Raw genomic sequence first — 57,671 nt, forward strand, 5'->3', positions numbered from 1 at the left:
AATTATATTAGCCAACTAAGGTTTGTACTATTTGCCATACTGCTTAAATGGTAGCGTCCCCTCTATTTTGACCTTCTTTAAGTTAGGATCGTTTTTTATCCAATGCGCTTGGTTTAATGGCCAATCATTCTCAGCTATATAAATAGTCTCACCTTTTGAGAGACTATTTGCTAGATCACTGATAAACGTGTCCATAAAGTGAAAGAAGTTAGAAGCAATTGGTAGGGGATTTTTTTCAGCATTCATATCGATATAAACCACACTGTGGAAAGCCTCCCCTGGTTCCATCCACAAACAGAAATGTTCCTTTTGAGTGTTTCTCATAAAGGGTAAGGCAAAGGCGTATCGGTTATGTTCATGCCAAAACTCGCCCATGTAGGTATCAAAATCAATGCCTAATCTTCTGTTTTTAAATCCCAAAAAGCAGTAATCTAAGATAGACGCTCCGTTAGTAAACTTTAAGAACTCCAACAGATAAAGATTGAATTTATCCGGTATGCGACCAATACCCTTCATTACCTTTAGATAACTCTCTTTAGTATGAGGATAAAGGATGACATCCTTTGGATACTGATAACTGAGTTGATTTAATCGCTCTAAGATTTCTTCCATCCCAGCCTAGTTTGATTTTGTTATGAAAGCCCAAAAATGGTTAGATATACCGATAATGGCGAGCTGACAGGTTCCACCTGTTTCGTGACAATATAATGACCATTTGTATTAAAGAACCATCTTTCTTCCCTGTCGTACTTTTGAAAACGAACTATTCGGTAACAGCGAAATCACCCCTAACCAAGCCTCAGAAATAATAGCTCAGATTTAAGGAGTAAACCCGGTTGTACCATTTGATGTAAGGGTAGTTGGTCACTACGCCCGACTGCGGATCGGTTATCGTCAAAAACCGCTGGCGGGCGGAAAGTAGCCCATGATAGTAACGCAGATCGGTAACCAAGTGACGACTCAAGCGGTAACCTAGTCCACCCATTAAGCCCGCATCCCAGAAACTGGTTGATGGGATATCGTGGTCAAAAGGTGGGGTGGTCTCATAGCGTTGATGGTTATAGAGCAGGCCACCCGCCTGCCCTCCTATCTCCAAAAAAAACGCTGACTGTTTGGGGCGCACCCGTAGCATCAGCGGCAAGGTGAGGTAATCGAGCGTGTAGGTTTGTTCGATGATCGCACTACCATCCGCTGCGATACCGGCATGGTTGGCAAAGCCCTGCCGAGAATAAAGTAGGTGGCTCACTAAAGCGACCGCTGGCGAAAAACGTTTCTCCAGAGTAATACCTAGATTATAGCGCCATAGTAAATTGTGGTAGACATCTTTGGTTTTCACGTTTGCCGCATTGAGGCCCGTCGTTATTCCTACGCGAAGTGAATTAACAGATTGGCTACGGACGTTTAGTGAGCCAGTCAAGTATAGTCCTATGAAAGCACACAGCTTTAGTTTCATGACTCATCGTGTTTTATGTTTAGAAGCCAAAAGGTGGATCGATATAACGATTAGCGGGGAGCTAATAGAATTAAGCAAACCAGCCCTATCTAGTTAAGATGACGATTGTTTGCGTTGTACTACGGCCATTATCCCCTGTCGTACTTTTCTTCCCAAGTAGGAAAAATTACCCCTGACTTTCTATCAGCATAGTTAATCTCAGCATGTTTTACACGCCTACAACGTTGATTCTATAAACAGTTGTTGATAATGATTAGATGTAGGAGCGTAGGTAGAGGTGCGATATTGTTAATGGTAATCTTTACCCATGTTTGGGCTCAGACAATAGCTCAGCCACCCATAAAACCCATTCATTGTCCACCTTTAGAAGAGCCTGCAAGGATAGAAAAAGTGGTTAATGGTGTACTATACGATGGCATTGATTCTACGGCTCTTCAGAAAGAAATTGATAGCACATACGCCCAGCTCAAAGGCCGCTGGTTTCTTTATCAACTACAAGGGGGATGGAGTGCGCCCAATCGAACAGATCGACAAATAACTATGACCATTGATGAGCTTGGTCATGCCGTGATTGTCGAGCAGAATAAGCCGCTAGCCATTTTCCAGTTCAAACTACGTAGAGACTGGCAGTCGATTTACACGCCCATTGTGGGCAGAAATCAATCCTTTTTTCTGGGTATGACTCGTGGACTTATTGTGGAGGTGTGCCAGGATACATTAGTATTAAATGAAGCCTTAGGTGATGGGCTAGAATATGTCTTTAAACGGTAAACTGGTTGTTAGTTGCTAGACAAGTAGCCTACACGCACGGAGAATTTCCGCAACGACCAGACCCCGTATAAACTGGATGTCAATCTCGCCAGCCTTCCGGTTTATAAGGGGTTTTAGTATCGCTAGATACGCAAAGAGCTGTCGGGGGACGATCATTGTTGGGCCATAACCTAACCGGAGGCTCAAAATTACCATTGACATTGTAGGGCGGGGCAGGCTCAGGAAAAGGCCGACGCTGATTGAGTGCATAGAATAAATCGTCGCCAATATTGTTATGAGGCCCGGAAGGGTCCAAAGCTCCATAGGGTATGCCTTCCGTGTCTTTTCGATCTAACCAGTGGTGACCAATCGAAACGGCTGAGACGCTAAAGTAGCCCGCTACGCCTTCCCTTGGGTTAGCTTTATTGTGTACGTTTCCCGCTAACGCTGTGGGTGGTGTATCAGCTAGACCGCCTGTGTTCTGCGTCTGATCCTGGAAAAGTTTATAGTATCGATAGGCGTCCTTGGTCAACGACAGTTGGCGAATATCCACCAGGCAGGGGGCATGTTGGTAAAAGGGAATCTGGGCAACTTTCCGTCTAGTAAGTAGACCGCCGTTACTATATTGATCATCGAAGACATTGAGGATATAGCTGTGTAGAATTTCCCAACAGTCGGACCGGCATTGGTAGTCAAAATGCCAATCGCCACTGGGTACGTTAGGCGCATTATAATCATTCATGCCCGGGGGTGGGGTAAAACAATCTTCATAGAGGTCATTACCCGTGACAAAATAATAGTAGTTCAGATAGGTATGGGGCAAGACTTTGTGAACGGCGTATACACCCTGTTGACAGGTTCGACACCAGTATTGCTTTTCATAGAGCGTCCAGGTCCATTGATAATAATTAGACTGATCGGCGGGGTCCTGGGTATCAATGTAAATATCATGTCCAGCGGTGAAGCCCCCCAGTTGATTAGGCGCTAAACTTTGGGGATTGAACTGCGCATTGGTTTGTCTGATCAAAGGCACCGGTTGCATAACCTGCTGAGTCGATACGTACTCCGTACCGTCGCTGAGGGTAAGGTGTAGTTGATAGGCATGGCCCACTTGGCCCTTAAAATCGCTGGGTAGTTGATAGTGCCCAGCGATGGTCTCCTGGGCAGGGATCACCACGGCGGAGTCCATGACAACTTCGACCGTGGCTTTGGTCAGTGGTACATTCCCAAATCGACCCGTCAGTCGGTCGGCAGTGGAGCGATTGATTTGAATAATTTGGGGTTCTGCTAGATTTGTAATGGTGCCATCGACCACCATGATATCCACCGTGCCGCGCAGGATCAGCTCTTCAGGATCAACGCAAGCCAGTGGTAAGACACCAGCTACCAGACATGTGAATAAACGTGCTGTGACCGAGCGCATGAATAGCCTAAGTTGAGTAGCGTAAAACCACCTCAGCGGGCGAATTTACTCACATGGTTGTCTCTAGAAGCAACCTAGATCATGTCGGTAGTTTGTGGCTAACCCTAACCCGAGGCTTTGGGGTGGCTTACAGCAGACTCGCCGCCTTTTTGCGGTAGGCTTTCAGGCTGCTTTACTTTACATAACATTTACTTCTATAACAGCGAGCAAATTAATTGTGATCTCCATCAGAAGACTTAGTACGTTCACATCCGAACACCAAAAGGCACTTGGCAATACAGGTTATACGTCCTACTATAGTTACCAAGTTGATAAAACAATAGGCGTGAACACGCTGGTGATTAGCATCCAACGATATAAACTTGAGAAGCCTTATATTAAACGATGGCCTGTTGATCAAGCAACGATAGCTCACTATCATAAGGTCGTTGCTCAGGGGTATTCTTGGGCTAGTTTCGACCAAAACAGCCTAGTCGGAGTGATGATTGTCGAGAAACGAGAGTGGAATAATTCATTCTGGATTGACTATATTGAGGTTGTCGAATCCTATCAAGGCAGAGGAATTGGAAGCCAATTAGTAGCTAAGCTTGTTGGAGAAGCCCAGAAAGAGCACGTTCGAATCATTACTCTTGAAACTCAGAACACCAACGGGGACGCTATTGATTTTTATCAACGAAATGGTTTTGAAATTGACGGTCTGAATACGACTTTATATGATTCCGAGCACGGAGAGGAAATTGCTATTTTTTTGAGCAAACAGATTGAATTTTTCCATAAATAGGAAGACTCTGCAAGTAACCCCCATTGCCCAGGAGTGGAAATGATTCCTAGAAGTCATGGGAAGGTTAACTATAACATAGTTAGCAAGATGTTGTAAACCGAATTGGGTGCTTATTCTGAGTGGCTACCCAGCTTTAAGCATTCTGTCCTTACTAAGCGGTCTGTGGGCTGACCGTTTGTCTGGTATCCAATGGCGAACAAATACCCGTTATTTGATTAATTTCTGCTGTAGGCAGGTAATCATAGTAGGTGATTGTCTGTCCTGGTTTATATGTCTTAACCGTCCTGTGTCGTTGCTCAATTGCCTATTTTTTTGTTGTTTCGCAACATCCCTGTTTCAGTTGATGCCTGGTTGGTTAACAGGCGTTAACGTTTGACCATCAAGCAACCACATAACCCCATGCACTCTCCTCTCCAGGCGATGCCAGGCAATGCCCCCCACGAGCTGTTTCCCCACACCTGGCTAGCGTCCGAGCCCATCCGAACGTTAATTAATACCGCCCCCTTGGGACTGGCCTTACTCCAGAGCCTGCGGAATGAAACCGGGCAAATCACCGATTTTTCCTATCAGCTGGTCAACCCCATGCTCTGCGCGCTGACCAATCATCCTCCGGAAGATTTACTAAGTCAGCCCCTAACGGTCCTAAGTCCGGATGTGATCAAGACGGGTATGCTAGATAGATTAATTCAGGTCGTAAATACCGGCAAACCAGACCAGCATGTGGAGGAGTACCAACTGGACGGGAACGTTAGTCACTATGATCAACTTTACTTGACATCAGGTGATGGCGTATTGATGCTGACCCAGGATATTACTTTTAGCCCCCTTTCGGCGGTCGAACGTGGACAACAGACGGCGTTGCTTGACGCTATTGCGAACCGGGAATCTGTCGATAGCATCCGGGATAAGTTGCTGGTCTTACTGAGTGGGCAGATGAGGTAAGGACTACTGCATTTCATCTGTCGATCAGCATCATATACTAGGTTGATGGGCATCATAAAGAAATCACCAAAGAAGTAGCACCTTTGCGTGGACCACTCCAGCCCGGATTAGCTATAGGTAGTCATCGAAGCAGTCTATTGATTCTCACAAGCACCCATGAATGAAACACCATCGGATCAACCAGACGAGCGCCCAGCCACCACGCCCAATCCCGTGCCAGTGGATCAGAACCTGACTCAACAACTGGCTGATTGTCAGCAGCAACTTCAGCACGTGAAGATAACTCTCGCTGAAGCCCAGCGCGTATTGGCTCAGCATCGCCGGCTAGAAGATGAACGAAATCGGCTGCTGGAGCAAGAGCGCCAACTCAATGAATTAAAGTCCAACTTTGTCCTGCTGGCTTCCCATGAATTTCGTACACCTATGATGACCATTCTCTCTTCGGCTTCGCTGATTGGCCGCTATACGAGCCCGGTAGACGTCGATAAACGGGAGCGGCACGTACAACGAATCAAAACAGCCGTGGGTAGTCTGACCAGTATGCTCAATGACTTTCTAGCCATCAGTCAGATGGATCAACAGGCGCTGACCGCTCATCCTCAGCCCCTGGAGATCATCCCCTTTTGTCGGGAGGTGATCACCGACGCCCAAGTGCTGGCCCGCCCTCGTCAACGGTTCCAGTACCAGCATACCAATGGGCCCATCAAATTCCTACAAGATGGTCAATTGATTAAGCCAATTTTACTCAATCTACTAACCAATGCCAGCAAATATTCAGCGGAGGACGCCGATATTTATCTAACCACGACGACTCATGGGAGCCAGCTCCAGATCACGGTTACCGATCAGGGCATTGGCATTCCAGATACAGATAAAGATAAACTATTTATTAACTTCTTTCGAGGGCGAAATGCCATCCACGTCCAGGGCACGGGTTTGGGGCTTTACCTGGTTAAACGCTACGTGGATCTGCTGGAGGGCTCGATTTCTTTCACCAGCCAAGTAGGCGAAGGAACCATCTTTTCTGTTCAACTCCCGATAACGCCTTTGCCGCAATGAAAACGATTCTGGTTATTGAAGACAAGACAGAGGTCCGCGAGAACCTGGCCGAGATACTGGAACTGGCCCAGTATCGAGTCATTCAGGCCGCCGATGGCAGAAAGGGCGTTGAACTAGCCCGCTCAGACCGCCCGGATTTAATTCTGTGCGATATTATGATGCCTGAATTGGATGGCTACGGTGTTTTGCATATCCTGGGGAAAGACCCCGATACGGCTGGGATTCCCTTTATTTTTCTGACTGCCCGGATCGACCCGGCTCAGATTCGCAGCGGCATGAACCTGGGCGCGGATGACTACTTAACCAAACCCATCGACGATGTGGATCTGCTACACGCGGTCGAACTGCGTCTGAAAAAAAGCCAGCAAAGTCGCTCCCAATCCACCATAGACGGCCTAGCGGGACTGTTGGAAGCTCTGCAACAGCCAGCCGGTACTTCCTATCCCTGCGTTCGGTTTGCCAAAAAACAGCTCCTGTATGCGGAAGGCAACGGCCCGATGGCGCTCTATTTTATCCAGTATGGACAACTAAAACGGGTCAAAACCGATCCCCAGGGTAACACACTCATCACGGCTCTATCGAAGGGAGGAGATTTCGTTGGCCTGGCTGCGTTGCTGCTAAACATGCCTTATACCGAATCGGCCGAACTGTTGACCGACGCTCAGGTGTGTACCCTGCCTAAGGCGGAGTTTCTAAGGCTATTGACGAGTCATCCTGACATAGCCGCCTATTTCATGCGGTTGCTGGCCATTGAGCTGACCCAGCGCGATGAGCGTTTGTTGCTGCTGGCCTACCAACCAGTGCGCAAACGGGTCGCCGAGGCCTTACTGCTGGTTCAGCGTACTTTTTATTCCCCTGCCGACGCGGTGGGTACTGACCAGCTTCCGCCAAGTCAGCTGTCTCTGACGAATCCCGCCATGAGTTTATCGCGGGAAAACTGGTCTCAACTGGTGGGGGCCTCTCCCGAGACGGTCATTCGGGTTCTGGGCGATCTGCGGACGGAAGGAATGCTGGAACTATCGGGTAGTCAGATCACCCTGCTGGATAGCGACCGACTGGCCCGGCTGAAACATTGACCCCCATCAAGCCGGCAGATGACGGCCATCAAGATTTGTGTTGTTCTCCATCGCTCTCCGCGGCATGGGCATCATTGGGTGGGCGACCGAATCAGGCGACCTTTGTGGTATGATACAGCCAACGCCAACCCTCAAATTTAAACCCATCCAACCATCCCCTTTTTTTGCCATCACTCGGCAGCGGGTGGATGCCTACTTTAGCCAGCATGGTCTTTCTCCTCACGCCAATGGGGCCATGTGGGTAAAAGCACTCTTCTTTTTAGGCGGGTACGTACTTCTCTACGGACTGATTCTGTCCAATCAATTTGGGTCCTGGACCATGCTAAGTCTAGCGGCAGGACTGGGTATTTGCATCGCCTGCATTGGCTTCAATGTCTCCCATGATGCGCTGCACGGCGCGTTTTCATCTCGTAGCTGGGTGAACCGGCTCTTGGGGGGAAGTTTTTACCTACTAGGTGCTAACCCCTACGTTTGGAAGCTAACCCACAACATTGTTCATCATACCTATACCAATATATCGGGGCACGATGAAGATATCGAGGTGGCCCCAGGGCTGGTGCGTCTGGATGCCCAGGACACGCTGCATCCCTGGCATCGCTACCAACAATGGTATACATTCCCTTTGTATACTCTGGCCTCGCTGTCGTGGGTACTACGCAAGGATTACGTCAAGTTCTTCAAACGCCAGATTGGTCAGCAGGCCCCCGCATCTCATCCCCGGTCTGAGTATGTCAAATTATTTGTCTCCAAAACCCTATACTATATTTGTTTTCTGCTCCTACCGGCTTTGGTGCTGGATCTGAGCTGGTGGCAGGTTGGCGTCGGTTTTTTAGTGATGCACTTAACGGAAGGTCTCGTATTAGGTTTGATCTTCCAACTGGCACATGCGGTGGAAGGGACTTCCTATCCGGTTCCCGATGCGACGGGTAACATTCAGGAAGCCTGGGCAGTCCATCAATTGTATACGACGGCCAATTTTGCGCCCCGCTCGGCCCTAGCAGCCTTTATCTGTGGGGGCTTGAACCGACAGATTGAACATCATTTATTTCCCAAAATCTGCCACATTCATTATCCGGCAATTAGTGCAATTGTCAAGCGGACCGCTGCCGAATGCAATCTTCCCTATCTGGAAAATCGCAGCTTTGGCTCGGCGCTTGCTTCCCACTTCCGCTTATTAAAGAAATTAGGGCGAGTCACCTAGAGTCCGCAAGACCACACACAAGCAGCCGATACCGACGAAACAGGGAAATAAAAAGAGCGTAGATAAAGGTCAACTAGGGGTTAGCTCTATTTCCCTTCAACCACCCGCTGCCTATACGCCGGCACGTTAAACAGCCAATTAGCGCTAGTCTGTTCTCTACAGCAACGGCCAACCGTCTCATTCATACATACCCAATTATGTATTTAGGTGAAGTTGGCCACCGCCGGGCGGTCCCGCCTATTTTTCCGCTTCGGAAGTCCGATTTTTATCAAGCGATTGGCTTCTAGTTAATGAACTGTATTCACTAGTAAATCAGCAACGAAATCGCCTGGTTTATGCCCATGAAAGCTTCAATATAGCATGCTGATTAATAACATTCTGTAATAGTACAGTGCGTAACTACACGTAAGATGCTCAACAAATCCTCCACTTTTAACTCATCGGACCGCTTGTGTTACTCTGTACCTGTCAGTAGTACGGGTTCGCTTTGGGATGGGTTTGGAGGCTGGTTATTTAGGGTATGTTCCAGTCTGCTTATTAAACCCGCCCGTCGCCAAGCTCGAATCAATTACGCCCCTTGCCGGATCATACAGCCAGGTAGTGATTTTCTGAGTAGTAACTGCCCCTCTCAATTATGCCTGAATCAGCTGGTAAAAGAGAGTCAATCGGTTCCTTAGTTATAAACTGCATAAATCCCACGCTTTGAGAGTAAAGTCTATACTACGTCAGTCAAGTTAATCAATACAGGTGGCCTCTCCGAACAAGTTGCATCCCAATGAAAGTCTCACAAATCGGTACCTCAACATTGATTACGCTAGTAGCTGCCGCTTTAGTAATTGGCTGGCTTGATGCCACCGCTGCAAAGCCAATCCTAGCCCTGTTAGGGATCATTCTACTTCTATTCTACAAATTGGACGTTTATGTAACCCGCCAGCACATTAAGTTTGTATTTGGCATTGGCCTCATTCAACGCAGCATATCCCTCGACCAAGTGGTGGGCGTAAAAGTGGTCAGAAATTCAATATGGTCGGGTTGGGGTATTCGCGTAAGTTCAGCTTTTACACTCTATACGGTAGCTGGTTTGGATGCAATTGAGCTGACGCTAAAAGGAAAAGTCCGTACAATACGAATCGGTACCAACGTGCCAGAGCTACTAAGTGCTTACATTAATCAACAACTAGCCCTCATGAGAGCCAATCAAGATGAGGCCAGGTAATATACTTGCTTTTCTAGCGCTGAAGCTGGACGGCATCCACCCTGGGGCTGACTCAGGTCACTAGTAAGTTAGGTCCTGTTGTCCAGACGGTATCGGTGCTCCTTGACTTTTGCGCAGTGCTGTACATACGCTTGAGTCATTTCTGAAAAGCAGCGTTACTGTCGAATCCAGCCTTTGAGTAGGGTCTTAGCCCACATGAAGTACTGAAGCATACTCAGGTCGGGGTTATCTTGGATAAATTTTTCCATTATTGTCGCAAACTCGCTTTCTTCTTCTGGGGTAAAGGCGGCCTGTTTTTCTTTCAGCCAACGAGGCATAAATTCGGTAATTGCCTTGCGCCGGCGGAGCTCTTCATCACTTTCCATTTTATAATTTCGTTTCTTTGTATTACGAAGAACTAAGAGGGACTTCCAACCCGCTCTATAGTAAAGCCTTGTAGATCGCCCTGCAAGGCTTTATTGCTAATTTCGCATCGAAAGGTTAGAAACCTTCACTTACGATGTTACCTTAAAGCCTTGTGGATCATTCTGCAAGGCTTTTTTATGGTATAGTGCCTTTATCGTTAATGGATTTCAGCATCTGTAATACTTCGTTATCGCTAAGCGCCTTGCCCCAACTAGCGACGATACCCACAATCAAATTACTTACTCGTAATTGCTGTAAACTTGACGCAATTACGAGTGGTGGCTTATTGAGTAGGTTGGTCAGATCACCTGTAAGGCCTTCAGCATGGCATATAATAGCGATTTCATGCAGTATCTGGTCTCGCATATCATACATGGCTTTTTATAGCTAAAATTGCGTTTACAGGCTTTTCCCTGTTACATTCTTTGCGCCATTTTCATTATAGGCCAGATCAACTAAGGGGTAGTAAGCGATAAACTCATCCCAGGCATTTTTATAGACTGGATATGCTCTAACCTGAAATTTCGGTTTTAGTAGCTCAGGCTTTAATCATTCAACTAACTTATAAGTTGGTTGGCTTGCTGCTTCATGGTTGGCTGCTGTGGCCTAGTGACTAACCTACGGGTAATTTAGGAAAATAGCAAATAAGCCAAACGGGTCTATGGAAGGATGGCTCTCGGTGTAGGCAATGTAGAAAATGCAGGCTGAAACAACACTTTTTATTTTTCCCTGCAACGAGTCGAGGCTATTAGTGACAATTTTTCTGTTTCAGGGGCTACCTGTGAAGGACTTTGGCAGAGTAAGTGAGTACTCGTTTGAAAAGATCGGGCTTTGTTCCTCAGCAATTGGATTACTCTCAATAAAGGGTACACCATTGCTACCAACGTGCTACAACTTCCCCAGCCCATCAGCTAATTGCTTAGTTTATTAATAAGTAATTTTACTTAACTTGCCTGTCAAACAAGAACAAGTGTATGTTAACAAACCAAAAACGCCGGTCTCGCTTGGGCTGGCGTTTTTTTATAGTATAACCACTACCTACTACTCTTTTACCTGCATTAGCTGTGTATCTTATAGGTACATGTTGGTGTGGATTAGGATGAAATGCCGACCCGGATCGAGTCGGCATTTTTGTGTATCTTCACTTGGGCAAAATCGTACTTATGAATCCTGTTATTTCCCCTGGTGATTGGGTCAGTGTTGAAATCCGTATTGGCGGTTACTATCGAGGCAAACAGAAAGGGGTGGTACTTCGCTGGACAGCTTCGGGCCGTATTTCGGTTAAGCTCGATGATAAAGGGCAAGTTAAGAATGTATCAGCAGACCAGGTCAAGAAAGTGGCCGGTTGTCCAGCTAAGGATGCCTGTCGACATCACCGTATCCATCAAATGTGATATCGCCGGTGGCTGGCTCGATGAACTGAGTAATATCATTGGTAAGGCCCTGGGTTCGTATAGGTGCAAATACTCTTATTCTCGTATCAGGAAACGCTTCCGAAAGACGTAGCGCACAAGCGAAGGACGTTCTTCCCTTGGTTAAAACATCATCTATTATCGTGATTCGTTTCGGCGAGATCACTTCCAATTTTTTTACAGTCAGGCTATTATATTGCTCTTCAACTGTTGGTCTGTTTCCTTGTGATGAGCCAGAAGACTTTCTAATGGCGTTAGCCCGCTCTAGGTAAGGTATAACTATGTCAGCAAGACCAGCTTTGACTATTTCATCAGCAATCAATCGAGCCGGCCATAATCCCCCGGCTACTAAAAGAGAACTACCAGGTACTGGAACAAGTACAACGTCTTCGCCAAAGAAGTCGCGAAAAAGGGCTGATTTCTCAAATTGGCCAGTAAGGTACTTTGCAAAGCCCTCAAGTGTTTCCGCGTTTCCATTTTTAAATCTGTAGCAAGAGTTCCTTGAGTGCACTGACTCCCTGGATTTTCCCCTTGGCGAATAATTGGCTACCGTCGCATATCTAACTGGGGAAATCTGAGTAGCATTCTTCATCAACTATGCCAGATGGGATGGTATAAAACAAATCCTCAAAGTTATCCTGCGATAGCAACTGAGCGCCATACTTTATCATTTCCTGAGCCCATGATAGATTCCTTTCTTTGACAAGATTTTCTAGTAAGTATAAAGGTCTTCCAAGTCTTAGGGCTTCCCATCCCTGGTGAACCGTTCCACTTTTTTCAGAGGCTTCAATAATGATTGTTGCATGGCTTATTAAGGCCATGGTCCGGTTCCGAATCGGGAAGTTCTTAGGCTGGAAAGGAGTATATGACGGAAATTGGGAGATAACCAGTTGCTCACTCGCTAATCGTTCAAAAAGTCCGTGGTTCGATTTGGGATAAGGTTTATTTAAGGGCGTTCCCAAAACAGCTATTGTTCTACCGTTACATGCTAATGCGGTCTGATGAGCAATGGTATCGATTCCTTCGGCCAAACCACTAACTACTGTAATTCCATTTTCAACCAACCGCCTGGAAACAATTACTGCTCTTCTTACGCCATTGGGTGTCGGATTTCTACTCCCAACTACAGATACGCGTCCTCCTCTTCTTAGCAAATCTAGGTTGCCAGAGTAGTAAGCTTTATTGGGAGCATGTTTCTTTTCAAATTCATTCAAAACCCCAATCGTGTCTGGAATTGAAAAAAAAGGAAATTCTTCATTTTCTAGCAGGTCTTTCCTATTCATAAAGCCTCTCCTGTTTATTGTTAGGCAAAGTGTGATTTTTTATCTTTTTAATCAAGATAAAATCATAATGGGCTTCAAGCAGTGTAAAGCTAATGTATTAACACTAGTAATACAAATATTTTCGCTAAAAGTATTAACAATAATCATACATTTTCACTAAGTTTGTTCGACCATAAAAACTATTCTAATGGCCAAAGAAACAGCGTCTCTAGTAGTCAGGATGAGTCCAAAATTAAAAGAGGACTTCCGAGCCTTGTGCAATGAAGACGAAATTGATATGTCTGATAAGGTGCGCGAAATTATTGCCAATTTGGTAAGAAACCGTAAACGCCAACTTGTAAAATCGGACGCAAAAGCGAATTAAAACACTGATTATCGGCAATTGGATATGACAGTCCAGTTGTTGTCGAAAAGCGCGTAGATAGATCGAGTAATTAGATAGGTATTGGTTCAGATGCTTTGGCTCACTCGACTTACCAACACTATGTTATCGTCACGAGTGGGTGTCGTGTTAGTGGGAGCTGATACGGAAGGTTGCTTACACTAGCTAAGGGTTATCAGAAGAACCACAATAAAATATAACCTCAGGAAATGATTCATAATAGATGAGGCACACTGAAAGGAAACCGTACACCAATCCGTATACCGTATACAAAGAAAAAGCCGCAACCGATTGATTTACAATTGATTACGGCTAGTTTCTGTGCCGAAGGCGAGACTCGAACTCGCATGTCCGTAAAGACACACGCCCCTGAAACGTGCGTGTCTACCAATTTCACCACTTCGGCAGTACGCTTTCCCTATTTGGGATTGCAAAGATAGGGCTACCCTACCCGTACACGCAAGATTTTTTGCTAAAATTTTCTGAGTTATCGATTAAACAGCAGCAGCTTCCCTGGTTGTTCTGTCAGGAATTCACCATTTTGATAAACCAATTCACCTGATACAATCGTGTGAGTTACGCTGGCTCCAAACATATGCCCTTCCAACGGCGACCAACCACATTGATACAGAACATTTTGCTTTGTGACGGTTGCTGGTTGATTCATATCGACTAAAACGAGGTCGGCCCAGTAGCCTTCGCGGACGTAACCACGTCGGTCAATCTGGAAGCAATCGGCAGGAGCATGGCTCATTTTGCGCACAACAGTTTCGAGCGATAGTTTGCCCTGATTCACAAAGTCGAGCATAAGTAACAACGGATGCTGCACCAGCGGTAATCCCGAAGGAGCCTGCCAATACGGTTGCTGTTTTTCAGTCCAGGTATGGGGAGCATGATCGGTAGCAATAATATCTAACCGATCATCTATTAAGGCAGCTAATAACGCTTCTTTATGATGAGGTGCTTTAATGGCGGGATTACACTTGATAAGGTTACCCAAAGTCGCATAGTCCCGGCTATCGAACCAAAGGTGATGCACGCAAACTTCTGCTGTAATTCGCTTCTCAGTGAGTGGGATCGTATTATCGAATAAGACCAGTTCATCGGCTGTCGATATATGCAGAATATGCAGACGTGCATTGTGCCGACGAGCCAGTTCAACGGCCATCGATGATGATTTCAGGCAGGCTTCTTCATTACGAATCAATGGGTGCAAATCGGCTGTTGCATGGTCACCATATTCAGCTTTGTAACGTTCTGTATTAGCCCGAATCGTGGCTTCGTCTTCGCAATGCGTGGCAATCAGCATGGGGCTTTGGCGGAACAGGCTATCCAGTACCTGCTCGTTATCGACCAGCATATTACCGGTCGATGATCCCATAAATACCTTAATACCGCAAACGGTATTCGGATCGGTACGCAACACCTCGTCGAGGTTATCATTCGACGCACCCATGAAAAACGAATAATTCGCTAGTGATGTCTGAGCTGCAATTGCATATTTATCGGCCAGCAATGCCTGTGTTAATGCATTCGGGACGGTGTTGGGCATCTCCATAAAACTAGTGACACCCCCAGCTACGGCTGCCCGAGCTTCGGATTTAATTGTGGCCTTATGTGTCAGTCCCGGCTCCCGAAAGTGCACCTGATCATCAATGACACCAGGCAATAGGTACTGCCCATTTGCTTCAATGATCTGATTGACATCAGCATCAGACAGCCCCGACTTAATTTGAGAAATGAAGCCGTTTTCAATCAGTACATCAGTCTCGATAATCTGACCTTCGTTCACTAATCGAGCATTACGAATTAACAGTTTACTCATAATAAGCGAGCGGCTTCTTTAGCGAAATAGGTCAAAATTACGTTGGCACCGGCTCGTTTTATGGCCATTAATGATTCCATCATGGCGCGTTCTCCGTCGAGCCAGCCGTTCTGAGCGGCCGCTTTTATCATGGCATATTCGCCACTGACATTATAGGCAGCGATGGGCAGGTGAAAATTATCGTTCAGGAGTTTGATGATGTCCAGATAAGCCAGTGCCGGTTTGACCATTAAAAAATCAGCCCCTTCTTCGAAATCAAGCTGGGCTTCTATGAGTGCTTCGCGACTGTTGGCCGGGTTCATCTGGTACGTTTTCTTGTCGCCAAACTTCGGAGCGGAATCGAGGGCATCGCGGAAAGGACCATAGAACGCACTGGCATATTTTGCTGCGTAAGACATAATAGCTACTTCGTGAAAACCGCCCTCATCAAGTACTTGCCGAAGGTAGCCCACTCGCCCATCCATCATGTCGGACGGGCCAACAATGTTAGCTCCGGCTTGTGCCTGTGCGAGTGCCATTTTACCCAATATCTCTAACGTTGGATCGTTCAGAATTTTGCCATTTTCAACAATGCCGTCGTGTCCATCTGAACTATAGGGGTCCATAGCCACATCGGTCATGACCATTACCTCCGGGAAGCGGTCTTTAATCGCCCGAACAGCCTGCAAATACAGACCATCAGGATTATAGCTTTCGGTTGCGTATTTGTCTTTCTTCGATTCAGAAATATTTGGGAACAGGTCGAATGTTTTGATGCCGAGATCAACGCATTCCTGAATTTCATTGAGCAGCAAATCCAGCGAGAATCGATAGATGCCCGGCATAGAAGCGACTTCTGAACGAACATTCTTACCTTCCATGATAAAAACAGGCAAGATAAAATCAGTGACCGATAAACGGGTCTCCTGCACCATGTCGCGAATGACCGCCGATTGACGGTTTCGACGCGGACGACGTATTAGATTCATTGGTTTTCGTGGAATGAGTGGAGGGGGGGAGTGAGTAATATAGGTGGAGCGAGTAGAGTACGTTTTTCGAAACTACTTCACTTTCTCCACTTACTTCAACCCAATCTACCAACTACACTATTAACTTAAATCCTTCACCATGTACATTTACCAGCTGAACAGCAGGATCTTCTTTAAGATACTTCCGCAGTTTAGTTACATACACGTCCATGCTTCGGGCGTTGAAATAGGAATCATCGCCCCAAACCATTTTCAGCGCAAAGCTACGACTGACTGGCTGATTGAGGTTCTGCGCCAGCAATTTTAATAACTCCGATTCTTTGCTGGTTAGCTTTTGCGGTTGGAGTTCTTCTAACGTATCTGTGGTCCGGGAGAGCAGTTGGTGTGGATAATCGAAGGAAAGTGAGCCTATTTTATAAATAGACGGGTCGGCAGAATCAGTTGAGCGTTGATACCTGCGCAGAATCGCCTGAATCCGAAGCAGCAACTCCTCCATGCTGAACGGCTTGGTCATATAATCGTCGGCCCCAACCTTAAATCCCTGAATCGTGTCTTCCTGCATGGATTTAGCGGTTAGGAAAATAATAGGCACATCGCGATTTCCCATTCTGACCTCTTTGGCGAGCGTGAACCCATCTTTCTTGGGCATCATCACATCGAAAATACAAAGGTCATAATCGCCCTCCATAAACAGTTGTAGACCTTGATCACCATTGATGGCGCGGTCGGTCGTATATCCTTTCATGGTCAGGTATTCCTGCACCAATTGACCCAAATTTGGATCGTCTTCAACGAGGAGTATGGTTGGCATAAGTATAATGATTGAATGATTGAACGAGAGTGAGAGAATAAGGCTGACACAAAAAGCCATTCACTCACTCTCTCATTCAATCATTCACAATTTTATAGGGTAAAATCACTTCAAATGAGCTGCCTTTGCCAAGATGGCTCTCAACCAGAATCTGGCCGTGGTGTTCGTCAATCATCTTTTTCACATAACTCAAGCCTAAGCCGAAACCTTTTACATCATGACGATTACCGGTCGGCACTCGGTAAAACTTCTCAAAAATTCGACTCGTCTGGTCTTTCGACATCCCCAACCCCTGATCTGTAACTGTGATACTTACACCTTCGGGAAGGCTTCGTGTACTTAACGTAATATGTGGGCTTTCGGGTGAGTATTTAAGTGCATTGTCCAGTAAATTATAAACGATGTTCGTCAAGTGAAGCTCATCGGCTTCAACGACTTCCCGATCGGCGTCGAAATGAAGATCAACCTCTCCCCCACGCTGCTCGATTTGCAGGCCCAGATTGTTCAACACTTTTTCGATGACATCATGTACGTTTACCGGCGACAGGTTGAGTTTAATTTCACCCCGATCCAGCAATGCCATCTGCAATACTTTCTCCACATGCGAACCCAATCGTCGGGTTTCGTCGCGAATGATACCCATATAGCGGGTCAACCGCGAGTCTACTTGCTCACGATGTTCAGGTAAATCGATAGCACCATGCCCACTCGAAGCCATCCTTACAGGTGCGCGTCCTGAACTTACCTGACTTTCTGACCGTAGTTGCTCCTGCGCCATTTCGACCGCCAGTGAAATAGTCGAAATTGGCGTTTTGAACTCATGAGTCATGTTATTGATAAAGTCGTTCTTGATATCAGCCAGTTTTTTCTGCCGAACAATCGTGCTGATAGCGATGTAAAAACAGGCCAGAATGACCAGGATTAGAACGACCGAAGCCCCAAATGTAAACCCCAACCGCTCCAAAATAAACTGCTGTTGGGTTGGAAAATAAACATAAACGTAATTACCCGTTTCGACAAAGTTGTTCGGAAATAATGCCGCTTTATAGCCTTCTGCATCAAGATGTCGAGCTTCCAGGCCAAGTGATGTGAACAGGAATTTGGGCTGTTGCCGGGTGCGAACACCATAGGCAAACGGAATACTGATGCCTCGTTCAATTAATGCCTGACGAAGCAATGTATCTAGCGCCAGCCGATTGATACGGTCTTCGATAGGTCGATCGGATAATAGCAAACCTTTGAGAACATCCTTAATCATGTGTGATTGCTCTTCAGCCCGATGTTGGCTCATGCTCAATGGATGTGTGGGAGTACCTGGCTTAACTGACACCAGACTATTGTCGACTGTGCCCTTATGCTCTTGCGTCGACTGACGAATACGCCGTTTTGCGGCTTTTCTGAGCGAATCCTCATTGACCTGCTTATTGATGCGGATTAATTCGGTGCTCAAAACGTTCTCCACCCAATGATCAAACTGCTGTTGTTGTAACAACTGGGTCTGCCAGTCACCAACAGCCATTAACTCTTCCTGCTGACGAAAAAATTCGACAACAACCGCCGATTGCTCGGCCGAAAGAGGTTGAACCGTTGGATGAAGTACATCTGACTGAACCACAACAGCTCCGGCAGGAGTCATCCCAAGCGTCATTTGTCGTGAGTTGGGTGGTACAGCCTGCGAGCGATTCACTTGCTTTGCTTCTGCTAACCGCTCAGAGCGCTTGGTGCCCATGCCATGGTAGATTGATTCTGAAGGACTGGCTTTCCCCTCTTTTTTAGCAATGGCCCTTAGACGGTCCTGTTGTTCACGGGCCTGAATACGCTGCTTGGTTAGGTATACGATCTCCTGCCGTTCCAGTGTTCGAACAACCTCCTGTAAAGCATCTGTCACTTTATAGGCAAATTGTTCTTTCTGCAACCGCAGGGCACTACTAATCCAGAACAATTGCAGACCCACCAGTCCCAAAAGTCCTATTGCCATCAGCGCGACAATCCAGCGTATGCGTTGTTTCGACATTTTTTTACTCCCTCATGCAACCTTCGTTCAGGTTCTGCATCTATTTGAAAACTAGGCGTGGTATGTAAAAGTACGAACCGGGTAGGCTACTCATTGGCTCGTTAACAAACTTTAACACCCCCTGTATCAATTGGTTTAGCAACTTATTGTTCCTTCGTTTGCAATTAACCTGTACTATGGAAAAAACAGTTTTAGCAGTCTCCCGGTTCACACCGGCTCTGCTGCTGGCAGTCGCTTTCAGCGGTGGCGTCCAAGCGCAACAGACAGTATCGCCGTCGCCAAAATCACCTAATAATGAGGTAAACGTCCGCATTATTGAGCGTAATGGCGATGAAGTTCGGGAAGTCGAACGCACGTATCGCATGGACGGCATGACCGATCCAGAACGCGACAAGATGGTTATGAAATTAGTTGATTCGCTCAAAGCTACCCGGAAAGATGGTCGTAAACGACAGATGACCATTATCGTGGAAGATAACGACGGCGACAGGGTCGTATCACGCAAGCGTATTAGCCCAGGTATGAAACGTATTCCGAGAGATGCCTATGTCCAACGTGGAAAATTGCCCAGAAATGACTGGGATCCGGGCAACAGCCAAACGTGGCAATACGATTTTAGACGGGGAACCGATTCCATGGCTGACCAGCTTCGTCGATTTAAATTAGAGTTTCCTAAAGATTTCGACCGGCAATTGATTCGTCCGTTTGAAGATTGGTCACGGAATTTAAATGGAAAACCTTCTACTATTCGAGGACTGGATGCATTCCCTAACAATCCTGATCGCGACCAATTAAATGTTCGCTTTACGGCACCAACCAAAGGCGACGTTAGCATTATTGTTACGAATCCCAAAGGGAAAGAAGTAGCGAAGCGTGAGATTAAAGATTTCTCGGGCGAGTTTGTTGGGCAGGTTGATTTAGGCAAGAAAGCACAAGGCATTTATTTCATTACGGTTACACAAAATGAAGACGGCGCGGTGAAACGGGTCATTGTAGAGTAGGAATTCGTGAAGTGGTGGAGTAGGTAAATGCAGTTGAGTCGTTGATTAATACCTATTCACTTACTCCACCACTTCACTAAAATCAAAAATAATTTGAAAAATTTAGTACTATGTATTGCAAGATACCAAACAAAACATATAACTTTGTAGTGTAAATAAAGCAAGAGGTCATGAAATCGTTAGTAGTTATCGGCATTTTACTAGTAGGTATCAGCAGTCAGGCGTTCAGTATGGGGCATCCACATAATATGTTTGCTGCGAGAAAACAATTGCGGGCTAAAGCATCTGCATCAGTATGCAAACCAAAAGTAACGTCGGCTATTGGTTGGCAGCATGCTGTGCAGATTACCAAAACAGAGATTAGCGAACGACTGCTGACGGCTCTGGCGCATGTGCGCCCAGCACGTTCCTATTAGTTTTCTGATTACCTTATTTCCTCAAGTATGGCCCACCGTGCCATAGCCTCTATTCAAAAGGCGCGGTATTGGTTTTTCGCTTCTCAGGCTTAATTAGCTCTGTTTACTTCCCCTCTATTTAGCAACCGTAACTGGTTGTCTCTCGTTTATTACTTCCGAATACACTCCAGTCTGCATTTCTGATGGTCCGATGTATACCAGCGGCACCATTTTTGTACCTTGTTCTATTGCCATTGCCCGAATGCATAGGTCTCTAGAGCAGTAAGGTCTGAATAATCAATCTTTTTTCATAGTCTGTACGGTAACGATTCAACAATACTGTCTTTGCCGTATAATAAAATACGCTGAATAACAGTTTACCTACCAGCTTATACGCTATGGGGTTTAAAAGAATTACTTTTCGATTTTAATTTTGTATTAATCCGCTACCAACAACAAGTATTCTACATTATTTCGTTGAAAATTTAGATAATTCAATGATGAGTGCCGGTTTTCGATAGGCTTTGGTTATTTTTATGGTTTGCCAGAAACTACCGTTAACTGACTTAGACTTTTTTACTTTCAGAGTGCCCATGCGGAACATCGCTGTACGACCAATTTTACTTGTCGGCCTCCTGTTCGTCAGTTTGTTATCAGCTTTTGGTCTAATGAGGCCGGGGCGTAGCTACTGGGCGAGGCATTCACATTCAAGATCTCACAAAGCAACGAAGGCCAGAGCTAAAGTCAAACGGCCGGCCCCTGCACCACTTCCAATTGTTGTTGCTTCACCTTATAAGTATGGAGTTGCGGCTGAAGGAATTGAGGTATTTACACTCCCGGATACCGGACGACGGTGGGTAGACAGTGTTTTCCAGACGCTGACACCGGAACAGAAAGTAGGTCAGTTTTTCATGGTAGCCGCCTTCTCTAACCGTCATGAGAACCATTATCAATACATTGATCATCTAATTCAGAACAATCATATTGGGGGACTGATTTTCTTTCAGGGCGGCCCTCATCGACAGGCTATTCTGACAAATCGGTATCAGGCTGAATCTAAAGTGCCGCTACTCATTGGTATTGATGGTGAGTGGGGACTTGGCATGCGTTTAGATAGTGCCATGGACTTCCCCAAACAAATGTCGCTCGGCGCTATTCGCGATAATGAATTGATTTATCGAATGGGCGCAGAAATTGGTCGGCAGTGCCAGCGATTGGGTATCCACATCAACTTTGCGCCCGTATCCGATATTAATAGCAATCCATCGAATCCAGTGATCGGCGTCCGCTCATTTGGCGAGGCAAAAGAGAACGTTGCGCTGAAAGCGTCGGCTTATATGCGTGGTTTGCAGCAAACGCATGTCATTGCTACTGCCAAGCATTTTCCTGGTCACGGCGATACGAATCTCGATTCGCACCATACCCTGCCAACCGTTAGTCGGTCGTCGGACGAGATGCGCGAGATTGATCTGTATCCATTCCGCAAACTTATCGCCGATAGCTTGATGGGCGTGGTGACAGGTCACCTGCATGTGCCCGTCATGGATAATACGCCTGCGCTGGCCGCAACCTTATCCGAAAAAATTGTCACGGAACTTCTCAAAAAAGAGCTTGGTTTCCGCGGTCTTGTTTTTACTGATGCGCTGAATATGGGGGGCATTAGTCGGTCGCCCAAGGCAATGGATGTGAATCTTCGGGCTCTAATCGCTGGTAATGATATTCTGCTGTACCCAGAGAATGTCCGCGAGGCTGCGGCAAATATTCTGAATGCCGTTCAGCAGGGTATTATTTCTCAGGAGTTTATTGACGAGAAAGTTAAAAAAATACTCCGGGCCAAATACTGGGCTGGGCTGCACCAATACAAACCCATTAACCTCGGTGGCTTGTCTGCCGAACTAAATTCTCCCGAAGCTCAGCTTCTAAAACAGGAGCTTTGCGAACAATCGGTAACAGTGGCCGATAATCAGAATAATTTACTCCCTTTAAATCGGCTGGATACATTGCGGCTGGCCTCTATCGCGATTGGTGCCGAACCGGGAAATGTATTTCAGAAGACGCTAAACCAATACGCTCCATTCCAGACACTTACCTTTCCCGAAAAACCTCTTTCCGAGGTAGATCTGACGAACATACTGGCCCAAGTTGGTGATGTAAACACAGTCGTCATTAGTTTTCACCGAATGAGTGAGTCTGCTGCCCGCCGATTTGGTATTACTAAACCTTCTCTCGATCTGATTACTCGCCTAAAGCAACGTGGTGCTAAAGTGATTGTCACAGCCTTTGGATCACCTTACAGTTTGCCGCATTTTGCCGATGCCGATGCCCTAGTTTGTGCCTATCAGGAGCTCGACGATATGCAACGAGTAGTTCCTCAGGTCTTGTTCGGTGGTTTGGGCGCACGAGGTATGTTGCCAGTTTCGACCTCGGGTGATATGAAAGTAGGCATGGGTCTCAAAACAAATCCTGAAGGCCGGCTATCGGTCGGAACGCCGGAGAGTGTTGGGATGAAATCGACCGTGCTAAATCAAATTGACGCCATTGCCCAGAGTGCCGTGAAAAATCATGTTGTGCCAGGTTGTGAGATTCTGGTAGCACGCAAAGGCAAAATCGTTTACAGCAAGAATTTTGGAGCTTTAACGTATGCCGCCGGTGCTGAAAAAGTGACCGATGAGACATTATATGATCTGGCCTCACTCACGAAGGTACTAGCCACCTTGCAGTCGGTGATGGTATTGTATGACCGCAAACAGATTGACTTAACGCAAAAGGCATCGTTTTACCTGCCAGAGCTTCGGAATACGAATAAGCAGAACATCACACTTCAGGATCTCCTTTGGCACCAATCCGGCATGGTGTCTTATTATCCAACAACCTGGGATCGCACCCGACTACCGGGCGGAGGTCTGAAAGCCCAATACTATTCGGCTACACAGGATAGTCTGCATACACTCCAAATTGCACCTACACTCTGGGGCGTTCCAGCCTTAAAAGATTCGGTCTGGAAGTGGGTGGTTCAGTCACCCATGTCGCGAAAAACTGATGAATCTGGGAGGCCTGCCTATGTGTATAGCGACCTGAATTTCCTGACATTACAGAAGATTGTTGAACGGGTTAGCAAGGAACCGTTAGACAAATTTGTCACAGAGAATGTCTATAAGCCACTAGGTCTGCACCAAATTGGCTTCACGCCTTTACAGCGTTTGCCCCACCCGCAATGTGCTCCTACGGAACAGGACACCTACTACCGAAATCAGTTGTTGGTAGGTACGGTGCATGACCAGATGGCGGCTGTACAAGGGGGTATCTCGGGGCATGCTGGTTTATTTGGTAATGCCCACGACATTGCCACACTTCTACAAATGAATCTTCAAAAAGGCGTTTATGGCGATCAGCGAGTTCTGAATCCAATGACGGTGCCTTATTTCACCCAAACGCTTAGTAACCGTAGCTTCCGGGCACTGGGTTGGGACAAGCCAAATCCCGAAAGCCCAAGCAGTGTATACATGGCACCTAAGGCGTCGGCCCGATCATTTGGCCACACCGGCTTCACGGGCAATGTAGTCTGGGTCGATCCAGACGAGGAGTTGATTTTTATATTCCTCTCTAATCGAATTTACCCGACTGCTGGAAATAACTCTATCAATACAACAAAACTCCGCCGACGGATTCATGAAGTGATTTATAGTGCCATCGAGTAGCAATTTCTTGATTAATCGGTACTATACGCTTATCTGATCAATAGTATAAAAAACCAAAATGCCACTTCATTAGTGAAGTGGCATTTTTATTGCGGCAGGTTTTAGACAAGTGTGTATTTCGCAAATCTAATGGGATGAATTTATTTTAATTTCTTATTATCCAAACACTTACACACGCTTCTATTCTGATATTATTGCTTGGTATACTTAATGAGAGGCAGGTTGCCGTCCCTATTTCAAGCATAAATGCATTAACTTTAGAGTCCAAAATAGATTCATTACTCAATTTTTTATGAAGGGACGTATTTTTTACTCCTACTTAGTGGCTTTACTGTGTATAGTTGGTCTATCAACTAGCAGTTTTGGGCAGACAATAACCAATGTCAATGTTTCCCCAAATCCAGTTTGTCCAGGCAATGGACTTACTATTACGTTCACAACCAGCACTTCATTTGCTGCCGGTATTGTATTTACAGCTTATTTATCTGACGTAACAGGCTTTATTTCTGCCAGTTCACCTAGTATAGGTAATGTTGCTGCTACGAAAGCAACTAACGGTACTATCAATGCGATTATTCCTTCGAGCACTGCAAATGGCTCTTTATATCATGTTCAGGTGGTTGCCAGTAACGCAGCAAAAACTAGCGGAACAAGTACCACGCCCTTTGCTGTTAATGCTCCTGCTGCTCCAACTGTAACAAATCCTACTCCCTACTGTGAAGGTTCAACAGCTCAATCATTGGCTGCCAATGCCACTGGACAAAATTTGAAATGGTATGGCACTAATCCTAATGGATCAGGATCTAATACGGCAACTATACCTAGCACGACTGCAACGGCTATATATTATGTCAGTCAGACTATAGGTGGTTGTGAGAGTTCAAAGGCGACTATTACGGTTACAGTTAAAGACACTCCTCCAGCACCAAGTACTACTCCTGTAGCTTATTGTGCAGGTCAAACGGCCAGCGCTTTAACTGCATCCCCGCAATCTGGAGCCGCTCTCAACTGGTATGGTACTAGCCAAACCGGAGGTACGGCTTCTTCGGTTTCTCCTGTTCCTTCAACAACAGCTACAGGGAGCACAACCTATTATGTTAGCCAAACACTCAATGGTTGTGAAGGGCCGCGTACCAGCCTTGTTGTAACTGTAAATGGCATTCCATCCTCTCCAACTGCCACATCTGCTGTTTACTGCGAAGGCTCACAGGCACAGCCCTTATCAGCTACTGGCCAGAATCTAAAATGGTATGGTACCAGCCAAACAGGAGGAACGGCATCAGGAACACCGACGGTCCCTAATACGACAATAGTTGGAACTACTCCTTACTATGTGTCGCAAACCGTCAATAACTGCGAAAGTCCACGAACTGGCATTCCCATCCTAATAAAAAGCACTCCTGCAGCCCCTGGCACGTCAGGAATTGAGTTTTGCCAAGGAGTCAGTGCCCCAACGTTGACAGCAACTCTGGTTGCCAATGCTACTTCGAACTGGTATGGTACTAACCAAACAGGGGGAACAGCTTCAAGTAGTCCACCTACTCTCTCCAGTTCTACTCCAGGGACTACACTTTATTATGTTAGTCAGACACTCAATGGTTGCGAAAGTTCACGCGCTAGTTCGAGCGTACGAATAAAAGTAACACCTAGTGCACCAAGTGTTAGTCCAGTTGCTTTCTGTAATAATAGTCCAGCTCAACCTTTAACGGCTACAGGTTCGAACCTAAAATGGTACGATGCGGCAGATGCTTCATTAGGCGGGGCACCAACACCTAATACGGGTACTGTTGGTAGCCAGACGTATAAAGTATCCCAAACAATCGAAGGATGCGAAGGAGCCAAGGCAACTATTACAGTCACGATCAATGCGATACCATCTGCCCCTGTTGGTACGTCTGCTGTTTACTGCGAAGGCTCACAGGCACAGGCCTTATCAGCTACTGGCCAGAATCTAAAATGGTATGGTACTAGCCAAACAGGAGGAACGGCATCAGGAACACCGACGGTCCCTAATACGACAATAGTTGGAACTACTCCTTACTATGTGTCGCAAACCGTCAATAACTGCGAAAGTCCACGAACTGGCATTCCCATCCTAATAAAAAGCACTCCTGCAGCCCCTGGCACGTCAGGAATTGAGTTTTGCCAAGGAGTCAGTGCCCCAACGTTGACAGCAACTCTGGTTGCCAATGCTACTTCGAACTGGTATGGTACTAACCAAACAGGGGGAACAGCTTCAAGCACTGCACCCGTCGTTTCTAATTCCACTATAGGCACTACGGTCTACTATGTCAGCCAGACCCTTAATGGCTGTGAAAGTCCACGTGCCAGTTTGAGTGTTCGAGTAAAAGCAATACCCAGTGCGCCTGGTGTAAGTCCTATTAGTTTCTGCAATAATGGTCCAGCTCAACCTTTAACGGCTACGGGTTCGAACCTAAAATGGTACGATGCGGCAGATGCTTCATTAGGCGGATCGCCAACGCCCAATACGGGTACTGTTGGTAGCCAAATCTATAAAGTTTCTCAAACTGTAGAAAGCTGCGAAGGGCCTAAAGCCAGTATTACCGTTACGATCAATGCAATACCGGCAGCTCCCACGGGCACCTCTCCTTCCGCTTATTGCGAAGGCACACAGGCCCAATCATTATCAGCTGTTGGCCAGAATCTAAAATGGTATGGTACTAGCCAAACGGGTGGCTCTGGATCGGGGAATGCGACTGTCCCCAGCACAGCAGCTTCTGCTATTGGAAGTGTCATATACTATGTGACACAAACGGTCAATGGCTGCGAAAGTCCACGAACGGGAATCTCCGTGCAGGTTAAAGATACACCCGATGCCCCTGGTACTTCGGGCATTGAGTTCTGTCAAAATTATAGTGCTCCAACGTTAACAGCAACCCTAGTCGCTAATGCCACTCCTAACTGGTATGGCACATCTGCGAGTGGTGGTTCGGCATCTGGCAATGCTCCTACCCCTTCGAATTCCTCAGTTGGGTCAACAGTTTATTATGTTAGTCAAACTTTGAGTGGTTGTGAAGGCCCCCGCGCAAGTTTGACGGTACGGGTAAAAAGTACACCCGGTGTACCCGGTGTAAGCCCAATTAGCTTTTGCAACAATAGTCAGGCACAACCATTGACGGCCAATGGCTCTAATCTCAAATGGTACGATGCTTCTGATAATTTGTTGGGTGGCACTCCTACCCCTGGTACTGGCTCTGTTGGTAATCAAACGTACAAAGTCTCGCAAACATCTGGAGAAGGTTGTGAAGGTCCTAAAGCAACTCTAATCGTTACGATTAATGCACTACCTGCCTCACCTAATATAACTTCCGTTAGCTATTGCCAGATCCAGCAGGATCAGCCTCCGCAGAATGTAACTTCATTAGCCTCGAATGCTAGCGGTCAGGCATTACGATGGTATAATACAGATGGTAATCAGTTTCCTAGTGCGCCTATTCCGTCAATTGATAAAGCTGGAACCCAGACTTATCTGGTCACCCAGACGGTGAATAATTGTGAAAGTGTTAGAACAGAAATAAAAGTCACCGTTAACACACTCGCTGCACCGACCACTCCCAGACCTCTGGTTGTTTATTGCCTTAACGACAAGGCAACCCCACTGGAAGCGGTTGGCGAAACAGGCAGTCAGCTAAAATGGATCGATCCCTATGGTAGGATTACCAATGATGCTCCTACGCCACTTACACTTAATACCAACGTTCAGCCAGGTGGCGACCCGTTCTACGTTTATCAGATTGGTGCCAATGGGTGCTACAGCCCTCGCGCCATCATCAAAGCAATCGTTACCTCACCGCCTACCCTGGGTCTGATGGCGCCAACAGCTAGTGTTAATTTGGGACAGCGAGCTCCTTTGCAATTGAAGTTTACCAGTTCTGGCCCCTATAGTTATACGCTCACCGGCGGTTACACAGGAATCTCTAACAAAGCCGATACAACCATCTCAGTATTACCACGCGGTAACACTATCTATCAGGTCGTAACGGTCTCAAATGGCTGTGGTGTGGGACTACCCGGCAATCCAGCAACGGCTCAAATTAATGTCATTGTCCCAACGGTTTCAACTGGTTCACTGGCAACAACGACCCTGTGTGCGGGTACATCGATTGCGGTCCCCTTTACAACAACAGGACAATTTACCTCCGGTAATACATTCCGAGTCGAGATGGTCAGTTTGGCAGATACCTCTAAAAAGTATGCTGTTACGGCAACAGCCAACAGCTCTCCCGTTGTAGGTGTATTACCTCTTACATTACCGAGCGGACAATATTCTGTCCGGGTGAAAGCCGACAATCCCGAAATAGCCATTACAGGTAGTAACAGTCCTACCCAGATGACGGTACGTTCGGTGGCGAGTGCAACACTGACAGGTACGCAGACTATTTATGAAGGTACTCCCGCTAATTTAACGCTGACATTTGCGGGTGATGGGCCGTGGACCGCAACCTATGCCGATAGTCTTCGCTCCTACTCTGCCACAACGTCCACGAGCCCATATGTTTTCGAAGCACGGCCAGCTCGGACAACGATTTACCGTCTGACAAACGTTACGAATACTTGTGGTAATGGACCAATTTCGGGGACTGCAACCATTACGGTAGCACCCTTATTGGGTGTAGACGATAACTCTCTTGACCCGCTGGTAAAAGCCTATCCAGTTCCTACCCAAACAATACTTAGGGTAGAATTAGATTTACCATTAACTCATGATGCAGCGACATTATCGCTTATTGATGCAGGAGGTCGGCCTATTTTGCAGCATAGCACGCGCAAACAGCTCAATGAACTTGACCTAACTACACAGCCTAACGGTTTGTATTTCCTACGTATACAGGTTGGCGACCGGCAAACGGTTCGTAAGGTATTGAAACAATAAAACAGCGGTAAATAGGTAAGTGATCACTTACCAGCCCCTCTTATGCCCGACGAATACTTTATGGAACTAGCGCTTGGCATGGCAGAAGAAGCCGCCGACAATGGCGAAATTCCTGTTGGTGCTATCGTCGTTTGCCGTAATCGAATTATTGCCAAATCTCGCAACCAAACCGAACAGTTGACCGATGTAACGGCGCATGCCGAGCTTATGGCCATTACTGCAGCGGAGCATTATTTAGGCAGTAAATATTTGACTGATTGTACGTTATACGTAACCTTAGAACCCTGTGTGATGTGCGCGGGCGCTTTATTCTGGGCTCAGCTTGGCCGATTAGTAATCGGCGCAAACGATCCCAAGCGAGGCTATAGCCGTATGCAGCCATCAATATTACATCCAAAAACTCGACTCGAAACTGGTATATTAGCCGACGAAAGTCAGGCATTACTGGCAAAGTTTTTTAATCGTCTAAGAACATAATTTGAAATCGGCTTGTTAACCCAACCGAATAATCTTACATTCTAACTAATCAATACAATGGCTTTTGTATTAGATCCGCTTCCTTACCCCAGCGATTCGCTCGAACCGAATATTGACAAGCAGACCATGGAAATTCACCACGGCAAGCACCACAACGCTTACGTGACGAACTTGAATAATGCCATTGCAGGCACTGATCTGGAGAATAAATCCATCGAAGACCTGCTGGCCAGCGTGAGCAAAGCACCGGTTGCTGTTCGTAATAATGGTGGTGGTCATTATAACCACACGCTTTTCTGGAATACAATTTCGGGTAATGGTGGTGGCCAGCCAACAGGTACGTTGGCCGAGGCTATCAATCAGAAGTTTGGCTCGTTTGATACGTTTAAAGAAGAATTTACCAAAGCAGCAACCACCCGTTTTGGCTCCGGCTGGGCTTGGTTGATTGTAACGCCTGAAGGTGAATTAGCGATCACCTCATCGCCCAATCAGGACAATCCATTAATGGATATTGCCGAAGTAAAGGGCTTCCCCGTTATTGGGCTTGACGTTTGGGAGCATGCTTATTACCTGAAATATCAGAATCGTCGACCAGACTATATTGCAGCCTATTTCAATGTAGTTGACTGGAGTGCCGCCGAAAAACGGTATCAACAAGGCAAGCAGGCGTAATAATAAGTATGATGAATGATGAATGATGAATGATGAATGATGAATGATGTGCAAAAAATAATTCATCATTCATCATTCATCATTCATCATAAATTTTTATCTTTGCAGTCTCAAAATGGTGATTGTAGCTCAGTCGGTTAGAGCGTCGGATTGTGGTTCCGAAGGTCGCGGGTTCGAGCCCCGTCTTTCACCCTAGATCAAGGCCCTGATACTATCAGGGCTTTTTTCGTTTATTTGCCTGATTTTTATACATCTATGATCTGCAAGAATCAAGACCTTTTCCCTTTGATCCTGCTGGTCAATCTTTACTATTTGCTTTACAGCTATAAAATGATATTTTTGTTGATATATTTCCTTAAAACCTTAAACAAAGTAATCGTATTTCAGTTCTGAGAATAGGTTATATAGCAAAGGAAACAGGTTATTCTCAATTGATTCCAGCTTTGTTTAACTGAATTTACGATAGACCAGTCATAGCGTTTAGTCGTATCAATATCATCTTATGAGTACGTATTCAATAAGAGATTTAGAGCAGCTTTCGGGCATAAAAGCCCATACATTACGAATCTGGGAGCAACGATATGGCATTATTTCCCCCCAGCGTACCAATACCAATATTCGAGCTTACGACGACCAAGACCTGAAGCTGGTTCTTAATATTTCTTTGTTAAAAGATCATGGCTATAAGATTTCGGAGATCTCGAAACTATCTCCCGATGAGTTGTATAGGGAAGTAATTAAAGTTTCGGATCGACAAATTACGTATCCCGATCAGATTCAAGCACTCACTCTTGCTATGATTGATCTGGATGAGGATCGGTTTGAGAAAATTATTAATACCAATATCCTTCAATTTGGATTCGAAAATACGATGATTCACATCGTTTATCCATTTTTGAATCGTATTGGTACATTGTGGGTAACGGGGTCAGTCGGGCCAGCGCAAGAGCATTTCATTACAAATCTGATTCGGCAGAAACTTATTGTTGCTATAGATGGCATAGGCAAGCATAGCGCAACAGGTAAAAAATACCTGCTTTTTCTACCAGAGGGAGAATTTCACGAAATCAGTTTATTATTTGCAAACTATATTATTCGGGCTCGTTCTAACAAGGTCATTTATTTAGGGCAGAGCCTGCCATTCGAAGAATTAGTATTCACTTATGAGCGACATAAGCCTAATTATTTATTTACTGCGCTGACATCACATCCATCAAATCATGAGGTTCAGCCTTTCGTAAACCGTCTGGCCAACAAATTTTCGGATTCACAGGTAATTATGACGGGCTATCAGGTAATAGGCCAAGACATTGAGACACCAGATAATGTGATGATTATCAATAATATTAATGACTTGGTGCGAATTGCAACAACTTAATCTCTGCCATTAACTTACAACTCACTTTGCGTAAAGGTCAACGCCCGCCGTTCTGCGTATGTATGTTCGTCGCGGGAAATTTGAAAACCAACGTGACCTCCCAATCGGGGTGTTTCCAGAAAGATAGATTTGTGGGATTCTGCCAACCAACCCGGCGAACATTCTGGTGATAGTAATGGGTCATTCTGCGCATTTAGCAGCAACGTTGGTGTAGTAATACCAGCCATGAAATTAACTGCCGATGCCTGGTTATAGAAATCCTCAGCATCGGAGTAATTATTAACCGGAGCCGAAAAAAACTCATCGAAATCTCGCCATTTCTTTACGTATTGTAACTTGCTCATGTCTAACTGGTCGGGGAAACGACTAGCCTTCTGACTTAGTTTGACAACAAGTTTTTTCATAAACCGATTGCGGTAGAACCGATTAGCCAGTCGGTCAAGTAGAACCGCACTTGCACCTAAATCGGTTGGCGCTGAGATGGCAACACCTCGTTTTATTACATCAGGAAGCTGCTTGCCATGAACACCAAGGTATTTCAGTGTAATATTCCCTCCCATGCTATAACCAATCAACGCGACTTCGGTATACTGTTTTGTTCGTAACGCCTGATTAATAACTTCCCCCAAATCACCAATTTCGCCGTGATTATACAATCGGAACGCGCGATTCATTTCGCCACTACAGGAGCGGCAATTCCAGGCCAATACATCGTATCCCTGTTGGGCAAAGAGTTTCGCCGTACCCAGCATATATTGGCGACTACTATCCCCCTCTAATCCGTGCGTCAGGATAACCAGCCGATTTTGTCCTTTGTCAATCCAATCCAGATCAACAAAGTCACCATCGGCCAATGTCAATCGCTCGCGCTCATAAGAAACGTCTGTCACTTTACGCGTGAGGCTGGGAATAATGGTTTGTAAATGACCATTATATTGATAAGCTGGTGGACCGGGGTAAGCAGAACGAATTAGCGGCATATTAACCAAACAACGGATACATTTACGTCGTTGTTCCAGTACAAACCATAGTCATGCATATTGCCAAATACATTTCCGTCATCATTGCCAGCACAATTAAATTCGTTGGAGGGCCTCTTTCGGGTGTCACACTGGGGTTGACATGGCCCGAAACGGCAATTTGCACAACCCTGGGAATGATGCTAAGTGTTGTGGTGGTTACGTATGCAGGAGCAGCCCTACAAGCCCTTTGGCAGCGCTATCGTCCCAGTACGTCTAAACGATTTACAAAACGCACTCGCCTGGCAATTCGCATCTGGAAACGAGCTGGTATGGCTGGTATTGCTCTGTTAACTCCCTTGATTCTGACGCCTATTGGAGGAACTATAATTGCCATTTCATTTGGTGTCAAACGTGGACAATTACTCCTTTACATGTTCGTTAGTAGCGTTTTGTGGGCAGTAGTTCAAACGCTTGCCTTCTACCAGATTCCGGGGCTGAAGGGGATTTTTGGTTAGTCATGAGTTGGTGAAGTAGTGAAAGTAAGAGAAGTAGGTGAAGTAAGTATCCGAAGCATCAAGTGTTTCTTTTCCTTACTTCACCTACTTCTCTTACTTTCACTACTTCATCGACTTACTGTTTGTGGCGGTGCTGCAGTTGATTTTTTACGAAAATCCCCTTGGGAGAAATACTTTTCGATCAGGCAATACATCAGAATAAAGAAGTATCGGCTGCCCATTTCTTTAATCTTAAGCTTTGACTCGCCGTATTTCCGGTTTGTCCAGCTATTAGGCACTACGGCATAAGTATAACCGCGTACGATAGCCTTCAGTGGCAGTTCGACGGTTAAATTAAAGTGAGGGGATAGAAATGGTTTTATACCTTCGATCGTCTCACGTTTATAGAGTTTGAAGGCATTAGTCGTGTCGTTGTATTTAATGCCCATTACCATTCGGACAATGAAGTTGGCGATACGGTTGATAAATTTCTTTAACTCAGGATAGTCGATCACTTTACCATCTTTTCCCCAGCGCGAGCCAAACACCGCATCGACATTCGTCTCCTGCATTTTACGGTAGAATTTCACTAAATCTTCCGGATCATCCGACAAATCGGCCATGAATACGGCTACACAATCGCCCGAGAATCTTTCCAGACCGTAACGTACTGCGTACCCAAATCCATTTGGGCCGGGATTCGTATAATAGACCAAAGTCGGAATTTCTGTTGCGGCTAACTGCTCCAGCACCTTCAGTGTGCCATCTTTTGAGTTGTCATTTGTAACGCAGATCTCATGAGGAACGCCGTGTTTAGCCAGCGTTTGATAGAGTATTCGTAGCGTTGGCGGCAACGACTCTTCTTCATTATAAGCAGGAATAACAACGCTTAATTTCATATTCGGTCATGTGCAGGAAAAATCCGCAATAGGAGTTAATGCAGCCCAAATCACCTATCGATGTGGCAAAAGGCGCAACGTACTATAGAGTTTAGCTACTGGCCCTGGCACAATATAATTTCTAATTACATCTTTTGCTTTGTCCCAACTAGGTTTTGCCATATAAAGATACTTGAATGCCAGCCGCGCCCGACGAAAATAACTATCCTGATATTGTTTGGCATCCAGCATCATTCGGTAATAACGGGCCATATTACGGCGCAGAATGCTGTTATAGCGATAATCAAGTTCCCGATTAATATCGCTGTACATTTGAATGCGATTACGCAGAAAGGTCTCATTCTGGTAATTATCATGAAAACTTGCCCCGGCGCGATTCTTCCGATACACGGACATGACCTCAGGAATATAGCCAATCTTACCGAGTTTAGCTTTTAGGATCAATCTTGGAATGTCACCACTCGACGACTCCCGAAACCAGGTCGGATACTCCTTAATACTATTCCGGTACATAGTACTCGACGTAGCCATAAACCAGATTTCATCTTCGCCTATGAGGTCATCAACCGTATAAAACGGCTTCATATCATCGCCATTGAGTACGTGAGATGGGCTACCATCCTCATAGGTAATCAATGCATTATGAAAGGTCATTGAATAGTCCGGATGGGCATCCAGTAGATCGGCTTGCTTCTGAAGTTTCAAGGGGTTGGTTAAATAATCGTCCCCATCAATTAAGGCGTAATATTCGCCTTTAGCCAGCTTCAGTGTCTCCAGAAAGTTAATTCCGCCATTTTTACCCATGTTGTGCGGATGCAACACGCCAATAACCAGGCCGGGATACTGGCGTTCGTATTCCTGAATAATCTCCCGTGTACCATCGGTCGAAAAGTCATCGCCAACTAATATTTCAATAGGAAATGTCGTCTTCTGCGCCAAAACACTATCAATAGCTTCGCGGATGAATTTCTTCTGGTTATACGTGATAATCAGGACACTAACTTTTATCATAATAGTCTGTAGTAAGGAATAAGCTAGGAGGCATCAGAAAAGTTTCCTCTTCAGCACCTCCTAGCTTATTCCTATTACCTTGCTTTTATACAGTTACTTCTTTAGCCGATTGAATCTGGGCTTTCCAACCCTGAGGTTCATCTTTTTCGGCAGGTTTTGCCCAAGGGTCGTAGAACGGCAGTATGGCCACCCATCGTCCAGCTGGATCATCCCAACTGAAGCGGTCAGCAAAGCTCGATGGACTAACCCAGTGTGGCAGGTCATAGCGAAATAAAATCATATCCCCCATATCCTGATAGCCCTCGGTTTCAACAATATGATCGTTGATCACATAGCCTGTACCGCCTGAATTGTAGTCCTTTCTATATTGGTTCAGTGCCAGAATAGTACCAACTTTTTGTGGATTAAGTGGATGCCAGTGCCGCCCGAAGAAACTGCCTCCTAATGGGTAGTGTGTTACTTGGGGATGGAAATAAGGCTGTCCCTTACGGATACCATATTCTTCGTTATTACCAGTCAGGTTATTCCAAAACTGACGCATTGGGTTAAAAACGCCCATCAACGTCTGTTGCGTCGGTTCCTCAAGGTCTAGAATGGCATCGAAGGTATGGTCATGAAACAATTGCGGGGCTTGCTGAATCTTGGCAATGTGCAATCGTTGCTTGTGCTGATTATTATCGAATGGATCGGGAGCTGTGGCCAGAGGAGTCTTAGATGCCCAGGTATGCGTAGCCTCAATAACACTACGAAGTGTCTCTTCTGGAATACCCGTTTTGATAATAACAATATTTGGCTCGTTGACTAACCGCATCACCTCTTCATACGGAATCTCAGGCACGATCTGGCCATCCTTGAATTGAGCGTCAACTTTTATGATATATTTTGCTACTTCTTTCATGGTTATTCGCTTACTGATTTGGTACAAATTAGGCAGCTACCTACATAAAATGCAAATTCCACTACCCTGATTTTAATCAGTTTTTGATTGAGTGGCATAGCCAAATCCAGATGCACCAAAGCCGTTTCCGTTATAGAACATAACCCATTGATTCTGATGCGGAAAAATGTGACAATAGTCCATCATCATTGAGTCCCAGCCTTCAGTCGATCGTTCAATACCAGCGAGTTCGTCTTTTCGTACCCACTCGACACCATCTTCCGATTCGGCATAGCCAATCCGATAACTACGCTGAACATCGGTTCGATAGTTGGTTGCGTTCCGATAGGAAAAATACATTTTGTACAAATTCCCATCCTTATAAACGGTTGGTCGACCAATGGCATCGGTAAATTCGTCGTAGCCTACGCAAACGTGTCCTGTGCGTTCCCAATGAATCCCATCTGCCGACTCTGCATATTTTACGTCGTAGAAAGGTTCAGGATGCCCATGAATCACCTCGATTTTGGTGCAGGACAGATACCACATCCGCCACCGAATAGAGCCGTCAGCCTGCTCTTCCCGGATAACGCAGGGTTGTGCCACCCAAACCTGATCGAAAATGTAACGGTCGAGCAATGGCCCGGTAAATTTCCGCTCAAACGTCAAGCCGCCATCCTTACTAATTGCCAGGCCAATACCAAGCCGGTAGCTAGCCGTTTCGCTTTTATTCCAGCCGGTATAGTATAACCAGATTTCGTCACCTACGGGCAAAAACCACGAAGGCATCGTTCCCGTTTCGTCAAACATACCCACTTCCCCTTTTGATAAGCAGGTCTTATCGTGAACATAAACGACTTCGGAAAGATTGTCGGGATTCAGTTCAACAAATGACACTGCCGATGAAATGTTCTCATCGCGTGTGGAGAAATAAACGCGCAACTTATCCTTCATCGGATAGCCAAACGGAACCTGTGCGTGGGTTCGACTGAATGGTTGCGAGCCATCAGGTTTATAAATCAGTCCTTTTTTTTGCCAGATCATCAAATTCAGGTATTGTGTACAGTTTCAATTTCGTAAAACCGCAACTTATTTTACTGGAGACAGACGTGCAGCCATACTATCATGAATCTGGCTCATTGTTTCTTTCAAATCGAATGTCCAGTCCCAACCAGGGTAATGTTGTTTAAATTTGGTCAGGTCAGAAATGTACCAGATATGGTCACCACTCCGGTTGGTTTCCGAATATTGATAATTCATTTTATTGCCCGAAATTTCTTCACAAAGAGCAATTGCCTCGATCATTGAGCAATTCGCGTAGCGGCCACCACCAGCATTATATACTTCGCCTGGACGTGGATTTTGATAGAAATGCCAGAACATATTCACCAAATCCCAGCTATGGATATTGTCGCGAACCTGTTTGCCCTTATAGCCAAAAATGGTGTACTGGTTTCCGGTGATGGCGCACTTCATGAGGTACGAAAGGAAGCCGTGCAACTGCGCTCCCGAGTGATTCGGCCCAGTTAAGCAACCTCCCCGGAATACGCCGGTATTCATCCCAAAATAGCGACCATACTCCTGCACCATAATATCGGCAGCTACTTTCGACGCCCCAAAGACCGAGTGTTTCGTATGATCAAGGCTCATGTGCTCGTCAATACCATTCTCGAAATAAGGGTGGTTATGATCGATTTCCCAGCGCGTTTCGGTCTCGATCAACGGCAGATAATTAGGATTATCTCCGTAAACTTTGTTTGTAGACGTGAAGATAAAGACGGCTTCGGGGCAATGAAGCCGGGTCATCTCAAGCATGTTGAGTGTTCCTACTGCATTTACGCCAAAGTCGGTAAACGGCTCACGGGCGGCCCAGTCGTGGCTTGGCTGTGCAGCTGTATGTAACACCAATTTAATATCGGTGCCAAATTCCTTAAAGATTACTTCCAGTTGTGGCACTTCCCGAATATCGGCGGCACGGTGCGCGTAGTTCGAATAGGTTTCGGACAAACGATTGCGGTTCCATTCTGTCGAGCCATCAGCTCCAAAGAAGTACTGCCGCATATTATTATCAATTCCGACAACGAGGTCAAATTTATCAGCAAAAAAGGCAACGGCTTCACTACCAATCAAACCAGCGGAACCCGTAACTAGTGCAATTTTCATATAGTTATTCGTGCGTCAAGGCGGTTTTCTAACAAAATAATACTCTTTTCAAATTCAGTTTGACTGAACAAAGTAACGCAAAAATTTACACTTACATGTCTTTCCGGCACTTTACATTGACGATCAGACAATGCTTTTTAGCCAATGGTCAGACAAAATAAAAGCGATGAATCAGCAGTTATTTGCTGATTCATCGCTCTAAATGCCCTTAGTCAATCCTTATTACAGACTCTGAGTAGTATTATGAGGTCCAAACAATTTCTCACGAATCTTCTGCGCCTTTGCATCAAGCTCAGGGTTGGCCGTGTATGTATATTTTGATTGAACAGCTGCCGAATCTTTACCTTTTCCGTAAACTTCAGCATCTCCAGCCTTATAGTCGGAACGAAAATCTTCTGCCCGGTAGTCTGTTTGACGAATGGAGTTATACTTTTGATAGTCGCACGATGCCAGCGACATCACCACTACAGCCAACAAACCTATATTGAATACGCGTTTCATAGCCACTTGATTACGAATTGATTCGACAAAAATAAGAAACAGTCGTTAGCCAACACTCGATAGCTGTCAGTTTTTTTCTTTTTGCCCTTATTTACGAACGCAGATTACCCTATTTTTTTGATTTCGTCGCCCACAAAGCGCATCAATTCCTGGATATGATCGCGCGAAAAGTCAAATGGCACGTTAGCCGCTGCATATATTTCACGGATAGGAGCTTTGTACCCCAGGCTCAAGGCTTTTTTGTAACCCGCTAATCCAGCTTTAGGATCTTGCCGGTAGTTTCGCCAAACTCCAATGGCTCCCAATTGAGCAATACCATATTCGATATAATAGAAAGGCACTTCGTATAAGTGCAGTTGACGCTGCCAAATATACTCCTGATAAAAGGCAAACCCATCCCAATTTGTTATGGTATCGGCAAATTGATTGTAAATCCGAAGCCAGTTTTCACGACGTTCAGCATCGGTATGGGTTGGATTCTCATAAATCCAGTGCTGGAATTTATCAATCGTAGCCACCCAGGGCAGTGTCTCAATGATGGATTCCAAATGTTGTAGTTTGGCTCGCCGTAGTTCATCTGGATTCTCAAAAAATACATCCCAATGATCCATAGAGAGTAATTCCATGCTCATAGAGGCAAGTTCGGCCACTTCCATGGGGGGATTACGGAACGCTTTCAGCGGCAAATCGCGCGTTAGAAACGAATGAACGGCGTGGCCACCTTCATGAACCATTGTCACTAAATCGCGTAGGCTTGACGTCGCATTCATGAAAATAAACGGCACGCCAATTTCTTCGAGCGGGTAATTGTAGCCACCAGGTGCTTTTCCCTTTCTTGATTCCAGATCGAGATGACCCATTGCCCGCATAATCCGTAGATCATCACCTAATTCCCTGTCGAGTCGGTCAAAGCAGGTAATCGCCTTTTCAAGAAGTTCATCCCCTGTAGCGAAAGGCTTCAAAGGCGGACGCCCTTCTACATCTACTTTGGCATCCCAGGGCCGTAATGGATCAACTGAAAGTTTTTCCTTTCGCTCGCTGGCCAGATCATTCAATAATGGCACAACGGATTCGGCCACCGACTCGTGAAAATTGAAGCAGTCCTGTGGTGTGTAATCGAATCGACCAAGTGCCGCAAATGAGTAGTCTCGAAAATTGGCAAACCCGGCATTGATAGCTATTTGATGACGAAGGGTTCGCAATCGGTCGAATAATTGGTCGAGTACTTCGTGGTCCTGATAACGGCGCTCCCAGATTTTGCGCCAGGCATCTTCTCGCACAGCCCGATCGGTCGATTGCAATCGGTCGCTGGCTGCGGGCAAGGTCATTTCATTACCATCAATCGTAACGGTCATTGCTCCAACAATGGCTCCATACTTCCGCTCTTCGGTCTGGAGTTCGGTTTGAAGCGGAATATTTTCTTCCCGGAAAATTTCGATAGCCTTTTTCATCCCCCGCACCATAACGTCGTAGCCTTCGTCGGTCAATTGGCTCAAAAATGGGCTGTTTACTGCTTTGAGGTCAAGATCGTTACCATAAGCGGTCATGGGCGGCTGAATCTCTGCAATGAAAAAATTGAGATTATTTACCAATTCCTCGTTGGCGGTATCACAGGTCATGCGAATATAACGCCACGCAAAATCTTCGGACAAATACGATTCCAGTTCGCTTCGGTCCAATAACCACTGGCGCAGATCTTCGGCATCACGCAGAGGCCGGGCCAGCAGATCATCATACAAAGGTTTAACATCGTCCCAACTTTGGAGGGCTATTGTCTCGCCAATAAAGGGTCGGGCTGGACGAGTAGGAATAGGCAGGGTTTCGTTTGCGGTCATTGGTAGTTTGGCTTAAAAGCCGTGACTATTGATAATATCTGGTAAGCGTGCGGCTTTCTGGCCGCGCTACAATAAGTCAATCTAAAACTTTTTTGTTCACAAATTTGCAACTACGAAATTGTTCGTATATGTTTACTACGAAATTATTCGTAGATCAATTATGAAGCCAACCGACTCTGAACTGGAAATTCTGCACGTACTCTGGACCAATGGCCCCAGCACGGTACGTCAGGTATACGATACGTTGAGCCAAAGCCGCGACATCGGCTACACAACGGCACTGAAACTAATGCAGATTATGTACGAAAAAGGATTGCTCTCCCGTGAAGAAGATTCTCGTTCACACATCTACACAGCGGCTGTAAGCGAAGAAGACACGCAACGGAATTTAGTTGATCGCTTTGTTGAAACGGCATTCCGGGGATCGGCATCGAAGTTAGTGATGCAGATTTTGGGGCAACATAAAGCCTCTCGTGAAGAATTAGATGAGATTAAAAATCTACTAAGCGATCTGAACCGGGACGCCGGCCGCCAGGATTTATCTGATTGAACTGATTAGCATGATTTTGCAAAATCTGATTCATGATTTTAAACGAATGCGATTACTCTGTTTTTGTATAAAATGATTTTACTCACACTTAACGATTTCCTATAACTCATGAACGCTTTCCATTTTTTGTCGAATCCGGTGGTGGATGCCTTGGGCTGGACGTTGCTCCATGCACTTTGGCAGGGTTTCGCTCTGGTTCTACCTGTGGCGGTGACTCTGCATCTGCTTCGGAATAAATCGAGTATGCTACGCTATCGTGTAAGTGTACTCACTTTGCTAACGCAGTTGCTAGCATCAGGAGCCACATTTATTTGGTATTATGAGCCCGTTGTTGATAATCAGCCAATCGCTCCCTCAACTGCCATCCACTATGCGAGACTGGTTAAGTGGCAAACGGTGACCCAAAACCTACCCTGGCATCAGCAAACGCAGTTATTTCTGGAAAATCACCTAAGTCAGTTCGTACTTATCTATCTAATTGGGGTTGCCCTGTTTGGGTTGCGTCTTACCGGCGGTTGGGTATACTTACAGCGCCTAAGCAAGACGGCGACAAAACCCACTACCCAAAACTGGACTCAACTAACTAATCGGCTTCGTTCAGCATTGGCGATTAAAGCTGTTGTTCAGGTTCGTGAATCAGCGCGTATTACGGTGCCAATGGTGGTAGGTGTATTGAAACCTGTTTTACTATTGCCAATTGGTCTAGCTACGAGCTTGTCTATGCGTGAAATAGAGGCCGTTTTGGCCCATGAATTAGCGCATATAAAACGGCACGACTATGCGGTGAATCTCCTCCAATCGGTTGTTGAGGTTCTGTATTTCTTCCACCCAGCTTTGTGGTGGCTGTCGGCTCGTGTACGTGAAGAACGCGAACATTGCTGTGATGATCTGGCCGTACAGGTTTGCGGGGGTAATGGGCGTATCCTGGCGCAGGCTCTTGCCCGGGTAGAAGAGCTACGGCTTATGAATCTGGATCAAACACCCGCTCTAGCCATGGCGTTTGCTTCTAAACGACAGCATTTACTGCATCGGGTTCGACGGGTATTGGGAGTTCCAACCCGACCTTTTGTTTCGAATGCCAGCTTAGCCGGACTAACGCTCGCTACTATTCTACTGATGAGTGTATCGGTCTACGCAGTGCAAAAGCAGGATGAACCGAAGGCTACTGCAAAACAACCGAAGCCAGCCCATTCGACACGCCGGCATAAGATCGATACTAATTCGGAATATGGTATGGTCGACGGCAAGAAAGTAGACTATGTGATCTGGAAGGGGCAGAAATTGTCTGCTGCCCGTGTAGCTAAGCTGCAAAGCCAGCTAAATCAGGTAATGGCCGGACAGCTCTTACTCGATGACGTGAAACAACCTGATCGCGACATCCTGTTAACAATTATTGAAAAGAACCAGGCGTTTGATGGGGGAATGAATGCGCTGGCAGAAGGGCTATCCCATATTGATTACAGCAATATTGTTGCATCGGCCCTAAAGGACGTTCCGCTTAGTCCAGATGGAACTGTAGAAGGATTGGCCAAAGTCGATTACAACAGCATTATTAACGATGCCTTTGCTTCAATCCCTCACTCTAAATCTAGTCCAGATTCGCTTGCCCCCCAACGCGCTTTCCAACAACGGCAGCTGGATAGCTTAAGCCAGCTCGTAGCGCAACGGGCGCAACAGGTTCAGGCATTACACCTTCAGATGGAGAAAATGCAGTTCCCAATTGAAGAATTTGGACGCAGCCAACAGTTACTGGAATGGCGTAAAGAGAAACTGATGGAAGCTCGAAATACCCTGATCGAAAAACAGCGACGGGTGATGTATCAGGATGGCAAACAGAAATTGAGTGTGGCCGAAATTGAGAAACAAGTAGCAGCGCTTGAGCCGGAAATCAAAAAACAGGAAGCCAGTATCGAGGAAGCCAATCGACAACTGGAAGAAACACAATCGAAGCTAATAGAAGCCCGAAAGCCGCTTGAAAAGTTAGAACGTGAGTCTCAGCAATTGGATGAACAAATGGAGCGATTATCGGAAGAAATGGAGCGACATGGAGAAAAGTTATCGCGGTTGTCGGGCGAACTGTCTGATCTGGATATGGACATAAATGTCAACGTTAACACAGACAGAGGCCGTGGCATACGCACTCCTCGTGCCCCACGTGCTATGCGCACACCCCGACCTAGCGTGAACGTTATAGCTCCGGCTGCACCGGCAGTCCCATCAGTACGAGCTCATGTAGCACCAGCAATTGCACCGCCTACACCTCCAGCACGGGTAGCAAAGCCCCGAGCACCTAAACCAGCGGTAGCCCCAAAAGTCGACGATTAGGAATCAGATTGCCTAAAACAGAGAAGGGCGTGAGGCAATCCTCACGCCCTTCTCTGTTTTAGGCAATCTGATTTTTTACTCGATCTCAATCACCACATTTGATCCAACAGGGTGAGCAACGCAGGTAAGAACATAACCCGCCTTTAATTCAGATTCGGACAGACCGTCCTCTTCGTCCAGTTTTACCTTACCAGAAATACAACGACCCAGACAAGCAGTGCACATACCTGCTTGGCAGGAATACGGCAGGTCTATATCTAAATCCAGTGCAGCTTCCAGAATGGTTTGATGGGGGGCAACTGCAAATTTGTACTCGCTGCCTTCATATAATACCGTTACTTCCGGAGAACCATTGTCGGCAGCTGTTATTGGTTCCTCTACGACATCACCTGCCATAACCGGTGCCGTCGCGAAGCTTTCCTTGTGGATATGTTCAGAAGCAATACCCACCAGCGATAAGGCCGAGCGCACTTCGGTCATCATGCCATCAGGACCACACAGGTAAAAGCTCGCATTTTGACGTTCAGCCGCTGGAAGTTGGTCCAATAACTTGGTTAACGTATGCTGATTCAGGCGTCCTTCGGCACCAGTCCAGCCATAGGACGGTTGGCTCAAGATGTGTGTTACCTGAAAACGCGACCGCCCATATCCCTGCTCCATCGCATCTAAATGCGCTTTATAAATAATAGACTCCTGATTTCGATTACCGTAGATAAGCCATACCCGACTATTGGGTTCTACATGCATAGTCGACTTAGCCATCGAGAATAAGGGCGTAATACCGCTACCCGCTCCAATCAGGATAATTGTCCGTCGATTCTGAGGATCAAGTTTCGGAACAAACGTACCCATTGGTTCCAGGGTTTCCAGAATATCGCCGGGTCGGATACGATCGCAGAGGTAATTAGAAGCCAGTCCACCTGGAACACGCTTTACAGATACTGACAACGACACATCAACATGGGGCGACGATGCCATTGAGTAGGAACGTCGTAGTTTTTGACCATTAATGTTCAGCAAAAAAGTCAGAAATTGACCAGGCTGATAGCGAACCTCTTCGTTGATGGGATGCCAGAAACTTATTGTCACAGCGTCAGGGGTTTCCCGAACAATGTCTTTTACTTTCAAAAAATACCGATTTGCCATTTTACTGTTTCAGGTTGTTATCGGTTTACAGTTTATGATTTATAGTGAATAGGCACATATTTTATCAATATGTCATTATCCGTAAACCATACACTGAATACCATAAACTATAAACCACTCTGCAAAAGTACGGTGAACGCCTGGAAATTATCCATTTTTGTGGAATTCAACTAACTGTTCAGCAGGAGCTTTTAGAAGACTACCCATTGTTAGTCCAGTTTGTTCTATTGCCTGACGCAAGGGTTGAGCAAAATAATAGGCAACAGAGCCCACAAAATAAACCGGCCACAGGTCAGCTTCGGGAAATCGTTTGACATAGGTTGTCAGAAATAATGCGAAGGCGTCCGTTACCAAATCGGCTATGTAAGGATGAGCCAGATGCTCAGATAGAAATGGAGTAAAAGCAGCAAAGTACCGATTTGGAAACGGTTTCTGATAGGCATTTTCAAGCAGCGTTGGACGATCAAGCGCATAGCGAATCTTGAAATCTTCATGTAGTTCCGTCGGCAATCGTTCCTGAAAAAAATCACGGACGAGTGTTTTACCCAAATAGCCTCCGCTGCCCTCGTCGCCCAGCCAGAAGCCCAGCGACTGAATACCACGTGTTAACTGGTTTCCATCATAACAACAGGCGTTCGAACCTGTCCCAAGAATACAGGCAATACCAGATTGGTGGCCTATTGCTCCTCGGGCAGCGCCCAACATATCGCTATTCACTTCCACAATCTGTAAATCAGGTAACACTGCCCGGAGCGCATCGGCCACGATATGATTTACAGTTGGGCCGGTGCAGCCCGTTCCATAAAAAAATACCTTCGTAACTATCGCTTCCTTTAGGTGTGGAATCAGTTGCGTTTGCAATGTTGCAGCCATTTGCGCGGCTGTCTGATAATATGGATTGAATCCATCCGTTTGAATAGCATGGGCGATGCCATTGGCGTCAACAAGTCGCCAGTCGGTTTTGGTAGAACCGCTATCAGCGATAAGAAGCATTCGTTTAAGATTTATAGTATGAGGTATTCGGTTTATGATTTCGGTCGACGGTTTAATCGTAGTGAGGAGCGCCGTAAACCTAAAACCTTATACCAATTTTCCAACTACCGGAAAGCGAGTGAATACACTGTTTGTATGGGGAGCATCGGCCAGTTCGTCGGTAAGATCCTGCCCAGCCCAGTGTTCATAATGCTTGCCGTTACGCCATAAGCGCGATGCCGACAGGTCGTAAATAGTGCCTTCATACGCACACCAAATGTCGTCACGATCCTGGCCATTACGTAAAGCTAATTGTGAACGGGTATAAGAAGGTAATGAACTTGGTATAATATGTAGCATACATCCGTTAACTCAGACAAATGAATTATTAGGCATCAATTTTGTGAGTGCCAACAAAATTAGCGTAACTTTAGCCACTCTGATTCTCCTGCATTTGATTAACTATGAGAAAGACTTATTCTATCGCTTTTCTTTCGGTATTAGCTTTGTTTAGCCTAATGATGGGCTGTGGCGGCAGTAAAGTTGCCCCAGTTTCAGAGCGAATTGCCAAGGTATGGACAGCAAGTAAAGTAGACGAAAATAGTACAACCGTTTATACGAAGGGAGGGACAAACAACATTCGCAACTATACGAGCTTCAAGCTTGACCTGAGTTCCGCACCGACTGTTAAATACACTGAATATGACGGTAATACCTTTACTGGTCAGTATTCGCTTCCAGACGACAACACCCTAAAACTGACAAACTTGAACCCTTCGCCAACTGGCGACAATGGAACAATTACCTTTACCATTAATTCCATTGACGATAGCAATTTAAAACTTACGAGGACAACAGCCAGCCAGAAAACGGGCAACACCACAAACGTGTATACGCTGACAAATCCATAAGATTTTAGCAAACCAATTGGCAAAAAAAGCCGTTCCGTATGTCAATCGGAACGGCTTTTTTTAATTAATAATGATTAATGTACAATGGATAATAATAGTGCTTAGTCATTATCCATTATTTTGCTACCATGACTGACTTAAATACCCTTGGCGAAATCGGCTTAATCGAACGGATTCGGCAGGAAATTCCTACCCCTACTCACTCCGAAACCATCCATGGCATTGGCGACGATGCCGCAGTGTTTGATTGGGGTGATGACTACGGTCTATTAACGACTGACATGCTTGTTGAAGGCATCCATTTTGACCTGACGTATGTTCCCCTAAAGCATCTTGGCTATAAGGCTGTAACTTTTGGGGTATCGGATATTGCAGCAATGAATGGTTTACCTATACAAGTAACGATTAGTGTCGGGTTGAGTAGTCGGTTTCCGGTTGAGGCTGTCGATGAACTGTATGAAGGTATTCGTGCAGCTTGCGTGGCATACAACGTAGATTTAGTGGGGGGCGATACAACGTCTTCACGCTCAGGGCTGATCATCTCCGTATCTGTACTGGGAAAGGTGCCGAAAGATCTGATTACTTACCGGCATACTGCTCAGCCAAATGATGTTATTTGTGTAACGGGCGATCTGGGTGCGGCTTACTTAGGTTTGCAATTGTTAGAACGCGAAAAGCAGGTGTTTCTGGCAGATCCTAATATGCAACCCAACTTGTCAGAAGAGCGGGCTTATCTTGTTCAGCGTCAGCTCCGTCCCGACGCTCGCACCGATATGGTTCATGAACTCCGCGATCTTGGCATTCGACCTACCGCCATGATTGACATTTCAGATGGTCTGGCATCTGAACTCCTTCACCTTTGCCATCAGTCGGGTACGGGTGCGGTGATTTTTGACGAAAACCTACCTATAGACGACCAGACGCATTTAGCCGCTGATGAATTCAAGATTAGCCCTGTAACAGCTGCCCTAAACGGAGGAGAAGACTACGAGTTATTATTCACGGTTCGTCCGCAGGCATTTGAAAAGCTGGAAACAAACGCCAGGATTACCGCCATAGGCTATCTTACACCCGATCCCACCCAAATTGTCTTGTCAACAAAAGCGGGGCAACAGACACCGGTTCGGGCGCAAGGCTGGGAAAATTTGATGCAAAAAAAATGAACTATAATCAGGATGTTAGGGGATGTGCTATTACTGATCTGTTTGTGTTTTTCCATGAAATCGACTAACTATCATGACATTCGTCCTCTGAAATCAACACGTCTACATGCAAAAACGAGTTAAGTTTGATTTTGAGTTTTACTTTACCAACGGTGGTAGTTTAAAAGGCGAAGATTTCCGATTAGATATTGATGGAGATACAATTTCTGATCAAGAATTGATAGACTATGTTATTGCTGATTTACGCCTGTTAATGGTTGGACAAACCCGCATTCTTAACAAAGAGATTATAACTGAAGCGCACAAGCGGAAACCTATCAATAATAAAGGTGGTCAGCGTAATCAATTAGTCGATCTGAGTCATACGATTGAAGCTGGCCTGGTTACCTACAAGGGGTTGCCCGCGCCTATTGTCTGCGATTATCTGAGCCGCGAAAACTCCCGCCAGTTTTATGAACTAGGAACAGAGTTTCAGATTGGAAAAATTGAGATGGTTACCAATACGGGCACGTATGTCGATTGCCCTTTTCATCGGTTTCCCGATGGTAAAGACCTATCAGAAGTGAGTTTAGATGCGTTTAGCGATCTGGACGGTATTATTATTCGTGTTCCTTATACAGACACACTAGCCATTACGAAAGCGCATCTACAAAACTATGAACTTCGAAATCGGGCGGTGCTTATTCATACAGATTGGAGTGAATTCTGGAATACAGAAACTTATTACGAAAATCATCCTTTTCTAACTGCCGATGCCGCATTATATCTGCGTGATTGTGGCGTTAAGCTGGTTGGTATTGACTCCCATAACATTGACGACACAACAGGTAAAAGTAGGCCGGTACATACGACCTTGTTAGGAGCGGATATTTTAATTGTCGAACACTTATGTAATTTGGCGCTGGTGCCAGACACCGGTTTTACGTTTAGTGCCATTCCACCAAAGTTTAAAGGGGTTGGTACATTTCCAGTACGAGCAATGGCTAAAATTTACTAGGCCCCTCTTCATTCTCCTATTCTCATGCATCTAAACTTAGTTTCCTCTACTTCCTGGCTAACTTTATTGATTATCAGCTTACTATTCGTAACGGGATGTAAGAAAACTGTATCGGTACCAAATCCTGATATGGCCTCCAGAGTCATGGGCAGGTATGCTGTAACAACAATTACCGTAGGTGGAAACAGCCAACCGATTACGGTTACAAATGGCACCGTTATAATGGTACGAAATGGCGTAGCGCTGGATATGGTCGACCTCACCTTATCCTATGCAACAGCTAGCACATCCGGGAGTTCGACGTTTTCGGAGACCAAAACGATCTCGCTGAAACAGGGAGACAGCCTCATTGACTTATATAGTGGTACGACCAAAGTGGGTACCTGGACAACGGCAAGCCTAACGTTTACTAATTATCCGTTTAATAATTCAACGGTGAGCTTCACTTCCGTAAAACAGTGAGTTTAGCAACTCACATCACCCGCACGAATTTTGAATAACATCGCTCACATCGGGGTAACAGCATCAGCGTATCCCCTCGAAAAGCCACGCCTTGCCGAAACGGAACGGTAGCCCGGTTGGTTGTGATGTATAAATTAATGCCTAACCCATCCTGAATGGTCGAGTCAACCCGAAAATATTTAATCGGATAGTAGTACGACATGTCGGCGCCATTAGCACTTAACTTACCATCCGTATTAAATGTGAGTGTTTGGGGCTGATTAGCGGTATACGTTCGGATCGAATCGACTGATTTCGTGATCTTAATCGTATCTTTTTGGTAGTAGTCCTGAATAGGAATGGTATCTTTTACATAATGACCATTCACTAAAGTTGAGTCTATCTTATATTGCCCAGTCACTAGAACCGAGTCTATTACGAGTGAGTCAACGTTTACGGGATATAGCCTTCTGGTAAGGCGCCATGTCCCTATTACGCGCGGATCACTCGCACCGGGCGAGAATCCGGAATCAGTTTCTTTACACTCTATGAGCAGAGTTGTTAGAAGTAATAGTAGGCTTAGGTATAGAACTTTTTTCACAAGTTAATCGGCAGCTCATAAGGCTAACGAACAGACTATTTCTGTCATTGCCCTGTTGGCGCGGTTAGTATAGATCATCTTCCCGAATAGATTGTCTATTCGGGAAGATCCACCCATACTTTATACAAACTCCGTGCCCCGTTCTTTGGCGTCGGCAACGAAGTTCTTCACCTTTTGCTCTTCTTCTTTCCGACAAATCATCAGGACGTTGTCGTACTCGGCCACAATGTATCCATCCAGACCATTGACCACAACCAACCGATCTTTTGGTGTTTTGATGATGCAGTTTTTGGTGTCATACAGAAGGATATGGCCATCAATCACGTTGAAATCATCGTTTTTATCCGACACTTCGTACAACGACTTCCAGGTACCAAGATCTGACCAGCCGAACTCACTCAACACGACATACACGTTTTTAGCTTTCTCCATGATGCCATTATCGATGGAGATGCTTTTGGTAAGTGAGTACGCTTTATCGACAAATGCGCTTTCGTGTTCTGTGTAATAAGCGCTTTTTCCCTCATCAAAAATTTCGGCTACTTCGGGTAGATAGGCCTCAAATGCGTTAATGATCGCCTGAGCATTCCAAACGAAAATACCCGCATTCCAAACGAATTCGCCACTTTCTACAAATTGTCGGGCGAGTTCAAGATGCGGTTTCTCTGTGAACGTTTTCACCTTTTTAATGCCTTCGCCCGACTCTGGAATGTATTGAATATAGCCATAACCTGTATCAGGGCGACTGGGTTGAATACCAAGCGTTACTAGAATATCCTGTTCTTTGGTAGCATCAAGAGCCTTTTGAATCGTACGTTTAAACTCTTCTTCCTTAAGAATAATATGATCGGCAGGAGCGACTACGATGTTAGCTTCTGGGTCTTGTTGAGCTATTTTATAGCAGGCATAAGCAACACAGGGAGCTGTATTACGAGCGATAGGTTCACATAATACCTGGTCATCAGACAGTTGTGGTAATTGTTGCTGACATAGGTCCTTATAAAGCGAACTAGTAACAATATAAATATTTTCGGGGGGACAGATGCCTTCAAAGCGATCTGCAGTTTGTTGAAGCAGCGTTCGGCCTGTGCCGAGAACATCGTGAAATTGCTTTGGATAACTCGTTCGGCTGAAAGGCCAGAACCGCGTTCCGACGCCCCCCGCCATTATAATGACATAGGTGTGATTCATTGATATGAAACTGATTTTATAACAAAGTTGCCACTATCTTACCGTTTTTGTACCAGAAAAGTTTAGCATTCTTAGTATTGATCGATTGCCAATAATTATCATTATCTCTCTAAAGGCCTCAATTTACGATTAAAACTGAGATAAACTATTTACCAATATCCATTTTTAGTATCAGTAAGTATTAATATATAGCCTTTCATTAAACGAAAACAACGTTACACAAGTCGAGATGGCTGCTTATATCTTTTACTCGAAAACTAGGATGCAATAGATCAATATGGAAGTGGTAATGTTGAGCGGCAATCAACAGCTAATCATTAAAGAGAAGAGGTTTATGCAAAAAATGGACAAAGCAAGACGCTTTTTTGACCGAATGTTCAATTTTGCCATCATATGGCTAGCTCAATACAATCAAAACTTCGGACAAGGTAACTTCTTATCTCTCCGCTTCACACCTGGCCGACCTTTTTCGGGCTTGTCAAAAATATAGGATAGAGACAGCTCGTGCGAACCACCACTATTGCCAAGGGTTGAAATTGTGACGTCGTAGCTATAGCCAATAGAGAATTTTTCCATGCGCCAGCCAATAAGAGCCGCTACAGCATCGTGGTTATTAAGCGTCTGATCGTATTTTTTGAAAGGAATACCACGATAATAAGCCCCAATCGTTAAGGGAGAATAAGTTAGATAAGCACCTATGTCCAACTGATCGTATTTACCCTGATGCTTATACATAACGACAGGCGATATACTGATTTCCCGATCCTGTTCATCAGCTAGCCCCGTAAAGCCATTAAGCGGAATCCGCAAACCTGCCTGGATACTGGTTTTCATTGGCAACCGCTCGTTCTCACTGAGAAAGAATCCCTGCGCAGGGCGATTAATATGATGGGCTGACAACCCAACCCAGAACCAATCTGAGTAGAAAAGTCCACCGGTTGAGAAATCAAGGTATTTGTTCGTGGGTAAACCGCCTTGCAAGGCTGGGTCCCCAGATACGCTACCCGTAATGAAGCCTCTGTCTGTAAACTGGTCGCCAGTAGTCAGGCCAAAGTAATTGATACTGCGGTTTACATAGGACCCTTGTAAACCCAAACGAACAAATGACGACTCACTCACCTGGAATTGGTATGCATATTGCAAGCCAATGTCTGTCGACTGAATTCGCCCCTGGCCCTGGTTATCGCTCTGAATCATCAGACCAACTCCACTGTTGTATTTTTCGATAAAGTGATCCACCGCAACCATTGTTGTCACATAATTGGTAATGGCGGGCCATTGATTTCGGTAGTTCGCCGTAATACGGGGCGCCAGTGCCGAACCAGCAAAGGCCGGGTTCAAGTACATTGGTGCCGCATAAAATTGAGTAAACTGAGGGTCCTGCGCAAAGACCATACGGCTCAGGGTCAGCGTCAAAATCGTCAGTACGTATTTCTTAAGCATAATGGCAAAATCAGGGCAAAGACTGGGCCAACTTTATTGTTGCAACGTTATCAACACAAACGAAGTATTTAATAACACAACAATCTATAAAATTAAGCGAATTTTGGGGACTTTTACAATGATCAGTTGATAAAATTTTAACGAAACACCGTCGTTTATACTAACGTAATGCCCCTATTGTTGTTATGCGGAGGGAGTGAATTTGAGAGGGTGGCTTTATTCAGCGTTTCTTCATGTTAAGGTTTAGCAGTAGTATCCGTGTAGTTGGTATTTGGACTGTGCTGTTCCTAATGGCAGGACTAACTACGTCCTGGGCACAGGAAATAAAAATTAGTGGCAAGGCATGCACTCCCGATATGGAATGCAACGCAGACTCACTCACGTTTACAGACAGTGTGAAAACTGGGGTAACCAAGCGCGTCTGGAGTTTCGGTGACAATGGCACTGTTACGAAACAAGGCAGCGATTCTACGGCAAAACACGTCTATCAAACGGCGGGAACTTACACAGTTACACTAACCCGCACAATCAATGGCGTTACCCAAACTGCAACGCGAACAATAAATATAAATAACCCGCCCCCATCGTTTACCAACTGGCGGACAGATACAACGATCTGTAAAGGAGAAAAAATTACGCTGGACCCCTATGCAGGAGCTTCTCAATCGGGTTATCGGTACATCTGGTATCCAAAAGGCGATACAACCCAGAGCATACAGGTCGATAGCTCCGGTTGTTACTCAGTCGAAGCGATAAGTCCGAATGGCTGTTCCTATCAAAATCGAATCAATGTCGATGTCTGTGGCGAAAAGAAAGAGTCTCAGGGGGTAAAGTGGTATTTTGGTCAGAACGCCGGCCTGGACTTTAGTGGCGGAGGCACACCCAAACCCATTACCGATGGTAGCTTAAGTACAATTGAAGGTTCATCATCGATTGCTAATACCAAAGGAATCCTACTGTTTTATACCGATGGGATAACGATTTATGGCAAAGACGGCAAGCCACTGAAATCGCTTGTACCGGGCGATACAAATGCTGTCCAGATTCCATTAGACGGTAGTATACACTCCACACAATCGGCTCTGATTGTACCCAAGCCAACCTGCCGAGGTTGCGAGTATCTATATTATGTGTACACGACCTCCGAAATTCATGGCAAGAAAACGCTAACGTATAGTGTGGTCGACATGCGCCAGAATGGTGGCAAGGGGGCTATTGTGGAGAAGAATATTCCCATATCGAATCAGAGTACTGAACAGTCGGCCTCCGTAGAAAACAAGACGGATTCAACTTTTTGGGTCATTACGAGGAAATACGGCACGAATCAATTTGTAATTCAGCACTTAACTAAAGCATCAGATCCTGTTGTAACAACTTATACTGGCGGCCAGGTCATTGATTCTTTGTCCAATGCCGAGGGTTATATTAAAATTGGACCAGCCGATACATCCAGTGCCAATAAGGGCGATCGACCAATGGCAGTCGTTATTCCCGGTCCACCCAAAAATTCCGTTGATTTATACACCTTTAATGACTCAACAGGTGTAATGAAATTCAATCGCACCATTGATTTAGGCGCAGCCCCGCCCAAGGCATATGGGGTCGAGTTTTCACCCGATGGAAAAAGTTTATACGTAACCATGCTTGCCGATACGAACAGTGACGGCAGCCTGAAAGGAGCCTCCTATATTCTGAAGTATGATCTGAGTCAGACAGACTCCTTAGTAGCGAGTTCCAAAACCGTTGTCGATAGTAGTACAACGAGGCAATATGGGTCCATACAGATTGGACCCGACGGTCGGCTTTATGTAGCCATAAAAGGCAGTACCTCACTCGGTACCATCGAAAATCCCAACGGTGGTTTACTCGATAGCTTACAGTTTAATCCTTCAGGTCAGTCGCTTGGCGGAAAAACCAGTCAGTTGGGCTTACCCAATTTAGTGGCGAATTTCAACGACCAATCCAGTGGACCTGGTCTAACGTATGCGGATACCTGTGTTAATGCTCCGACTGTATTTCAGATTGGACCAAACTGTCCGAAACTAAAGGAAACCTATACACTTGATTATGGCGATGGCAGTCGCCCATATTCAACCACGGCAACTACACCCGTTACGCACGGTTATACAACACCGGGACAGTACTTCGTTAGCCTTCGAATTGTTACGAGGACAAGCGCAGGAGGCATTTGTAAAGACACCACGATCAAAGATACGCTCACCATTTTAGCGCTACCACCTGACATACATTTGGGGGCCGATACGGCCATCTGTAATAAAAAAGGCATCACGCTGGATATAAAGGTGGAGGCCAAAGTATATGTCTGGCTGGTGAATGGAGCAGTCGCAGGTAGGCAAAAGACCATAAAACTCGACAGGCCAGGCTATTATATTGTAGTTGGTTTGGCAGCTAATGGGGAGTGTTTTAAGAGCGATACGATTGAGGTACAAATAAAACCTCCACCATCCCTTGACCTCGGTCCCGATACCGTTTTCTGTTACCGTTCGTCAATTAGTCTGACAGTACCCCAGCAAACCTGGACGCAGTTTCAGTGGAGTAATGGCGGAAATACGCGCTCAATTTCAGTCTCCAAAGGTGGAACGTACACCGTTACCGCTCAATCAACGGTTAACGGCACGACCTGCGAAAATTCGGATACGATCCGGGTTAGTGAACTGCCTAAACTGCGATTAGCGGCAACTTTAACCGGCCCAACAACCTGTACGTCGGCAGATGGTTCTATTCAATTGACAGTTACTCCTACAGGGACCTATTTATATGCCTGGACTCGCTCGGATGGTGCTATTCTGACGGGTGTTGGAAGCCAGCAAACGAGTCTAACAGAAGGCGGCTATAAAATAAGTGTGACTGATACTGTTCATACCTGTAAAGCGGATACAGCATTTACGTTGAAATCGCCAGCTAATCAGCTAGCACTTACTTCACTCGTTAAGGATGCCTTGTGTAGTATTCCGAATAGTGGTACCATTAGCGTGACCGTTTCGGGAGGAACGCCTGCTGGCTATATCTGGTTGGATCAAAATAATAATCTGATTACAACGACCCCGGTTCTGGGTAATGCTTCACCTGGGCTTTATACAGTACAGGTGACTGATACGAAGGGATGTAAAATACTCAAGGATAGTATAAAGGTAGGCCTTGATAGTACTGGCTTTGCGCGTCTGGGCCCTGATACACTGAAGTGTAATGGAGTACCGGTTGTTTTGTCTCCCTTATCGGGCGACCAGCCCGGCAATGTATATCAATGGAGTACGGGAGCCTCTAGCCCTTTCATTTCGGTAGCACAGCCGGGTTCGTATAGTCTTATCGTTAGGAATACCCAGTCGGGTTGCGTTGGACGAAGTAGTATTCGGGTAGGCGACCGGCCACCTCCAAATTTCTCATTTACCCAACAGGCTTCACTTTGCGAAGGAGATCTGGGAAAAGCGCAACTTTCGGCCAATGGTGCGCCTGGTTTACGGTATTTATGGTTGCCCCGAAATGATACGACAAAAACCATAACCGTCGATCGGGCAGGTAACTATTCGATTCAGGTGACTGATCCGTTAGGCTGTACTGCAACGGGGATAGCGCGTGTGCTCAATCTATGCGAACCGCGTGTCAACATTCCCGATGCATTCACCCCTAACAACGACGGAGTAAATGACGCATTACAGGTCTTTACGGCTTACATCACTGACTACGAGTTTCGAATTTACAATCGATGGGGTGAGGTAATTTTTGCCAGCGATAACCCTGAACAAAAATGGGACGGCACTTATCATGGATCTACCTATCCATCAATGCTTTACCCCTACATTATTACCTTTAAAAGTGAGTCGTTTCCTGAGCGTGCAAAAGTCGTAAAACGGGGTTCTGTACTGCTAATTCGATAGCGGTTTTCTGCTGATTTTTTCGTAAATTTGAGGTAAACGACCCAGCGAAATAGAGTTGCTTTAGGCCATTATTTAGCTGGGTCTACACAAATAAAAATCATGCGAAACGACTTTTTGAAAGGTTCGACAGAGGGGATGAGCGCTACCGATAAGGAAATTGAACGGGCGCTTAGACCGCTCTCATTTGAGGACTTTACGGGTCAGGCCAAAACCCTCGAAAACCTCGAAGTATTTGTTCGGGCAGCCATGCAACGTGGCGAAGCGCTCGACCATGTATTGCTTCATGGCCCCCCAGGGCTGGGCAAGACGACGCTGTCGCACATTATCTCCAACGAACTCAATGCCAACATAAAAATGACCTCCGGTCCTGTGTTGGACAAACCCAGTGATCTGGCTGGCTTGCTGACGAACCTTCAGCCTAATGATGTATTATTCATCGACGAAATTCACCGGCTCAACCCGATTGTGGAAGAATATCTGTATTCGGCTATGGAGGACTACAAGATTGACATCATGCTGGACTCTGGCCCAAATGCCCGGACAGTCCAGATTAAACTGAATCCATTTACACTGATTGGAGCCACTACACGGGCGGGTATGCTTACATCCCCCCTCCGGGCACGTTTCGGGATCAGCTGCCGATTGGAATATTATGATGCCAAATTACTAACTACAATTGTACAGCGGTCGGCAGCTATTTTGGGCACCCCAATTGACGAGTCGGGTGCTTATGAAATTGCTCGCCGGAGTCGGGGCACACCTCGTATTGCAAACAATCTTCTGCGTCGTACCCGCGATTTTGCCCAGGTTAAAGGTAATGGCTACATTAACGTAGAGATCGCTGAAATTGCTTTAAGTGCGCTCGAAGTCGATCAGAATGGATTAGACGAGATGGATAATCGAATTCTGACAACCATTATTGAGAAGTTTAAAGGCGGTCCGGTAGGTCTCTCAACGATTGCTACCGCTTGTGGAGAAGAATCTGAAACGATTGAGGAAGTCTATGAGCCCTTTTTAATACAGGAAGGATTTTTGAAGCGAACCTCACGTGGACGAGAAGCCACAGAGAGAGCGTACATTCACCTTGGTATTGTACCAAATTTCCGAACAGGAGAGTTATTTGGATAGGAATAACGCATAAAAAAATCGTCAGAGGAGTTGGGCTCCTCTGACGATTTTTTTATGCTCCTAAACGGGTTAGTTAAGAAGTTTGCTCTGATAAATACAATCAATAATCTCTGCAACAGCAGAATCAACTAGAAAGTAGTAGATATTTTTTCCACTACGTCTGATATCCAGAATACCTTTATCACGCATGTTAATTAAGTGGTGTGAAATCAGCGATTGTTCAGCATTAAGATTCTTATAGATAGCTGAAACATTTAGTTCTTTGTTCTCATTCAGCATCTGAATGATCTTTATTCGCAAGGGATGTGCCACTGCCTTAAGCACATAAGCAGCTTTGTCAATGCGTTTCTCCTCGTCTAAAATTTTTTCGGTAGCCATGATAAGGTGGGTAATTGTTCAATAGATAATTCGCCCTAATATACTCCTAAAAGAGACATATGTAAAATACTAACATGCTGAAAGTGAGCCCAATTTTATTTAATGGTTGTTTTCCCAATCCTATTGTAACATGTTAATCTTTTCACACACAGGGTGGTTACCTACAAGTAAGTAATCAAATTAAAATAGACACAATTTCTCAGTTGGTGACTGAAGAAATAGGCTGTTTCCTGCCACGCCATCCGATTAGAAATACACCGATCAGAACAAG

Annotated in this window: 52 protein-coding genes and 2 tRNA genes (1 of these 54 running past the window's edge); 26 read left to right on the forward strand and 28 right to left on the reverse strand. The window is 45.6% G+C overall.

Annotated features, from left to right (window positions below):
* Positions 1-27: 27 nt before the first annotated feature.
* Together GO755_RS18945 and GO755_RS18950 are read right to left on the reverse strand one after the other, a co-directional pair.
* A complete protein-coding gene (locus GO755_RS18945; RefSeq protein WP_157586877.1) occupies positions 28-612 on the reverse strand; it encodes an SMI1/KNR4 family protein in 585 nt (194 codons plus the stop codon).
* A gap of 187 nt (positions 613-799) precedes the next feature.
* Positions 800-1,453, reverse strand: a complete 654-nt coding sequence (locus GO755_RS18950) for a porin family protein (protein WP_157586878.1) — start codon at positions 1,451-1,453, stop codon at positions 800-802.
* A gap of 291 nt (positions 1,454-1,744) precedes the next feature.
* On the opposite strand from GO755_RS18950, the gene GO755_RS18955 reads away from it, so the two are divergent.
* Positions 1,745-2,224 carry a hypothetical protein gene (locus GO755_RS18955; protein WP_157586879.1) on the forward strand — a complete coding sequence of 160 codons (480 nt, stop codon included), beginning with the start codon at positions 1,745-1,747 and terminating at the stop codon, positions 2,222-2,224.
* Positions 2,225-2,303: 79 nt separating this feature from the next.
* Here GO755_RS18955 and GO755_RS18960 read toward each other — a convergent pair whose 3' ends face one another.
* Positions 2,304-3,626 (reverse strand): DUF4249 domain-containing protein, encoded by a 1,323-nt coding sequence (locus tag GO755_RS18960; RefSeq protein WP_157586880.1) that lies wholly within the window; start codon positions 3,624-3,626, stop codon positions 2,304-2,306.
* Positions 3,627-3,720: 94 nt separating this feature from the next.
* Between GO755_RS18960 and GO755_RS18965 the strand changes: the two genes are divergently transcribed.
* The 6 genes from GO755_RS18965 to GO755_RS18990 all read left to right on the forward strand — a co-directional run bounded on the left by GO755_RS18965 (position 3,721) and on the right by GO755_RS18990 (position 9,901).
* Positions 3,721-4,407, forward strand: a complete 687-nt coding sequence (locus GO755_RS18965; RefSeq protein WP_157586881.1) for a GNAT family N-acetyltransferase — start codon at positions 3,721-3,723, stop codon at positions 4,405-4,407.
* Between the two features lie 399 nt (positions 4,408-4,806).
* Positions 4,807-5,349, forward strand: coding sequence for a PAS domain-containing protein (locus tag GO755_RS18970; RefSeq protein ID WP_157586882.1), 543 nt, complete (start codon positions 4,807-4,809; stop codon positions 5,347-5,349).
* Positions 5,350-5,505: 156 nt separating this feature from the next.
* The gene (locus GO755_RS18975) at positions 5,506-6,408 is read left to right on the forward strand and encodes a sensor histidine kinase (RefSeq protein ID WP_157586883.1); all 903 of its coding nucleotides are present in this window, start codon (positions 5,506-5,508) and stop codon (positions 6,406-6,408) included.
* Positions 6,405-7,484 carry a response regulator gene (locus tag GO755_RS18980; RefSeq protein WP_157586884.1) on the forward strand — a complete coding sequence of 360 codons (1,080 nt, stop codon included), beginning with the start codon at positions 6,405-6,407 and terminating at the stop codon, positions 7,482-7,484. The genes GO755_RS18975 and GO755_RS18980 overlap by 4 nt, the downstream gene beginning before the upstream one ends.
* A gap of 109 nt (positions 7,485-7,593) precedes the next feature.
* Positions 7,594-8,685, forward strand: coding sequence for a fatty acid desaturase family protein (locus GO755_RS18985; RefSeq protein ID WP_157587229.1), 1,092 nt, complete (start codon positions 7,594-7,596; stop codon positions 8,683-8,685).
* A gap of 775 nt (positions 8,686-9,460) precedes the next feature.
* A complete protein-coding gene (locus GO755_RS18990; protein ID WP_157586885.1) occupies positions 9,461-9,901 on the forward strand; it encodes a hypothetical protein in 441 nt (146 codons plus the stop codon).
* Between the two features lie 155 nt (positions 9,902-10,056).
* On the opposite strand, the gene GO755_RS18995 is transcribed toward GO755_RS18990, so the two are convergent.
* Positions 10,057-10,266: a hypothetical protein gene (locus GO755_RS18995; protein ID WP_157586886.1), complete on the reverse strand. Its 210-nt coding sequence runs from the start codon at positions 10,264-10,266 to the stop codon at positions 10,057-10,059.
* A 175-nt stretch (positions 10,267-10,441) separates the two neighbouring features.
* Positions 10,442-10,672, reverse strand: coding sequence for a hypothetical protein (locus GO755_RS19000; RefSeq protein ID WP_157586887.1), 231 nt, complete (start codon positions 10,670-10,672; stop codon positions 10,442-10,444).
* Positions 10,673-11,469: 797 nt separating this feature from the next.
* Between GO755_RS19000 and GO755_RS19005 the strand changes: the two genes are divergently transcribed.
* Positions 11,470-11,700: a hypothetical protein gene (locus GO755_RS19005; RefSeq protein WP_157586888.1), complete on the forward strand. Its 231-nt coding sequence runs from the start codon at positions 11,470-11,472 to the stop codon at positions 11,698-11,700.
* Here GO755_RS19005 and GO755_RS19010 read toward each other — a convergent pair.
* Together GO755_RS19010 and GO755_RS19015 are read right to left on the reverse strand one after the other, a co-directional pair.
* The gene (locus GO755_RS19010) at positions 11,660-12,310 is read right to left on the reverse strand and encodes a phosphoribosyltransferase (protein WP_157586889.1); all 651 of its coding nucleotides are present in this window, start codon (positions 12,308-12,310) and stop codon (positions 11,660-11,662) included. The two genes, GO755_RS19005 and GO755_RS19010, sit on opposite strands and share 41 nt — an antisense overlap.
* On the reverse strand, positions 12,279-13,001 hold the full coding sequence (locus tag GO755_RS19015) for a DNA-processing protein DprA (RefSeq protein WP_157586890.1): 723 nt from the start codon (positions 12,999-13,001) through the stop codon (positions 12,279-12,281). Before GO755_RS19015 ends, GO755_RS19010 begins: the two co-directional genes overlap by 32 nt.
* 187 nt (positions 13,002-13,188) lie before the next feature.
* Here GO755_RS19015 and GO755_RS19020 point away from each other — a divergent pair, with 187 nt between their 5' ends.
* Entirely contained in the window at positions 13,189-13,365 is a 177-nt protein-coding gene (locus tag GO755_RS19020; RefSeq protein WP_157586891.1) for a hypothetical protein, read from the forward strand.
* A gap of 340 nt (positions 13,366-13,705) precedes the next feature.
* On the opposite strand, the gene GO755_RS19025 is transcribed toward GO755_RS19020, so the two are convergent.
* From GO755_RS19025 to GO755_RS19045, 5 genes are all read right to left on the reverse strand, one after another.
* Positions 13,706-13,789, reverse strand: a tRNA-Leu gene (locus tag GO755_RS19025).
* 81 nt (positions 13,790-13,870) lie between these two features.
* Positions 13,871-15,208, reverse strand: coding sequence for a dihydroorotase (locus tag GO755_RS19030; RefSeq protein ID WP_157586892.1), 1,338 nt, complete (start codon positions 15,206-15,208; stop codon positions 13,871-13,873).
* Positions 15,205-16,176: a porphobilinogen synthase gene (gene hemB, locus GO755_RS19035; RefSeq protein ID WP_157586893.1), complete on the reverse strand. Its 972-nt coding sequence runs from the start codon at positions 16,174-16,176 to the stop codon at positions 15,205-15,207. The genes GO755_RS19030 and hemB overlap by 4 nt, the downstream gene beginning before the upstream one ends.
* A gap of 112 nt (positions 16,177-16,288) precedes the next feature.
* Positions 16,289-16,987: a response regulator transcription factor gene (locus tag GO755_RS19040; protein ID WP_157586894.1), complete on the reverse strand. Its 699-nt coding sequence runs from the start codon at positions 16,985-16,987 to the stop codon at positions 16,289-16,291.
* 76 nt (positions 16,988-17,063) lie between these two features.
* Positions 17,064-19,001, reverse strand: coding sequence for a sensor histidine kinase (locus GO755_RS19045; RefSeq protein WP_157586895.1), 1,938 nt, complete (start codon positions 18,999-19,001; stop codon positions 17,064-17,066).
* 176 nt (positions 19,002-19,177) lie between these two features.
* On the opposite strand from GO755_RS19045, the gene GO755_RS19050 reads away from it, so the two are divergent.
* The 8 genes from GO755_RS19050 (at position 19,178) to GO755_RS19085 (ending at position 31,516) form a co-directional block, all read left to right on the forward strand.
* Entirely contained in the window at positions 19,178-20,002 is an 825-nt protein-coding gene (locus GO755_RS19050; protein WP_157586896.1) for a T9SS type A sorting domain-containing protein, read from the forward strand.
* 170 nt (positions 20,003-20,172) lie between these two features.
* Positions 20,173-20,418, forward strand: a complete 246-nt coding sequence (locus GO755_RS19055; RefSeq protein WP_157586897.1) for a hypothetical protein — start codon at positions 20,173-20,175, stop codon at positions 20,416-20,418.
* Between the two features lie 572 nt (positions 20,419-20,990).
* Complete coding sequence (locus tag GO755_RS19060) at positions 20,991-24,095, forward strand: glycoside hydrolase family 3 N-terminal domain-containing protein (protein WP_157586898.1); 3,105 nt, start codon at positions 20,991-20,993, stop codon at positions 24,093-24,095.
* 292 nt (positions 24,096-24,387) lie between these two features.
* Positions 24,388-28,989 carry an Ig-like domain-containing protein gene (locus GO755_RS19065; protein WP_157586899.1) on the forward strand — a complete coding sequence of 1,534 codons (4,602 nt, stop codon included), beginning with the start codon at positions 24,388-24,390 and terminating at the stop codon, positions 28,987-28,989.
* Between the two features lie 42 nt (positions 28,990-29,031).
* Positions 29,032-29,466, forward strand: coding sequence for a nucleoside deaminase (locus GO755_RS19070; protein WP_157586900.1), 435 nt, complete (start codon positions 29,032-29,034; stop codon positions 29,464-29,466).
* Positions 29,467-29,523: 57 nt separating this feature from the next.
* Entirely contained in the window at positions 29,524-30,138 is a 615-nt protein-coding gene (locus GO755_RS19075) for a superoxide dismutase (protein WP_157586901.1), read from the forward strand.
* A gap of 117 nt (positions 30,139-30,255) precedes the next feature.
* A tRNA-His gene (locus tag GO755_RS19080) sits at positions 30,256-30,331 on the forward strand.
* Between the two features lie 309 nt (positions 30,332-30,640).
* Positions 30,641-31,516, forward strand: coding sequence for a MerR family transcriptional regulator (locus GO755_RS19085; RefSeq protein WP_157586902.1), 876 nt, complete (start codon positions 30,641-30,643; stop codon positions 31,514-31,516).
* A gap of 14 nt (positions 31,517-31,530) precedes the next feature.
* Here GO755_RS19085 and GO755_RS19090 read toward each other — a convergent pair whose 3' ends face one another.
* A complete protein-coding gene (locus GO755_RS19090) occupies positions 31,531-32,496 on the reverse strand; it encodes a YheT family hydrolase (RefSeq protein ID WP_157586903.1) in 966 nt (321 codons plus the stop codon).
* 53 nt (positions 32,497-32,549) lie between these two features.
* On the opposite strand from GO755_RS19090, the gene GO755_RS19095 reads away from it, so the two are divergent.
* Positions 32,550-32,993, forward strand: a complete 444-nt coding sequence (locus tag GO755_RS19095; RefSeq protein WP_157586904.1) for a hypothetical protein — start codon at positions 32,550-32,552, stop codon at positions 32,991-32,993.
* Between the two features lie 107 nt (positions 32,994-33,100).
* Here GO755_RS19095 and GO755_RS19100 read toward each other — a convergent pair whose 3' ends face one another.
* From GO755_RS19100 to GO755_RS19130, 7 genes are all read right to left on the reverse strand, one after another.
* Complete coding sequence (locus tag GO755_RS19100) at positions 33,101-33,871, reverse strand: glycosyltransferase family 2 protein (RefSeq protein WP_157586905.1); 771 nt, start codon at positions 33,869-33,871, stop codon at positions 33,101-33,103.
* Positions 33,872-33,925: 54 nt separating this feature from the next.
* The gene (locus GO755_RS19105; RefSeq protein WP_157586906.1) at positions 33,926-34,882 is read right to left on the reverse strand and encodes a glycosyltransferase family 2 protein; all 957 of its coding nucleotides are present in this window, start codon (positions 34,880-34,882) and stop codon (positions 33,926-33,928) included.
* Positions 34,883-34,967: 85 nt separating this feature from the next.
* On the reverse strand, positions 34,968-35,780 hold the full coding sequence (locus GO755_RS19110) for a hypothetical protein (RefSeq protein ID WP_157586907.1): 813 nt from the start codon (positions 35,778-35,780) through the stop codon (positions 34,968-34,970).
* 72 nt (positions 35,781-35,852) lie between these two features.
* Positions 35,853-36,800: a glycoside hydrolase family protein gene (locus GO755_RS19115; protein WP_317165923.1), complete on the reverse strand. Its 948-nt coding sequence runs from the start codon at positions 36,798-36,800 to the stop codon at positions 35,853-35,855.
* 48 nt (positions 36,801-36,848) lie between these two features.
* On the reverse strand, positions 36,849-37,922 hold the full coding sequence (locus tag GO755_RS19120) for an NAD-dependent epimerase/dehydratase family protein (protein WP_157586909.1): 1,074 nt from the start codon (positions 37,920-37,922) through the stop codon (positions 36,849-36,851).
* A 222-nt stretch (positions 37,923-38,144) separates the two neighbouring features.
* Positions 38,145-38,423, reverse strand: coding sequence for a hypothetical protein (locus GO755_RS19125; protein ID WP_157586910.1), 279 nt, complete (start codon positions 38,421-38,423; stop codon positions 38,145-38,147).
* A gap of 104 nt (positions 38,424-38,527) precedes the next feature.
* Positions 38,528-40,258 (reverse strand): M3 family oligoendopeptidase, encoded by a 1,731-nt coding sequence (locus tag GO755_RS19130; RefSeq protein WP_157586911.1) that lies wholly within the window; start codon positions 40,256-40,258, stop codon positions 38,528-38,530.
* A gap of 160 nt (positions 40,259-40,418) precedes the next feature.
* Between GO755_RS19130 and GO755_RS19135 the strand changes: the two genes are divergently transcribed.
* Positions 40,419-40,808 carry a BlaI/MecI/CopY family transcriptional regulator gene (locus GO755_RS19135; RefSeq protein ID WP_157586912.1) on the forward strand — a complete coding sequence of 130 codons (390 nt, stop codon included), beginning with the start codon at positions 40,419-40,421 and terminating at the stop codon, positions 40,806-40,808.
* A gap of 108 nt (positions 40,809-40,916) precedes the next feature.
* Entirely contained in the window at positions 40,917-43,133 is a 2,217-nt protein-coding gene (locus GO755_RS19140) for a M56 family metallopeptidase (protein WP_157586913.1), read from the forward strand.
* A 75-nt stretch (positions 43,134-43,208) separates the two neighbouring features.
* Here the strand turns inward: GO755_RS19140 and GO755_RS19145 are convergent, their stop codons facing one another.
* From GO755_RS19145 to GO755_RS19155, 3 genes are all read right to left on the reverse strand, one after another.
* The gene (locus tag GO755_RS19145; RefSeq protein ID WP_157586914.1) at positions 43,209-44,279 is read right to left on the reverse strand and encodes a ferredoxin--NADP reductase; all 1,071 of its coding nucleotides are present in this window, start codon (positions 44,277-44,279) and stop codon (positions 43,209-43,211) included.
* Positions 44,280-44,426: 147 nt separating this feature from the next.
* Complete coding sequence (locus tag GO755_RS19150; protein WP_157586915.1) at positions 44,427-45,272, reverse strand: N-acetylglucosamine kinase; 846 nt, start codon at positions 45,270-45,272, stop codon at positions 44,427-44,429.
* 87 nt (positions 45,273-45,359) lie between these two features.
* Entirely contained in the window at positions 45,360-45,611 is a 252-nt protein-coding gene (locus GO755_RS19155; RefSeq protein ID WP_157586916.1) for a cytochrome b5 domain-containing protein, read from the reverse strand.
* Between the two features lie 104 nt (positions 45,612-45,715).
* On the opposite strand from GO755_RS19155, the gene GO755_RS19160 reads away from it, so the two are divergent.
* The 4 genes from GO755_RS19160 (at position 45,716) to GO755_RS19175 (ending at position 48,784) form a co-directional block, all read left to right on the forward strand.
* Positions 45,716-46,162, forward strand: coding sequence for a hypothetical protein (locus GO755_RS19160; RefSeq protein ID WP_157586917.1), 447 nt, complete (start codon positions 45,716-45,718; stop codon positions 46,160-46,162).
* 128 nt (positions 46,163-46,290) lie between these two features.
* Positions 46,291-47,325 carry a thiamine-phosphate kinase gene (gene thiL, locus GO755_RS19165; RefSeq protein ID WP_157586918.1) on the forward strand — a complete coding sequence of 345 codons (1,035 nt, stop codon included), beginning with the start codon at positions 46,291-46,293 and terminating at the stop codon, positions 47,323-47,325.
* A gap of 106 nt (positions 47,326-47,431) precedes the next feature.
* Positions 47,432-48,322 carry a cyclase family protein gene (locus GO755_RS19170; RefSeq protein WP_157586919.1) on the forward strand — a complete coding sequence of 297 codons (891 nt, stop codon included), beginning with the start codon at positions 47,432-47,434 and terminating at the stop codon, positions 48,320-48,322.
* A gap of 24 nt (positions 48,323-48,346) precedes the next feature.
* A complete protein-coding gene (locus tag GO755_RS19175; RefSeq protein ID WP_157586920.1) occupies positions 48,347-48,784 on the forward strand; it encodes a hypothetical protein in 438 nt (145 codons plus the stop codon).
* Between the two features lie 10 nt (positions 48,785-48,794).
* On the opposite strand, the gene GO755_RS19180 is transcribed toward GO755_RS19175, so the two are convergent.
* The 3 genes from GO755_RS19180 to GO755_RS19190 form a co-directional block, all read right to left on the reverse strand.
* Positions 48,795-49,151, reverse strand: a complete 357-nt coding sequence (locus GO755_RS19180; protein ID WP_227687005.1) for a hypothetical protein — start codon at positions 49,149-49,151, stop codon at positions 48,795-48,797.
* Between the two features lie 333 nt (positions 49,152-49,484).
* Positions 49,485-50,555: a mannose-1-phosphate guanylyltransferase gene (locus GO755_RS19185; protein ID WP_157586921.1), complete on the reverse strand. Its 1,071-nt coding sequence runs from the start codon at positions 50,553-50,555 to the stop codon at positions 49,485-49,487.
* Positions 50,556-50,966: 411 nt separating this feature from the next.
* On the reverse strand, positions 50,967-51,998 hold the full coding sequence (locus tag GO755_RS19190; protein WP_157586922.1) for a PorP/SprF family type IX secretion system membrane protein: 1,032 nt from the start codon (positions 51,996-51,998) through the stop codon (positions 50,967-50,969).
* A gap of 290 nt (positions 51,999-52,288) precedes the next feature.
* Here GO755_RS19190 and GO755_RS19195 point away from each other — a divergent pair, with 290 nt between their 5' ends.
* A complete protein-coding gene (locus GO755_RS19195; RefSeq protein WP_227687006.1) occupies positions 52,289-55,894 on the forward strand; it encodes a T9SS type B sorting domain-containing protein in 3,606 nt (1,201 codons plus the stop codon).
* A 99-nt stretch (positions 55,895-55,993) separates the two neighbouring features.
* A complete protein-coding gene (gene ruvB, locus GO755_RS19200) occupies positions 55,994-57,022 on the forward strand; it encodes a Holliday junction branch migration DNA helicase RuvB (protein ID WP_157586924.1) in 1,029 nt (342 codons plus the stop codon).
* Between the two features lie 69 nt (positions 57,023-57,091).
* Here ruvB and GO755_RS19205 read toward each other — a convergent pair whose 3' ends face one another.
* Together GO755_RS19205 and GO755_RS19210 are read right to left on the reverse strand one after the other, a co-directional pair.
* Positions 57,092-57,400 carry an ArsR/SmtB family transcription factor gene (locus GO755_RS19205; RefSeq protein ID WP_157586925.1) on the reverse strand — a complete coding sequence of 103 codons (309 nt, stop codon included), beginning with the start codon at positions 57,398-57,400 and terminating at the stop codon, positions 57,092-57,094.
* Between the two features lie 199 nt (positions 57,401-57,599).
* Positions 57,600-57,671: the end of a DMT family transporter gene (locus tag GO755_RS19210; protein ID WP_157586926.1), read on the reverse strand. The gene runs 858 nt beyond the window's last position; only the last 72 of its 930 coding nucleotides appear in the window; its start codon lies off the right edge, out of view; its stop codon occupies positions 57,600-57,602.

It is taken from the genome of Spirosoma arboris (genome assembly GCF_009754945.1).
GTDB lineage: Bacteria > Bacteroidota > Bacteroidia > Cytophagales > Spirosomataceae > Spirosoma > Spirosoma arboris.

Bases quoted from the DNA above. Each gene is read 5' to 3' on its own strand.
- GO755_RS18945 (WP_157586877.1), bottom strand. From the start codon at position 612: ATGGAAGAAATCTTAGAGCGATTAAATCAACTCAGTTATCAGTATCCA.
- GO755_RS18950 (WP_157586878.1), bottom strand. From the start codon at position 1,453: ATGAAACTAAAGCTGTGTGCTTTCATAGGACTATACTTGACTGGCTCA.
- GO755_RS18955 (WP_157586879.1), top strand. From the start codon at position 1,745: ATGGTAATCTTTACCCATGTTTGGGCTCAGACAATAGCTCAGCCACCC.
- GO755_RS18960 (WP_157586880.1), bottom strand. From the start codon at position 3,626: ATGCGCTCGGTCACAGCACGTTTATTCACATGTCTGGTAGCTGGTGTC.
- GO755_RS18970 (WP_157586882.1), top strand. From the start codon at position 4,807: ATGCACTCTCCTCTCCAGGCGATGCCAGGCAATGCCCCCCACGAGCTG.
- GO755_RS18975 (WP_157586883.1), top strand. From the start codon at position 5,506: ATGAATGAAACACCATCGGATCAACCAGACGAGCGCCCAGCCACCACG.
- GO755_RS18980 (WP_157586884.1), top strand. From the start codon at position 6,405: ATGAAAACGATTCTGGTTATTGAAGACAAGACAGAGGTCCGCGAGAAC.
- GO755_RS18985 (WP_157587229.1), top strand. From the start codon at position 7,594: ATGATACAGCCAACGCCAACCCTCAAATTTAAACCCATCCAACCATCC.
- GO755_RS18990 (WP_157586885.1), top strand. From the start codon at position 9,461: ATGAAAGTCTCACAAATCGGTACCTCAACATTGATTACGCTAGTAGCT.
- GO755_RS18995 (WP_157586886.1), bottom strand. From the start codon at position 10,266: ATGGAAAGTGATGAAGAGCTCCGCCGGCGCAAGGCAATTACCGAATTT.
- GO755_RS19000 (WP_157586887.1), bottom strand. From the start codon at position 10,672: ATGCGAGACCAGATACTGCATGAAATCGCTATTATATGCCATGCTGAA.
- GO755_RS19005 (WP_157586888.1), top strand. From the start codon at position 11,470: ATGAATCCTGTTATTTCCCCTGGTGATTGGGTCAGTGTTGAAATCCGT.
- GO755_RS19010 (WP_157586889.1), bottom strand. From the start codon at position 12,310: ATGAAGAATGCTACTCAGATTTCCCCAGTTAGATATGCGACGGTAGCC.
- GO755_RS19015 (WP_157586890.1), bottom strand. From the start codon at position 13,001: ATGAATAGGAAAGACCTGCTAGAAAATGAAGAATTTCCTTTTTTTTCA.
- GO755_RS19020 (WP_157586891.1), top strand. From the start codon at position 13,189: ATGGCCAAAGAAACAGCGTCTCTAGTAGTCAGGATGAGTCCAAAATTA.
- GO755_RS19030 (WP_157586892.1), bottom strand. From the start codon at position 15,208: ATGAGTAAACTGTTAATTCGTAATGCTCGATTAGTGAACGAAGGTCAG.
- hemB (WP_157586893.1), bottom strand. From the start codon at position 16,176: ATGAATCTAATACGTCGTCCGCGTCGAAACCGTCAATCGGCGGTCATT.
- GO755_RS19040 (WP_157586894.1), bottom strand. From the start codon at position 16,987: ATGCCAACCATACTCCTCGTTGAAGACGATCCAAATTTGGGTCAATTG.
- GO755_RS19045 (WP_157586895.1), bottom strand. From the start codon at position 19,001: ATGTCGAAACAACGCATACGCTGGATTGTCGCGCTGATGGCAATAGGA.
- GO755_RS19050 (WP_157586896.1), top strand. From the start codon at position 19,178: ATGGAAAAAACAGTTTTAGCAGTCTCCCGGTTCACACCGGCTCTGCTG.
- GO755_RS19055 (WP_157586897.1), top strand. From the start codon at position 20,173: ATGAAATCGTTAGTAGTTATCGGCATTTTACTAGTAGGTATCAGCAGT.
- GO755_RS19060 (WP_157586898.1), top strand. From the start codon at position 20,991: ATGCGGAACATCGCTGTACGACCAATTTTACTTGTCGGCCTCCTGTTC.
- GO755_RS19065 (WP_157586899.1), top strand. From the start codon at position 24,388: ATGAAGGGACGTATTTTTTACTCCTACTTAGTGGCTTTACTGTGTATA.
- GO755_RS19070 (WP_157586900.1), top strand. From the start codon at position 29,032: ATGCCCGACGAATACTTTATGGAACTAGCGCTTGGCATGGCAGAAGAA.
- GO755_RS19075 (WP_157586901.1), top strand. From the start codon at position 29,524: ATGGCTTTTGTATTAGATCCGCTTCCTTACCCCAGCGATTCGCTCGAA.
- GO755_RS19085 (WP_157586902.1), top strand. From the start codon at position 30,641: ATGAGTACGTATTCAATAAGAGATTTAGAGCAGCTTTCGGGCATAAAA.
- GO755_RS19090 (WP_157586903.1), bottom strand. From the start codon at position 32,496: ATGCCGCTAATTCGTTCTGCTTACCCCGGTCCACCAGCTTATCAATAT.
- GO755_RS19095 (WP_157586904.1), top strand. From the start codon at position 32,550: ATGCATATTGCCAAATACATTTCCGTCATCATTGCCAGCACAATTAAA.
- GO755_RS19100 (WP_157586905.1), bottom strand. From the start codon at position 33,871: ATGAAATTAAGCGTTGTTATTCCTGCTTATAATGAAGAAGAGTCGTTG.
- GO755_RS19105 (WP_157586906.1), bottom strand. From the start codon at position 34,882: ATGATAAAAGTTAGTGTCCTGATTATCACGTATAACCAGAAGAAATTC.
- GO755_RS19110 (WP_157586907.1), bottom strand. From the start codon at position 35,780: ATGAAAGAAGTAGCAAAATATATCATAAAAGTTGACGCTCAATTCAAG.
- GO755_RS19120 (WP_157586909.1), bottom strand. From the start codon at position 37,922: ATGAAAATTGCACTAGTTACGGGTTCCGCTGGTTTGATTGGTAGTGAA.
- GO755_RS19125 (WP_157586910.1), bottom strand. From the start codon at position 38,423: ATGAAACGCGTATTCAATATAGGTTTGTTGGCTGTAGTGGTGATGTCG.
- GO755_RS19130 (WP_157586911.1), bottom strand. From the start codon at position 40,258: ATGACCGCAAACGAAACCCTGCCTATTCCTACTCGTCCAGCCCGACCC.
- GO755_RS19135 (WP_157586912.1), top strand. From the start codon at position 40,419: ATGAAGCCAACCGACTCTGAACTGGAAATTCTGCACGTACTCTGGACC.
- GO755_RS19140 (WP_157586913.1), top strand. From the start codon at position 40,917: ATGAACGCTTTCCATTTTTTGTCGAATCCGGTGGTGGATGCCTTGGGC.
- GO755_RS19145 (WP_157586914.1), bottom strand. From the start codon at position 44,279: ATGGCAAATCGGTATTTTTTGAAAGTAAAAGACATTGTTCGGGAAACC.
- GO755_RS19150 (WP_157586915.1), bottom strand. From the start codon at position 45,272: ATGCTTCTTATCGCTGATAGCGGTTCTACCAAAACCGACTGGCGACTT.
- GO755_RS19155 (WP_157586916.1), bottom strand. From the start codon at position 45,611: ATGCTACATATTATACCAAGTTCATTACCTTCTTATACCCGTTCACAA.
- GO755_RS19160 (WP_157586917.1), top strand. From the start codon at position 45,716: ATGAGAAAGACTTATTCTATCGCTTTTCTTTCGGTATTAGCTTTGTTT.
- thiL (WP_157586918.1), top strand. From the start codon at position 46,291: ATGACTGACTTAAATACCCTTGGCGAAATCGGCTTAATCGAACGGATT.
- GO755_RS19170 (WP_157586919.1), top strand. From the start codon at position 47,432: ATGCAAAAACGAGTTAAGTTTGATTTTGAGTTTTACTTTACCAACGGT.
- GO755_RS19175 (WP_157586920.1), top strand. From the start codon at position 48,347: ATGCATCTAAACTTAGTTTCCTCTACTTCCTGGCTAACTTTATTGATT.
- GO755_RS19185 (WP_157586921.1), bottom strand. From the start codon at position 50,555: ATGAATCACACCTATGTCATTATAATGGCGGGGGGCGTCGGAACGCGG.
- GO755_RS19190 (WP_157586922.1), bottom strand. From the start codon at position 51,998: ATGCTTAAGAAATACGTACTGACGATTTTGACGCTGACCCTGAGCCGT.
- GO755_RS19195 (WP_227687006.1), top strand. From the start codon at position 52,289: ATGGCAGGACTAACTACGTCCTGGGCACAGGAAATAAAAATTAGTGGC.
- ruvB (WP_157586924.1), top strand. From the start codon at position 55,994: ATGCGAAACGACTTTTTGAAAGGTTCGACAGAGGGGATGAGCGCTACC.
- GO755_RS19205 (WP_157586925.1), bottom strand. From the start codon at position 57,400: ATGGCTACCGAAAAAATTTTAGACGAGGAGAAACGCATTGACAAAGCT.